The sequence below is a fragment of the Enterococcus bulliens genome, assembly GCF_053761865.1.
Window position 1 is genome coordinate 57,672 of record NZ_JBSMXK010000005.1, and the last position, 57,671, is coordinate 115,342.

The 57,671-nt window shown below is 38.4% G+C and carries 56 protein-coding genes and 1 riboswitch (2 of these 57 cut by a window edge); of the genes, 45 read left to right on the forward strand and 11 right to left on the reverse strand.

Annotated elements, in window-relative coordinates; all coding sequences use genetic code 11:
* The 6 genes from ACWOEC_RS04025 to ACWOEC_RS04050 form a co-directional block, all read left to right on the forward strand.
* Positions 1-543, forward strand: the 3' end of a protein-coding gene (locus tag ACWOEC_RS04025; RefSeq protein ID WP_455306114.1) for a helix-turn-helix domain-containing protein. The gene continues 930 nt to the left of window position 1, outside the view; the window shows 543 of its 1,473 coding nt (coding positions 931-1,473); its start codon lies beyond the left edge, outside the window; the stop codon is at positions 541-543.
* A gap of 163 nt (positions 544-706) precedes the next feature.
* Entirely contained in the window at positions 707-2,206 is a 1,500-nt protein-coding gene (glpK, locus tag ACWOEC_RS04030) for a glycerol kinase GlpK (protein ID WP_455306116.1), read from the forward strand.
* A 13-nt stretch (positions 2,207-2,219) separates the two neighbouring features.
* Positions 2,220-4,055, forward strand: a complete 1,836-nt coding sequence (gene glpO, locus ACWOEC_RS04035) for a type 1 glycerol-3-phosphate oxidase (RefSeq protein ID WP_455306118.1) — start codon at positions 2,220-2,222, stop codon at positions 4,053-4,055.
* On the forward strand, positions 4,056-4,772 hold the full coding sequence (locus tag ACWOEC_RS04040) for an MIP/aquaporin family protein (protein ID WP_455306120.1): 717 nt from the start codon (positions 4,056-4,058) through the stop codon (positions 4,770-4,772).
* A 124-nt stretch (positions 4,773-4,896) separates the two neighbouring features.
* Positions 4,897-6,756, forward strand: a complete 1,860-nt coding sequence (locus tag ACWOEC_RS04045) for a beta-glucoside-specific PTS transporter subunit IIABC (RefSeq protein WP_455306122.1) — start codon at positions 4,897-4,899, stop codon at positions 6,754-6,756.
* Between the two features lie 6 nt (positions 6,757-6,762).
* Positions 6,763-8,172 carry a glycoside hydrolase family 1 protein gene (locus ACWOEC_RS04050; RefSeq protein WP_455306124.1) on the forward strand — a complete coding sequence of 470 codons (1,410 nt, stop codon included), beginning with the start codon at positions 6,763-6,765 and terminating at the stop codon, positions 8,170-8,172.
* A gap of 40 nt (positions 8,173-8,212) precedes the next feature.
* Here the strand turns inward: ACWOEC_RS04050 and ACWOEC_RS04055 are convergent, their stop codons facing one another.
* Together ACWOEC_RS04055 and ACWOEC_RS04060 are read right to left on the reverse strand one after the other, a co-directional pair.
* Positions 8,213-9,586 (reverse strand): amino acid permease, encoded by a 1,374-nt coding sequence (locus ACWOEC_RS04055; protein WP_455306125.1) that lies wholly within the window; start codon positions 9,584-9,586, stop codon positions 8,213-8,215.
* A gap of 176 nt (positions 9,587-9,762) precedes the next feature.
* Complete coding sequence (locus ACWOEC_RS04060) at positions 9,763-10,032, reverse strand: metal-sensitive transcriptional regulator (protein ID WP_297076877.1); 270 nt, start codon at positions 10,030-10,032, stop codon at positions 9,763-9,765.
* Positions 10,033-10,208: 176 nt separating this feature from the next.
* Between ACWOEC_RS04060 and ACWOEC_RS04065 the strand changes: the two genes are divergently transcribed.
* From ACWOEC_RS04065 to ACWOEC_RS04100, 8 genes are all read left to right on the forward strand, one after another.
* Entirely contained in the window at positions 10,209-10,520 is a 312-nt protein-coding gene (locus ACWOEC_RS04065; protein WP_455306127.1) for a rhodanese-like domain-containing protein, read from the forward strand.
* 1 nt (position 10,521) lies between these two features.
* Positions 10,522-12,171 (forward strand): FAD-dependent oxidoreductase, encoded by a 1,650-nt coding sequence (locus ACWOEC_RS04070; protein WP_455306136.1) that lies wholly within the window; start codon positions 10,522-10,524, stop codon positions 12,169-12,171.
* Positions 12,164-12,460, forward strand: a complete 297-nt coding sequence (locus ACWOEC_RS04075; RefSeq protein ID WP_455306138.1) for a rhodanese-like domain-containing protein — start codon at positions 12,164-12,166, stop codon at positions 12,458-12,460. The genes ACWOEC_RS04070 and ACWOEC_RS04075 overlap by 8 nt, the downstream gene beginning before the upstream one ends.
* Before the next feature lie 100 nt (positions 12,461-12,560).
* Positions 12,561-13,196: an SGNH/GDSL hydrolase family protein gene (locus tag ACWOEC_RS04080; RefSeq protein WP_455306140.1), complete on the forward strand. Its 636-nt coding sequence runs from the start codon at positions 12,561-12,563 to the stop codon at positions 13,194-13,196.
* Positions 13,197-14,198, forward strand: a complete 1,002-nt coding sequence (locus ACWOEC_RS04085; RefSeq protein ID WP_455306142.1) for a YeiH family protein — start codon at positions 13,197-13,199, stop codon at positions 14,196-14,198.
* 74 nt (positions 14,199-14,272) lie between these two features.
* A complete protein-coding gene (locus ACWOEC_RS04090; protein WP_455306144.1) occupies positions 14,273-14,662 on the forward strand; it encodes a tautomerase family protein in 390 nt (129 codons plus the stop codon).
* Between the two features lie 207 nt (positions 14,663-14,869).
* A complete protein-coding gene (locus tag ACWOEC_RS04095; protein ID WP_455306146.1) occupies positions 14,870-15,697 on the forward strand; it encodes a VanW family protein in 828 nt (275 codons plus the stop codon).
* Positions 15,698-15,749: 52 nt separating this feature from the next.
* Entirely contained in the window at positions 15,750-16,409 is a 660-nt protein-coding gene (locus ACWOEC_RS04100) for a MurR/RpiR family transcriptional regulator (protein ID WP_455306148.1), read from the forward strand.
* A gap of 205 nt (positions 16,410-16,614) precedes the next feature.
* Here the strand turns inward: ACWOEC_RS04100 and ACWOEC_RS04105 are convergent, their stop codons facing one another.
* Positions 16,615-17,640 (reverse strand): lipid II:glycine glycyltransferase FemX, encoded by a 1,026-nt coding sequence (locus ACWOEC_RS04105; RefSeq protein ID WP_455306150.1) that lies wholly within the window; start codon positions 17,638-17,640, stop codon positions 16,615-16,617.
* Between the two features lie 187 nt (positions 17,641-17,827).
* Here ACWOEC_RS04105 and metE point away from each other — a divergent pair, with 187 nt between their 5' ends.
* The 7 genes from metE (at position 17,828) to ACWOEC_RS04140 (ending at position 26,023) form a co-directional block, all read left to right on the forward strand.
* Entirely contained in the window at positions 17,828-20,131 is a 2,304-nt protein-coding gene (gene metE / locus ACWOEC_RS04110; protein WP_455306152.1) for a 5-methyltetrahydropteroyltriglutamate--homocysteine S-methyltransferase, read from the forward strand.
* Entirely contained in the window at positions 20,085-20,972 is an 888-nt protein-coding gene (metF, locus tag ACWOEC_RS04115) for a methylenetetrahydrofolate reductase [NAD(P)H] (protein WP_455306154.1), read from the forward strand. Before metE ends, metF begins: the two co-directional genes overlap by 47 nt.
* A 70-nt stretch (positions 20,973-21,042) precedes the next feature.
* Positions 21,043-21,777, forward strand: a complete 735-nt coding sequence (locus ACWOEC_RS04120; protein ID WP_455306156.1) for an ABC transporter ATP-binding protein — start codon at positions 21,043-21,045, stop codon at positions 21,775-21,777.
* A gap of 4 nt (positions 21,778-21,781) precedes the next feature.
* On the forward strand, positions 21,782-22,657 hold the full coding sequence (locus ACWOEC_RS04125; protein ID WP_455306158.1) for a hypothetical protein: 876 nt from the start codon (positions 21,782-21,784) through the stop codon (positions 22,655-22,657).
* A 549-nt stretch (positions 22,658-23,206) separates the two neighbouring features.
* Positions 23,207-24,325 (forward strand): RNA-guided endonuclease TnpB family protein, encoded by a 1,119-nt coding sequence (locus ACWOEC_RS04130; protein ID WP_455306159.1) that lies wholly within the window; start codon positions 23,207-23,209, stop codon positions 24,323-24,325.
* A 58-nt stretch (positions 24,326-24,383) separates the two neighbouring features.
* The gene (locus ACWOEC_RS04135; protein WP_455306161.1) at positions 24,384-25,085 is read left to right on the forward strand and encodes a hypothetical protein; all 702 of its coding nucleotides are present in this window, start codon (positions 24,384-24,386) and stop codon (positions 25,083-25,085) included.
* The gene (locus ACWOEC_RS04140; RefSeq protein WP_455306163.1) at positions 25,082-26,023 is read left to right on the forward strand and encodes a CAP domain-containing protein; all 942 of its coding nucleotides are present in this window, start codon (positions 25,082-25,084) and stop codon (positions 26,021-26,023) included. Before ACWOEC_RS04135 ends, ACWOEC_RS04140 begins: the two co-directional genes overlap by 4 nt.
* Before the next feature lie 90 nt (positions 26,024-26,113).
* Here ACWOEC_RS04140 and ACWOEC_RS04145 read toward each other — a convergent pair whose 3' ends face one another.
* From ACWOEC_RS04145 to ACWOEC_RS04155, 3 genes are all read right to left on the reverse strand, one after another.
* The gene (locus tag ACWOEC_RS04145) at positions 26,114-26,758 is read right to left on the reverse strand and encodes a VTT domain-containing protein (protein WP_297076825.1); all 645 of its coding nucleotides are present in this window, start codon (positions 26,756-26,758) and stop codon (positions 26,114-26,116) included.
* A gap of 94 nt (positions 26,759-26,852) precedes the next feature.
* Positions 26,853-28,238 carry an aldehyde dehydrogenase gene (locus tag ACWOEC_RS04150; RefSeq protein ID WP_455306165.1) on the reverse strand — a complete coding sequence of 462 codons (1,386 nt, stop codon included), beginning with the start codon at positions 28,236-28,238 and terminating at the stop codon, positions 26,853-26,855.
* Positions 28,239-28,343: 105 nt separating this feature from the next.
* Positions 28,344-28,964 (reverse strand): FMN-dependent NADH-azoreductase, encoded by a 621-nt coding sequence (locus tag ACWOEC_RS04155; protein ID WP_455306167.1) that lies wholly within the window; start codon positions 28,962-28,964, stop codon positions 28,344-28,346.
* A gap of 222 nt (positions 28,965-29,186) precedes the next feature.
* Between ACWOEC_RS04155 and ACWOEC_RS04160 the strand changes: the two genes are divergently transcribed.
* Complete coding sequence (locus tag ACWOEC_RS04160; protein ID WP_455306169.1) at positions 29,187-29,915, forward strand: metal ABC transporter ATP-binding protein; 729 nt, start codon at positions 29,187-29,189, stop codon at positions 29,913-29,915.
* Entirely contained in the window at positions 29,912-31,666 is a 1,755-nt protein-coding gene (locus ACWOEC_RS04165; protein WP_455306171.1) for a metal ABC transporter solute-binding protein, Zn/Mn family, read from the forward strand. Before ACWOEC_RS04160 ends, ACWOEC_RS04165 begins: the two co-directional genes overlap by 4 nt.
* A gap of 6 nt (positions 31,667-31,672) precedes the next feature.
* Here the strand turns inward: ACWOEC_RS04165 and ACWOEC_RS04170 are convergent, their stop codons facing one another.
* Together ACWOEC_RS04170 and ACWOEC_RS04175 are read right to left on the reverse strand one after the other, a co-directional pair.
* Complete coding sequence (locus ACWOEC_RS04170) at positions 31,673-32,584, reverse strand: metallophosphoesterase (RefSeq protein ID WP_455306173.1); 912 nt, start codon at positions 32,582-32,584, stop codon at positions 31,673-31,675.
* 115 nt (positions 32,585-32,699) lie between these two features.
* Positions 32,700-33,296, reverse strand: a complete 597-nt coding sequence (locus ACWOEC_RS04175; protein ID WP_455306175.1) for a hypothetical protein — start codon at positions 33,294-33,296, stop codon at positions 32,700-32,702.
* Positions 33,297-33,444: 148 nt separating this feature from the next.
* Between ACWOEC_RS04175 and ACWOEC_RS04180 the strand changes: the two genes are divergently transcribed.
* The 8 genes from ACWOEC_RS04180 to ACWOEC_RS04215 all read left to right on the forward strand — a co-directional run bounded on the left by ACWOEC_RS04180 (position 33,445) and on the right by ACWOEC_RS04215 (position 39,229).
* Positions 33,445-34,215, forward strand: a complete 771-nt coding sequence (locus ACWOEC_RS04180) for a TatD family hydrolase (RefSeq protein WP_455306177.1) — start codon at positions 33,445-33,447, stop codon at positions 34,213-34,215.
* Position 34,216: 1 nt separating this feature from the next.
* Complete coding sequence (gene rnmV, locus ACWOEC_RS04185) at positions 34,217-34,783, forward strand: ribonuclease M5 (protein ID WP_455306179.1); 567 nt, start codon at positions 34,217-34,219, stop codon at positions 34,781-34,783.
* On the forward strand, positions 34,780-35,661 hold the full coding sequence (gene rsmA, locus ACWOEC_RS04190) for a 16S rRNA (adenine(1518)-N(6)/adenine(1519)-N(6))-dimethyltransferase RsmA (protein WP_297076801.1): 882 nt from the start codon (positions 34,780-34,782) through the stop codon (positions 35,659-35,661). Before rnmV ends, rsmA begins: the two co-directional genes overlap by 4 nt.
* 124 nt (positions 35,662-35,785) lie before the next feature.
* Positions 35,786-36,385: a hypothetical protein gene (locus tag ACWOEC_RS04195; RefSeq protein WP_455306181.1), complete on the forward strand. Its 600-nt coding sequence runs from the start codon at positions 35,786-35,788 to the stop codon at positions 36,383-36,385.
* A 75-nt stretch (positions 36,386-36,460) separates the two neighbouring features.
* Positions 36,461-36,558: riboswitch (THF riboswitch) on the forward strand.
* Between the two features lie 36 nt (positions 36,559-36,594).
* Positions 36,595-37,134, forward strand: a complete 540-nt coding sequence (locus ACWOEC_RS04200) for a folate family ECF transporter S component (protein WP_297076798.1) — start codon at positions 36,595-36,597, stop codon at positions 37,132-37,134.
* Between the two features lie 180 nt (positions 37,135-37,314).
* The gene (locus tag ACWOEC_RS04205) at positions 37,315-37,791 is read left to right on the forward strand and encodes a hypothetical protein (RefSeq protein WP_455306183.1); all 477 of its coding nucleotides are present in this window, start codon (positions 37,315-37,317) and stop codon (positions 37,789-37,791) included.
* A 37-nt stretch (positions 37,792-37,828) separates the two neighbouring features.
* Positions 37,829-38,434: a hypothetical protein gene (locus ACWOEC_RS04210; RefSeq protein ID WP_455306185.1), complete on the forward strand. Its 606-nt coding sequence runs from the start codon at positions 37,829-37,831 to the stop codon at positions 38,432-38,434.
* A gap of 117 nt (positions 38,435-38,551) precedes the next feature.
* Positions 38,552-39,229 (forward strand): cyclase family protein, encoded by a 678-nt coding sequence (locus tag ACWOEC_RS04215; RefSeq protein ID WP_455306186.1) that lies wholly within the window; start codon positions 38,552-38,554, stop codon positions 39,227-39,229.
* Positions 39,230-39,239: 10 nt separating this feature from the next.
* On the opposite strand, the gene ACWOEC_RS04220 is transcribed toward ACWOEC_RS04215, so the two are convergent.
* Positions 39,240-39,665 carry a GNAT family N-acetyltransferase gene (locus ACWOEC_RS04220; protein ID WP_455306188.1) on the reverse strand — a complete coding sequence of 142 codons (426 nt, stop codon included), beginning with the start codon at positions 39,663-39,665 and terminating at the stop codon, positions 39,240-39,242.
* 209 nt (positions 39,666-39,874) lie between these two features.
* On the opposite strand from ACWOEC_RS04220, the gene ACWOEC_RS04225 reads away from it, so the two are divergent.
* The 3 genes from ACWOEC_RS04225 (at position 39,875) to ACWOEC_RS04235 (ending at position 43,413) form a co-directional block, all read left to right on the forward strand.
* Positions 39,875-40,744: a YitT family protein gene (locus tag ACWOEC_RS04225; RefSeq protein ID WP_455306190.1), complete on the forward strand. Its 870-nt coding sequence runs from the start codon at positions 39,875-39,877 to the stop codon at positions 40,742-40,744.
* A 129-nt stretch (positions 40,745-40,873) separates the two neighbouring features.
* Entirely contained in the window at positions 40,874-42,085 is a 1,212-nt protein-coding gene (locus tag ACWOEC_RS04230; protein ID WP_455306192.1) for an ArgE/DapE family deacylase, read from the forward strand.
* A 143-nt stretch (positions 42,086-42,228) separates the two neighbouring features.
* Positions 42,229-43,413 (forward strand): glycoside hydrolase family 3 N-terminal domain-containing protein, encoded by a 1,185-nt coding sequence (locus ACWOEC_RS04235; RefSeq protein WP_455306194.1) that lies wholly within the window; start codon positions 42,229-42,231, stop codon positions 43,411-43,413.
* 41 nt (positions 43,414-43,454) lie between these two features.
* Here the strand turns inward: ACWOEC_RS04235 and ACWOEC_RS04240 are convergent, their stop codons facing one another.
* Positions 43,455-45,206 (reverse strand): ABC transporter ATP-binding protein, encoded by a 1,752-nt coding sequence (locus ACWOEC_RS04240; RefSeq protein WP_455306196.1) that lies wholly within the window; start codon positions 45,204-45,206, stop codon positions 43,455-43,457.
* The gene (locus ACWOEC_RS04245; RefSeq protein ID WP_455306198.1) at positions 45,203-46,918 is read right to left on the reverse strand and encodes an ABC transporter ATP-binding protein; all 1,716 of its coding nucleotides are present in this window, start codon (positions 46,916-46,918) and stop codon (positions 45,203-45,205) included. Before ACWOEC_RS04245 ends, ACWOEC_RS04240 begins: the two co-directional genes overlap by 4 nt.
* A 324-nt stretch (positions 46,919-47,242) precedes the next feature.
* Here ACWOEC_RS04245 and ACWOEC_RS04250 point away from each other — a divergent pair, with 324 nt between their 5' ends.
* The 11 genes from ACWOEC_RS04250 to ACWOEC_RS04300 form a co-directional block, all read left to right on the forward strand.
* Positions 47,243-48,433: a 3D domain-containing protein gene (locus tag ACWOEC_RS04250; protein ID WP_455306200.1), complete on the forward strand. Its 1,191-nt coding sequence runs from the start codon at positions 47,243-47,245 to the stop codon at positions 48,431-48,433.
* A 343-nt stretch (positions 48,434-48,776) separates the two neighbouring features.
* The gene (locus tag ACWOEC_RS04255; RefSeq protein ID WP_455306202.1) at positions 48,777-49,865 is read left to right on the forward strand and encodes a hypothetical protein; all 1,089 of its coding nucleotides are present in this window, start codon (positions 48,777-48,779) and stop codon (positions 49,863-49,865) included.
* A 35-nt stretch (positions 49,866-49,900) separates the two neighbouring features.
* On the forward strand, positions 49,901-50,848 hold the full coding sequence (locus ACWOEC_RS04260; RefSeq protein ID WP_455306204.1) for an LCP family glycopolymer transferase: 948 nt from the start codon (positions 49,901-49,903) through the stop codon (positions 50,846-50,848).
* 28 nt (positions 50,849-50,876) lie between these two features.
* On the forward strand, positions 50,877-51,674 hold the full coding sequence (locus tag ACWOEC_RS04265; protein ID WP_455306206.1) for a YveK family protein: 798 nt from the start codon (positions 50,877-50,879) through the stop codon (positions 51,672-51,674).
* Positions 51,675-51,688: 14 nt separating this feature from the next.
* The gene (locus ACWOEC_RS04270) at positions 51,689-52,393 is read left to right on the forward strand and encodes a CpsD/CapB family tyrosine-protein kinase (RefSeq protein ID WP_455306208.1); all 705 of its coding nucleotides are present in this window, start codon (positions 51,689-51,691) and stop codon (positions 52,391-52,393) included.
* Between the two features lie 21 nt (positions 52,394-52,414).
* On the forward strand, positions 52,415-53,179 hold the full coding sequence (locus tag ACWOEC_RS04275) for a tyrosine-protein phosphatase (protein ID WP_455306210.1): 765 nt from the start codon (positions 52,415-52,417) through the stop codon (positions 53,177-53,179).
* Positions 53,180-53,192: 13 nt separating this feature from the next.
* Entirely contained in the window at positions 53,193-53,897 is a 705-nt protein-coding gene (locus tag ACWOEC_RS04280) for a sugar transferase (protein WP_455306212.1), read from the forward strand.
* 49 nt (positions 53,898-53,946) lie between these two features.
* Positions 53,947-54,636: a WecB/TagA/CpsF family glycosyltransferase gene (locus ACWOEC_RS04285; protein WP_455306214.1), complete on the forward strand. Its 690-nt coding sequence runs from the start codon at positions 53,947-53,949 to the stop codon at positions 54,634-54,636.
* Between the two features lie 83 nt (positions 54,637-54,719).
* Entirely contained in the window at positions 54,720-55,769 is a 1,050-nt protein-coding gene (locus ACWOEC_RS04290; protein WP_455306216.1) for an EpsG family protein, read from the forward strand.
* A gap of 18 nt (positions 55,770-55,787) precedes the next feature.
* Entirely contained in the window at positions 55,788-56,774 is a 987-nt protein-coding gene (locus tag ACWOEC_RS04295) for a glycosyltransferase family 2 protein (RefSeq protein ID WP_455306218.1), read from the forward strand.
* 5 nt (positions 56,775-56,779) lie between these two features.
* A protein-coding gene (locus ACWOEC_RS04300; protein ID WP_455306220.1) for a polysaccharide pyruvyl transferase family protein crosses the window boundary here: on the forward strand, positions 56,780-57,671 show its 5' portion. 245 nt of this gene lie beyond the right edge of the window; the window shows 892 of its 1,137 coding nt (coding positions 1-892); the start codon lies at positions 56,780-56,782; the stop codon falls past the right edge of the window.

Sequence of the window (57,671 nt, forward strand, 5' to 3'; positions counted from 1 at the left end):
GCTCTAGAAAAACGGCTAGGCTATCAATTGGCACAAGTCAATCATGAAGTCTACTTTTTTATGGGGAAAATCGAATTGTATGCGCGCGAAAATTTATTGACGATCCAACGACGCTTATTGGGTCATCGTAAGAGTCAACTCTTACAAAAAATGATGACGATTGTATTTGAACAATTAGAAGCAACACAGCATCCGAACAATAGCTTACAAGACTTTTTGTTAGTCAATTATGCGAGTATTTTAGCGATGATCGAATTTTCTAGTGTACGACCGATCCGAGTAGGTCTTGATTTTGAACAACTACCTGCCTATCGCTTTTTATTTTTTCAACTTGTTCAAATTGAATTAAAACCGTTGTTGGGAGTAGAGGTCGAGCGTTATTCAATGAGACGAGAATTCGACATCGTGATTTCACCGCGACCACGACCGAGTTATTTAGTACAAGAACCCAAACATTGGTATGCTGTATCGGAATTTGATTCGACTTACGATGTAAAAAAAATTAGTCAACTCATCGAAACGATCCGCTTAGAGCGCAGTTAAACCCCTTGATTTCAACAAATCAGGGGCTTTTTTTATGACGTCAGTTATTAAAACTGTCAAAAAATAATGAAATTCGTTTTATTTTGATGGTGTATCACGTAGAATTTACAGTAAGATGATCATATAAAAAAGAAAACGATTACATTTTAAGGAGGAAGAAAACATGACAGAAGCAACTTACATCATGGCGATTGACCAAGGAACAACAAGTTCACGAGCGATTATTTACGATAAAAAAGGACAACAAATCGGTAGTTCACAAAAAGAGTTCACTCAATATTTCCCACATGAAGGTTGGGTCGAGCATAATGCAAATGAAATTTGGAATTCGGTACAGTCTGTGATTGCGGGGGCATTTATCGAGTCAGGCATCAAGCCTTCACAAATCGCTGGAATCGGGATCACGAATCAACGTGAAACAACTGTTGTTTGGGATAAAACAACAGGAAAACCGATCTATAATGCAATCGTTTGGCAATCTAGACAATCGGCTGGAATCGCCAATCAATTAAAAGAAGATGGACATAGTGAATTTTTCCATAAAAAAACAGGACTGATTATCGATGCGTATTTTTCAGCAACAAAAGTACGTTGGATCTTAGACCATGTTGAAGGAGCGCAAGAACGTGCCGAAAAAGGCGAATTGTTATTTGGAACGATCGATTCGTGGTTGACTTGGAAACTAACGGATGGTTCCGTCCACGTGACCGATTATTCGAATGCTAGTCGTACGATGCTCTTTAATTTACATGATTTAGAGTGGGATCAAGAAATTCTTGATCTATTAAATATTCCCAAAGTAATGTTGCCAACACCGGTTTCTAATTCTGAAATTTACGGCTACACCCAAGGATTCCATTTTTATGGTAGCGAGGTGCCGATTTCAGGTATGGCAGGTGACCAACAAGCAGCCTTATTTGGTCAAATGGCATTTGAGCCAGGAATGGTCAAGAATACTTATGGAACAGGATCATTTATTGTGATGAATACCGGTGAAACGCCGCAGTTATCAGAAAATAATTTACTGACAACGATTGGGTATGGAATCAATGGTAAAGTGTATTACGCTCTAGAAGGAAGTATCTTTGTAGCCGGTTCCTCGATCCAATGGTTACGCGATGGCTTAAAAATGGTTGAAAAATCAAGCGATTCAGAAGAGGCTGCTCGTCACACGACAAATGAAGATGAAGTTTATGTCGTACCGGCCTTTGTTGGTCTAGGTGCACCCTATTGGGATCAAGAAGCACGTGGAGCGATGTTTGGTTTGACTCGTGGTACGACCAAAAACGATATCATTAAAGCCACACTTCAGTCGATCGCTTATCAAGTAAAAGATATTATCGATACGATGCAAACAGATACTGATATCAAAATTCCAGTCTTAAAAGTCGATGGTGGTGCTGCTAATAATGGCTATTTGATGCAATTTCAATCAGACATTTTAGACACGCCGATTCAACGTGCACACAATTTAGAAACGACTGCCTTAGGGGCTGCCTTTTTAGCTGGTTTAGCTGTAGGTTATTGGAAAGATACGGATGAAATCCGTGAATTTTATGAAGCTGGAAAACTATTTGAACCAGAGATGGAAGCTGAAAAACGTCAAAAACTATATAGCGGTTGGAAACAAGCGGTTGCAGCAACACGGACATTTAAACCATAAGGAGATGGTAGGCATGAGTTTTTCAATTAAACAACGTCAAGAAATGCTTGAAGAAATGCAACAAACACCGTTAGATGTCTTGATCATTGGTGGTGGAATCACAGGAGCGGGTCTGGCTTTACAGACCGCAGCTTCTGGAATCAAAACAGGATTATTGGAAATGCAAGATTTTGCTGAAGGAACGTCTTCTCGCTCGACTAAGCTCGTTCATGGTGGAATTCGTTATTTAAAAACGTTTGATGTTGAAGTAGTTTCGGATACAGTGAGTGAACGTGCAGTACTGCAACAGATCGCACCACACATTCCCAAAGCTGATCCAATGCTATTGCCAATTTATGATGATGAAGGGACGACTACGTTTGATATGTTTTCTGTCAAAGTCGCCATGGACCTTTATGATCAATTAGCCAACGTCACAGGTAGTGAATATGCCAACTATACTCTGACAAAAGAAGAAGTGCTAGAACGGGAACCTTACTTGAAATCTGAAGGTCTACAAGGAGCAGGAGTCTATTTAGATTACCGCAACAATGATGCACGGTTAGTTATCGATAATATCAAGCAAGCTGTTGCTGATGGCGCTTTAGCTGTTAGCAAAGTTAAAGTAACAGGTTTTCTTTATAATGAGGATCAAATCATTGGCGTCAAAGCACGCGATGAGTTAACTGGGCAAACAATTGAAATCAAAGCGACCTATGTTGTCAACACAACGGGCCCTTGGGTCGATAAAATTCGTCAATTGAATTTCAAACGTGCAGTTGTACCGCAAATGCGTCCAACTAAAGGTGTTCACTTAGTCATTGATAGTAAGCGTTTACCCGTTCCGCAACCAACTTATTTTGATACAGGAAAACAAGATGGACGGATGGTTTTTGCGATTCCACGTGAGAATAAAACCTATTTTGGAACGACAGATACGGATTATACTGGCGATTATGCTCATCCAGAAATCACACAAAAAGATGTCGACTATTTATTAGAAGTAATCAATTACCGTTATCCAAAAGCCAATATTACACTAGCTGATGTAGAATCTAGCTGGGTCGGCTTACGCCCGTTGTTATCTGATAATTCAGGTTCTGATTACAATGGCGGAGACAATGGTTCGATTTCTGATCGTAGTTTCCAAAAAGTTTTGGATGCGGTTTCGGAATTTAAATCAGATCAAATGACTAGAAGTGATGTCGAACGTGTCTTGAAAAATCTCGAAATGAATCGGGCAGAAAAAGCTCCTTCGACCGTATCACGAGGCAGTAAATTAGAACGTGAAGCAGATGGTTTGATCACCTTAGCAGGTGGAAAGATCACGGACTATCGTAAAATGGCTTTGGGTGCATTAAATTTGTTGTGTGAATTATTTGAAACAAATCAACATCGTACAATCGAAATCGTTGATTCAGCAAATTATCCGGTATCCGGTGGGGATTTTGATGCAACACAAGTCAAATCGGAGATCGATCGTTTAGCGCAAATTGGGATCAAAAAAGGATTACCAGAAGAACAAGCACATTATATCGCTGACTTTTACGGTACGAACGCAAAAACAGTATTTTCTTATATTACACAACAACCACTCTTTAAAACAGCCGACCTTTCACTTGCTGAAGCAATCAGTCTATATTATGGTTTAGAACATGAAATGGTCTTAACGCCTGCTGATTATCTTGTGCGTCGTACCAATCACTTATGGTTCCAACGCGAAACATTAGACGAAGTCAAACATCCGATCATAGAAGCGATGGCGGAATATTTTGAATGGGAAACCGAAACGAAAAATTGCTATACCATGGAATTACAACAAACAATCGATGAATCTGATTTGATTCATTTGAAGAAAGAAGGAAATTAAATGAGCGGCGAAATGACACAGATCGTAGGCGAATTTATTGGAACGATGATCTTGATTTTACTAGGTGATGGGGTTTGTGCCGCTGTGAATCTAAATAAAAGTAAAGCACAAAATTCTGGTTGGATCGTGATTGCCATGGGGTGGGCGATGGCCGTAACGATTGCTGTCTTTATGGTTGGGTTTATGGGACCAGCTCAATTAAATCCGGCAGTAACAGTCGCAATGGCATTAACAGGATTACTGCCTTGGCATTTAGTCTTGCCATTTGTACTTGCTCAAGTAGCTGGAGCGATCGTCGGAGCTGTTTTAGTTTGGTTACTCTACTTGCCACATTGGAAAGAAACGAAAGATCAAGGCGCGATTTTAGGAACCTTTGCAACTGGACCTGCGATTCGTCATTATCCGTCGAACGTCATTGCTGAAACGATCGGAACATTTGTGTTGATCTTAGGCTTATTGACCTTTACGCAAACTGAATTCTTAGGTGGTGCAAATGTATTTGCAGTTGGTGCTTTGATTTTAGCAGCTGGTCTTTCATTAGGCGGACCAACAGGGTATGCGATCAATCCAGCTCGTGATCTAGGACCAAGAATTGCACATGCTATCTTGCCAATCGAAAATAAAGGTAGTTCTGATTGGGCATATTCATGGATACCGATCGTAGGACCGATCTTAGGGGCAGTCGTAGCGGTACTATTATTCCAAGTGATGATTTGATTTTATTTTGAGCTTTTTAAGAAGTGGCCTAGGCCACTTCTTTTTTTGTAGGCAAATTTCTATCTATCTGAAACGTTTATTTAGTATGATAAAACAGTTACGAAGATAGAAAAGAGGGGAAGATATGGAGTATTCTTATAAAGAACAAGCAAAAAGTATTTTGATTTATGTTGGGGGCAGTCAAAATGTTAAAGAAGTTACGCATTGCTTTACACGATTGCGTTTTTATCTACATGATGAAACCCATGCAGATAAGGAAAAATTAGAAGCTTTACCGTACGTTTTATCCGTAGTCAAAAGTAATGGTCAATACCAAGTCGTACTAAAAAAAGACGTCGATAAAGTATATCAAGAACTTTCACCATTGTTAGAGGCGTCTAAAAAAACAACCACAAGTCAAACGAAAGAAAAAGTTAGTGCGAAGATTTTGAATACCGTCGCAGCGATCTTTACTCCGGTGATTCCAGCGATTGCAGCTTCAGGGATGTTAAAAGGGATTTTAGCAGTTGTGGTCATGATTATGAAATCTTTTTACAATACTGATATTACGACCAATACAACTTATGTCATTTTACTTGCAGCCTCTGATGCGTTGTTTTATTTCTTACCGATCTTCTTAGGGTATGCTGCGGCAAAAGTTTTTAAAACCAATGAATTTATTGCGATGATCATTGGGGCAACTCTTTGTTATCCAGCAATTGTAACGTTGATGACTGGTGAAGATGCGGTTACGTTATTTGGATTGAATCTGACCAAAGCTAGCTATACTTCATCTGTTATTCCAATCTTGATTGCGGTATTTTGTTTAGCCTATGTGCAACGCTTTTTTGATCGAGTGATTCCACAGGTGCTAAAAATTATTTTAGTGCCAACCTTTTCACTTTTAGTGATGGTACCAGCTACCTTGATCGTTTTTGGACCAATTGGGATCTATATTGGGGAAGCGATCAACTGGGCCTATTACCAATTGATGGGAATCAGTCCGATCCTATTAGGAGGCTTTATTGGTGGAATCTGGTGTGTCTTGGTTATTTTTGGGGCGCATCGTGCGATTATTCCGATTGGGATCAATGATGTGGCACAAACCGGTCGTCAAAATCTTTTGGCCTTCGCAGGAGCCGCTAATTTCTCCCAAGCAGGTGCAGCATTTGGTGTCTTCTTACGTTCGAAAAATAAAGGATTAAAAACGGTCGCTGCTTCCGCTACCGTTACCGCGCTATTTGGTATTACGGAACCTGCGATTTATGGAACGAACCTACGCTTAAAAACGCCGATGATCTATGCCGTGATCAGTGGTGCTTTAGGAGGAGCGTTGATGGGATGGGGCGGTTCCTATGGGACAGCTTTTGCCAATCAAGGATTATTGACGATCCCAGTCTATGCAGGAGCCGGGACGAAAGCCTTTATCTGTTACTTATTAGGGATCGCGATCGCCTTTTTTGGCTCGTGTATTCTAACAGTTGTACTAGGATTTGAAGATATTCCAGAAGAAGATGCAGCTGATCGTATCTTAGCTAGTGACGAAGCTGTTGATTTATTAGCGCCAACTAGTGGAACCGTAGTGGCATTGTCTAGTTTGCCAGATGAAGTTTTTGCAAGTGGTGCGATGGGTAAAGGCTTTGGTATCAAAGCAAATCACGAACAAGCAACGATCTATGCGCCAGAAAATGCTGAAGTTATAACGTTGGCACCGACCCATCATGCCATCGGGTTGAAACTCGAAAGTGGTGTGGAATTATTGATCCATGTGGGAATCGATACGTTAGAATTGGATGGTCGTGGATTTGAGTCGCTTATCAAACAAGGAGAGCTTGTCAAGCGTGGTCAAGCCTTACTAAATGTCGACATGAACGTCATCAATGAATCAGAGTATGACGATACGATTATCGTTATTGTGACCAATACGAATGAGTTTTCACTAATTGAATTACCAGAACAAGCGCAAGTAAACCAAACCGATATTGCATTAACGGTTAGAAAGTAGGATTTTATGCATACAGTATTTCCAAAAGATTTTTTATGGGGCGCGTCTTCCTCAGCTTTTCAAATCGAAGGAGCCTTTGCCACAGACGGCAAGGGAAAAACGGTCGCCGATCACAATGCTCAACAACGTGCACATTTACAAGCTGACACGACGACTGCTAGTGATTTTTACCATCATGTTGAAGAAGATATCGCCTTGATGCAAGAACTTGGGATGAAGACGTATCGTTTTTCTTTTTCTTGGGCTCGAATTATTCCAGATGGCAATGGTGAGATCAATCAAGCTGGCCTTGATTTTTACCATCATGTCGTCGATACATTGCTCGCACACAATATTAAGCCGATGGTGACGTTATACCATTTTGATCTTCCTTATGCTTTAGTAGAAAAATACAACGGTTGGGAAGACCGTCGTTGTATCGATGCTTTTGAGCGTTATGCGAATATTTGTTTCAATGAATTTGGTACAAAAGTACATTACTGGCAGATCAATAATGAACAAAATTTGATGATTCGTGTTCCTGAGCGGATGAATATGTATGACGTACCACAAGATCAAATCGAAAGCGTGCGTGCGCAAATGGATTACAATATGTTTGTCGCACACGCTCGAGTAACCAATCTTTGTCATAAACTGCTACCAGATAGTAAAATCGGACCAGCTGTTTCTTCGACGATGACCTATCCAGCTTCAAATCGTCCGGAAGATGTTTGGGCAGCGCGAATGAACGATAATTTTAAGACCAATTACGCGTTAGAAATGTACACATATGGTCGTTATCCCGGGTACTATGAGCACTATCTAGAAAAAGCCGGGATCGCTCCAAAACGTGAAGCAGAAGATGAGGCAGTACTTAAAGCTGCGAAACCTGACTATTTAGCAGTCAATTATTACCGTACGCTAGTGGTGCGCCATTTACCTGAAGATGAGGCGCATCCGTTTGGAACCAAGGTCAATGAGATCGATTTTGATCTTTATGGCTATTTTGCACATGAGAAGAATCCTAATCTAGTCGCGTCGACCTATGGCGCACAGATTGATTCAATGGGATTACGTCTCGTGCTAAATGAGTACTATGAAAAATATCGTTTGCCAATGATCATTACTGAGAATGGGTTAGGAACAGCTGACGAGTTGACTGCAGACGATAAGGTCCATGATGACTACCGTATCGATTATTTGCGTCAACATATCGAAGCGTGTCGTTTAGCGATCGAAGATGGTGTGGAATTATTTGGATATTGCCCTTGGTCAGTGATGGATCTTTTAAGTTCTCATCAAGGCTTTAAAAAGCGTTACGGCTTTATCTATATTGATCGCACAGATGAAGATGAAAAAGCATTACGCCGAATCAAAAAAGATAGTTATTACTGGTATCAAAATGTGATCCAGTCAAATGGTGAAGCGTTAGTATAAAAAGAGGGTGTGACAGAATTTCTGTCGCACCCTTTTTTTATTATTTTAATTTTGGTTTGATTTTCCATTCAAAGATCACTAACAAAGCGATAAACCAAATCGGAACAAAGAATAAAGCTTGTCTAGTCTCACCTTGTAAAAAGAGTACAAAGACGATAAACGCTAAGAATGCCACGATCAAATAACTCGTATAAGGAAAAAGTGGCATAGGGAATTTCCGTTTTGCTTTTGATTTACTTTTAGCTGCTTGTTTTTCTGAGCGGCGGTATTTAAAATGCGCAAATACGATCATAAACCATATAAATAAAAAACAGATCGTCGAGATACTAGTAATCAATGTAAAGACTTGTGACGGCATAAAGAAATTCAAAATAACGGCAATCAAGATCACAGCACTAGAAAAGAAGATCGCAGCTGCTGGAACATAATGACGCGTTAATTTTGAATAGCGACTTGGTGCATTGCCTTCACGTGAAAGTGAATGAAGCATCCGTCCAGTCGAGTAGATCGCTGAGTTACAAGCAGAAGCTGCTGAACTTAATACCACTAAGTTAACGATCGTTGCAGCGGCTGCTACTCCGATATCGGCAAATACTTCTACGAAAGGACTTTGATCGGCGTTTAGTGAATTCCAAGGGTAGATCGACATGATCACCGCTAATGCACCGATATAAAATAAAAGGACACGGATTGGTAAACTGTTGATCGCTTTTGGAATCACAGTTTCAGGATCTTTTGTTTCGCCAGCAACTAGACCAACCAATTCAATTCCCACAAAGGCAAAAGTCGCCATTTGGAAAGATTTTAAGAAACCATCGGCACCAGTTGGAAAGAAACCACCATAACTCCAAATATTACTTAGACTGACTGTTCCTTTAGATGTTTTAAAGCCGATGACCATTAAGACAACACCTGTGACGATCAAGGCGATAATGGCAATGACTTTGATCAAAGAGAACCAAAACTCTAATTCACCAAATAACGCTACTGCAACTAAGTTTAATCCAATCAATAGAGCTAAAATAATAATTTCAGGAATCCATGCTGGCACTGAAGGAAACCAGTAACGCACGTACGTACCAGTTGCTGTTAGATCCGCCATCGCGATGGATACCCAACAAAACCAATACGTCCAACCAGTAACAAAAGCCGCTTTTACACCAAGATACTTGGCAATAAAATCAATAAACGAATGCTTTGAGGTATCGGATAATAATAATTCTCCGAGTGCTCGCATAATCAAAAAACACATTATGCCGACTGCGGCATAAGCAATTAAAATCGATGGTCCAGCTAATTGGATCGAGCGTCCTGATCCAAGAAAAAGTCCGGTACCAATCGCACCACCAAGTGCAATCAACTGCACGTGACGATTTTTTAATCCCCGATCGAGAGATTTTTTTTCTTCTGTCATCCTATCATCCTATCTTAAAAAAAGTACAATAATTATATTTTAATCTATTTCTCAGAAATTACAAGTGATATCTTTTTCAGGCTATGAAAAGACAACATTTAAGAGAATTAAAATAACGATTGTATCAACTGTCGTGATAGGGAATTCTTTCTATTTTTGTTTTCACGAAAATAATATTATTTTTTCATAATCATTTGGATTGCTTGCTGGATTTTGGCATTTTGCTCGGTAGGATCATCTGCCGGATTCTCTAAACAAGCTTTTAGATTTTCGGCTACGATCAATCCCATTGTGCGATCAATACTAGAACGGACTGCACTTAATTGCGTAATAACATCGATACATTCTTTTTCATCTTCGATCATTTTCTGGATTCCGCGCAGTTGACCTTCTGTTCGTTTTAAACGGTTTAAAATTTTTCGTTGTTCTTCGGGAGTGACTTGCATGAAGCATTCCACCTTTCTCTTCTTTCTTTTACGATTATACCCACCTATGTATAGAAGTCAAAAAAAACAATCACTCACTAAATCACTTGGTAAGATCACATTGATTGACAGAAATAAGAAAATCATTTATAAATACCCTATAAGGTATTAAAGGGCGCATAAAAAGGAGGATTCACATGTTTTCATTATTTAAACAAGGAAAAAGTATCTCAACAAAAGAATTGGCACAACAAAATCTCAATCAGTTGGTATTACTGGATGTTCGTAATCCAAGTGAATTTAAAACAGGTCATATTCGCCAAGCTAAAAATGTTCCACTAGCCAATATTTCGCAGTATCAAGGGAAAGAATCTGAACTCTATGTCATTTGTCAGTCGGGCATGCGTAGTAAACAAGCTGCAAAAATACTCAAAAAGAAAGGCTATGATGTCATAAATATCCGCGGGGGTATGCGACAATGGTCGAGAAGAGTTGTAGGAGGAAAATAAAATGAAAATCATTATTATTGGCGGAGTAGCTGGTGGAATGTCAGCTGCAACCCGTTTGCGCCGTTTAAACGAGTCTGCTGAGATCATTATTTTTGAGAAAGGGCCATATGTTTCATTTGCAAATTGTGGCTTACCTTACTATGTATCTGGAGAAATCGATCGTCGTGAGAAACTACTTGTGCAAAAACCAGAAAGTTTGAAAACGCGATTTGATCTTGATGTGCGATCAGAACATGAAGTCGTGGCGATCTCACCAAAAGAGCACACGGTAACTGTACGCAATGCACAAGGTGAATTTAAAGAAACGTACGATAAATTGATTCTCTCTCCTGGAGCGAAACCATTTATCCCACCGATTTCAGGAATTGAACAAACAAAAAATACGTATAGTTTGCGTAATGTACCTGATTTAGATCGTTTGATGGCAGGGCTCACGACTGAAACGAAAGAAGCTGTGGTGATTGGCGCTGGTTTTATCGGATTAGAAATGGCCGAAAATTTAAGCAAACGCGGGCTCAACGTAACGATCGTCGAGCAAGCACCACATGTCTTACCGCCACTTGATGAAGAAATGGCCGCTTATATCAAAAACGAATTGATTGTAAATGGTGTGACGGTATTGACCGCTGATTCAGCAACAGCATTTTCTAATGAAGGAAAACAGATCCATTTAAGTTCAGGCAAAGTCCTTAATTCTGATTTGACACTACTTTCTGTCGGGGTCACTCCTGCGAGTGAATTAGCCAAACAAGCTAATCTTGCGTTAGGGATGAGAGATGGAATCATAGTCGATGAACACTATCAAACAAGTGCTAAAGACATTTTTGCTGTAGGAGATGCGATTCTTGTGAACCATCAAATTACACATGAAGCATCTTTGATTTCTCTGGCCTCACCAGCCAATCGTCAAGGGCGACAAGTTGCAGATGTCATCTCAGGGTTAGATCGAATCAATCAAGGAAGTATCGGGACGGCGATCGTACGAGTATTCGATCAAACCGCCGCTTCAACGGGGATTAGTGAACGTGCTGCTAAACAAGCTGGTTTTGATGTTTCTGTTGTCCATGTCAGTGGCAAAGACCATGCTGATTACTATCCTGGAGCGACGGATATACGATTAAAGTTAGTGTTTGATCGACATACCGGAATGATCTACGGAGCGCAAGGAATTGGGCAAAAGGGAGTCGATAAACGAATCGATATCTTAGCGATAGCTATTAAAGGTGGTTTAACAATCTTTGACTTGCCGGAGTTAGAACTGACCTATGCACCACCATTTGGGTCAGCTAAGGATCCTGTGAATATGCTAGGTTACGCAGCGATCAATTTAGCGGAAGGAATCAGTCAATCGATTCAGTGGTATGAACTTGACGATTATTTAAAAGCGGGAGCTATTTTACTTGATGTTCGTAATCCTAGTGAAGTAGCAAAAGGACGTTTTAAACAAGCAGAATATATCCCATTGGATCAATTACGTGGAAAAATCCAAACACTAGACAAAACCAAAACATACATTGTAAGCTGTCATAGTGGACTTAGAAGTTATATTGCAGAGCGGATGCTGAAACAAGCAAACTTCGATGTGAAAAATTTAGATGGCGCCTACGCCTTATATCAAACAGTGAAACCGGAGGAAATCGATTATGTATAGATCTATCTCAATGCCAGAATTTGACCAAGAATTAAAGAAAGACATCCAAGTGATCGATGTGCGTGAACGAGACGAGTTTGCAAACGGTCACGTACCAAAAGCTATCAATAAACCGCTAAGTGAATTGTCGACACAGATTACAGATATGGATGATGAAGCAGAATATTATATTATCTGCCAATCTGGTGGACGTTCTGCACAAGCTTGTGCATACTTAGCCGAGCAGGGATTTGATGTGATCAACGTTATGGGTGGCACTTCAGCTTATACAGGTCATTTAGAACAATAATTTCGATTAGAAGATCTTTTAAAGATCTTCTTTTTTTATACGCAAAAAAGCATAAGAGTGCTAGAATGGTAGCAGATTGATTACTAAAGGAGGAATAGATATGAAATTAGCGAAACAAGATCGTATTTTATTTTTTGGGGATAGCATTACAGATGTAGGGCGTGACCGCACCGATTTTTTTGACCTTGGCAAGGGATTTCCTCTATTGGTCAATGCTGCTTTGCAAGCCGCAAAACCTGAGTATGAACTGGAAAGTCTAAATCGCGGAATCAGTGGCGATCAGATCCAAGATTTAATCGAACGATTCGACGTTGATTGTGTGCAATTAGATCCAGATGCGATCGTATTGTTGATTGGGATCAATGATGTTTGGCATCACGTCGAGGATGCAGATTTTCTGGATCCCAAGCAAACCAAACGATTTGAAGCGGAATACCGAACATTGTTGACAAAATTGCAACAAGTAACAAAAACGATTTTAATTTTAGAACCGTTTGTACTACATGAACCAAGCGATCGAGCAAATTGGCGAGCATCTTTAGATCCTAAGATCCAAATCGTCCGCCAACTAGCTAAAGAATTTTCATGTGAATTCATCGCTTTAGATGGCTACTTTACACAACTAGCATTAACAAGCAAAGCAAAATATTATACAGGAGAAGACGGTGTCCACCCAACACCAGCTGGTCATCACGTGATTGCTACCAAAATTTTAGAAACGGTGGAGTGGGTCTAGATGGATAAAATGCACCGATTTCGAGAGTTGGCACCCGGACTAGGATTATCAGTTGTCGTCGCAATGATCGCAAAAGCCTTAGCCTTGGTTTTTCCAACATTAGGTGGTGCTACGATTGCGATCTTATTAGGGATCGTATTAGGAAATACTATCTTTAAGCAACCTATCCTGGCTAAAGGAACAAAATTTTCTGAAAGTCGTTTGTTAGAGTATTCCGTTGTATTATTGGGATTTACGGTGACATTTCAAACGATTGCCCAATTAGGTGTCAGAGGGTTTATTTTCATTTTCGTGATGATGACGATCGTGATCATCGGTACGTTGTATTTAGGTGGAGCATTTAAATTCAATAAAAAAATGAGTATGATGATGGCTGGTGGGAACGCAGTGTGTGGTTCTTCAGCGATCGGAGCGATTGCCCCAGCAATTCAAGCAGATGACCAAGAAAAGGGTCAAATTATTACATTAGTAAACCTCTTAGGAACCGTGATGATGCTGACGTTACCATTTTTAGGTACGAGTCTATTTCAAGGAAATCAATTAGCACAGGGCGCTTTGATTGGAGGAACGCTTCAATCGGTCGGCCAAGTTGTTGCAGGGGCTAGCTTGATCGATCCGGAAGTCGTTCAATATGCGATGCTATTTAAAATCTTGAGAATTATTTTGTTAGTCGTTGTAGTAGCGGTATTTGAAAAAATGAATCAAGGACCGTCAACTGTTTCCACGAAACACAATCGTAAAAAATTTCCGATCCCTTGGTATGTTACTGGTTTTTTGATCGTATGTATTCTCAATAGTTTTGTGAGCTTACCAACTAGTTTTGAAACAATTGCCCATTTTTTAAGTACATGGTTTGAAACGACAGCACTAGCTGCTATTGGGTTACGTTTAGATCTGCGACGCTTCATTAAAGAAGGACCACGCTTTTTATTTTATGGGTTGTCAGTCGGTAGCGTACAGACTGTTGCAGCATTAGGATTTTTATGGTTATTTCCAGTATAATTAGCGAGGTTTTTTCTGTTCTTTTTTTTGAAATATGCTACACTAAAAGCACTAAAATACAAGGAGCGGATAGTATGCCATTAATTCGTGTCGATGTAACTGAAGCATTTACCAAAGAAACGACGAGACAGATCTTAGATGTGATCCATCGTCAAGTCATTGAAGTCTTTAAGGTCCCTAAAGGTGATCGCTATCAAATTTTGTCACGTCATAGTCAAGATGAGCTGATTTTAGAAGACACGGGTTTGGGATTTGAGCGTACAGCAAATCGAATCTCGATCCAAGTGTTTAGCCGTCCGCGAGCTAAGGAAGATAAAGTGAAATTTTATCAAGCGGTCGTGACTGCACTTGAAAAAGAGTTAGGAATCCAAGGAAAAGATGTATTGATCTCATTGTTTGAAAATAGCGATGCGGACTGGTCATTTGGTTTTGGTGAAGCACAGTTCTTGACTGGAAAATTATAAGTGAGAGAAGGGGGATGACAGAAGTCTTCCCCCTTTAAAAATCGTATGAACGGTGTTTTGGAAGTAGTTCGTTCAAAAATAAGCCAAACCATGATCGAAATAGGCGAACCTATTATCAGAAGGATTCGGCTTATTTTTAGAGCTTATAAAAAACGATGATTATGATAGACTGTTATTAGGGAAAATAAGAATGGAAAGAGTGGGAGTATGCCAAGAAAACTTTTTTGTGAGATATCGCCATTGACCTATAAAATTTCGGTCAGAAAAAATATTTTAGTCAAAAAATTACAGGATCGTAAATCGAATCACGTATTTGCACGTCGATTTAGTGCAGAGCGTTTACCAAACTTAGTCTATAAACACAATTCATTGATTCGTCGGAAATTAGGAACGATTCGAACTGATTTACAAGACAATAAAGCCATCAATCTTGCATTATCGACGCCAAAAGTTAATGGAATCTTGATCCAGCCAAACGAAACGTTCTCATTTTGGCAATTAGTGGGAGAATGTAGCGCAAAATTAGGATATAAAGAAGGATTGACGGTCGGTCGGGAAGAAGAAACAAGTTCTGGTATCGGCGGGGGCATGTGTCAGTTTACAAATTTGATTCATTGGATGGTCTTGCATACGCCTTTAGAGATCGTTGAACACCATCATCATGATGGTGTGGATATGTTTCCTGATTTTGGACGTAAAGTACCTTTTGGAACTGGGACATCGATCGTCTATAATTATTTTGATTATCGCTTTAAAAATGTGACGGATCAAACGTTCCAATTGATCACCTACGTCGATGGAACTTATCTATATGGCGAAATTCGCAGTGAAACACCACTCGATGCAAAATATCATATCCAAGTAGAAGATGAATTCTTTAGTCAAGAAGATGGTGTCGTATATCGCAACAGTGAGATCTATCAACGAGTTGTCGACAAAAAAACTGGGAATGTGATCAAAAAAAATCTGATCAAAAAAAATCATTCAAAAGTACTGTATGATACCAGCGATTTAGAAGTAAGGGTGTTGTCTTAACAAAAAATCGTGTTCTATTTTTTTTCTATTTTTTATTTATTTGATAAATGTAATGTATCCATTTAAATTAGCGCTCTTGACGCAAGGGCGCAGTGAAGCAGAAGTCGTGATCCATGAGAATATTTACGATAGTGATAGCTTGCTCGTCAAAGCGCAAAAAGTCTTTGACACGAATATCGCAACGCTTTTAGATACGCGAAAATTTTTAGATGAAGAATCATTAGCACAAGCGTTGAGTTATTTGAAAGCAGCCGAAGCCGTCTATTTTTTTGGCGTAGGAGGTTCTGAGATTGTAGCAACAGATGCATACCATAAATTTTTACGAGCACCAATTCGCGTCCATCATAGCACGGATTATCATATCCAGTTAATGGAAGCTTCATTGATGAAACCAAATGAGTGTGCAGTGCTGATCTCACATACTGATCGTTCAAAAGAGACCATCGAAATTGCACAAGCAGCTAAGGAAGTCGGAGCTAAGTTGATCGTATTGACTAGTTCGAAGCAGTCGCCACTGGCTTTATTAGGGGATACAGTATTTGTTTCAATCGCTGAAGAGACTGAATTTCGTTCAGAAGCGTTATCTTCACGCATCGCTCAGCTGAGTATTTTAGATTCACTTTATGTGATATTCATGTTCGAACGGCAAAATGCCTCGAAACAATCGATCCATAAAGTACGCGAACGAATCGCAAAATTGAAAACAACGTAAAATGAGTCGCAGACAGTTACACGTCGTTTATATGAAAAGGGGGTGTGACAAGAGTCTTTCACACCCCCTTAGAAATAGAATAAATGGTGTTCCAGAAGTAACTCTTTCGAGAAATAAGCCAAATAATTACCGAAATAGGTGAACCTATTTCGGTAATTATTTGGCTTATTTCTTGGAGCTATTCACTTCTGTCACAGCCTCTTTTTTATTGGCTATATTTTTCTTGATAGACTTTATCGTATAGTTTTTGATCTAATACGACATCAATTTCACCTAAATATTCGACTGCTCCTTCGCGCACAAAGTTACGCTTGAAGGTATACAAGCCATCTTCAGTTGATTCAGCTTCGATTCCCCCCATGTCATAACGCGCACAGTTCGCGTCTATCGCCCATTGTACCATTGCTTCTTGCACGGCATATGGTGCATTATATAACAACGTATCCATGGAACCTGCGTACATGTACCAAATTTTGTCACCAGCTTTAAACGCCACACCAGTGGAGAGCAATTCGCCCTCTTTTTTTGCTAAGTAAATCCGCATCTGTTCTGTTCCTGGAAAGGCTTTTTGCATCTGTTCAAAGTAGAATTTTGGACGATAACTGATTCCATGACGCTTACTCATTGTTTCATAAGAAGTATAAAATGCCTCTAATTCTTCTACACCATTACCATAAGTGACTTCGACACCATCTTTGACCGCTTTTTTCAACTTATTTTTGATCTTAGAAGGAACAAGATCATGTAATGAAGTCGGTCTTGTTTCACATTGATCAAAATGGATTACCATATTCAATCGCGGTTGGATCGTTCCGTGCATCCCAAGTGCTTCGATATTTCGACTCAAGATTACATAGCCAGCATCTGTGAGAAACTGGATCAATTCTTCATCATATTTAATTTCTGGATCAAATTTAAGAAGGTAGACATCTTCAGGTAAGGCTTTTTTGCACTCTGTAACAAGTTGATTAAATAACGAGATATTTTGCATATCCATTACCGGTCCTTTTGTACAATACGCAAAACGACTTCCTTCTGGACCTTGGCCGATCAAAATCGAAGCCGCTGCGATGATACGCCCCGCTTCTTCGACATAGACATAAAGTCCTTCCCAGTTTTCTTTGACTGCTTGCCAAGCGATATTTTGAGTGATTTGACCAAATGGCGAAGTATTTACGAAGGTTTGATACGCTTGTACTGCTTGTTTATTGTTCTGATCTAAGACAGGCATGATACACGCTCCTTTTTCTATTTTTTACATAAATTCCTATCTACTCTACTATACCAAAAATAACTTAAAAGAAGCATAAATAACCCGAAATATAAACTTAAACTATAACAAATCATAAAAATTAAGAGTTATCCTATATAGTTTTGCCGTGATACAGTAGGGTCACTATCTTTAAGGGGGAGCATTTATGAAAACATCGATCGTTGGATTTCCAAGAATTGGAGAGCACCGGGAGTTAAAATTTAGTACTGAACGTTACTTTCGTCAAGAACTAACTGAGCAAGAATTGGAAGAAACGGCTAGAGCGCTGCGGAAGACACATTGGCAACGATTAAAAGCAGAAGGTCTAGATTTTTTACCAAGTGGTGATTTTTCATTTTTTGATACGATATTAGATGCAGCAACGTTATTTAACATCATTCCGCAAAAATATCGACAATTAGGACTGACAGAACTGGAAACATATTTTGCGATGGCAAGAGGGTATCAAGGAGAAAAAGGGGATGTGACCGCACTTGCGATGAAAAAATGGTTTAACACAAATTACCATTATATGGTTCCAGAAATCGAAGATACTACAAATATCAAAGTCAGTGGAACCCGCTTATTTGATCAAATCAAAGAAGCAAACGAACTTGGGATCAACACACGGCCGACGATCGTAGGTCCTTATACTTTAGCAAATTTAGCAAATTACACTGGCAATAAGGATAAACAAGCGATCTATCCTGAACTGATCCAAGCATATCGTGAGCTTTTTCAAAAAATAGAGGCGCTTGGTTGTGAGTGGATCCAAATCGACGAACCAGCATTTGTCTTCGATTTATCATTGGCAGAGCAGCAGACGATCCAAGCGTTATACGAAGCGCTTTTGACTGGACACGTGGGACCGAAGATTTTGATCCAAACGTATTTTGGTGACGTTCGTGATCTTTATGAAACCTTGACGGCTTTACCAGTCGCAGGAATCGGTCTGGATTTTGTCGAGGGACGTAAAAATCTTGAATTGATCGAACGATTTGGTTTTCCTGAGGATAAATGGTTAGTTGCAGGAGTGGTCAATGGCAAAAATATTTGGCGCAATGAATATCAAAAAACAATTGCAACCATCGAGCACTTGCAAAATAAAGCGAAAGTAATTTTGTCGACATCTTGTTCATTGCTACATGTACCCTATACGTTAACGAACGAACCTCAATTACCCGAAACGATCAGCCGACATTTTGCATTTGCTCTTGAAAAACTAACAGAATTAGCAGAATTAAAAGCTTATTTTACAACAGGAAAAGAGACCTATGTGACTCGTAATCAAGCATTGTTTGCGACACAGCGCTTTGTAAAAAATCCAGAAGTATCTCAGCGGATCGCAAATCTCACGTCAGCTGATTTCAAACGTTTACCTGAATTAGCAGTGCGAGCAACACTTCAAAAATCTCGTTTAGCACTGTCTTTATTGCCTACGACTACGATCGGTTCATTCCCACAAACCAAAGAGGTCAAGCAATGGCGGGCAACGTATAAAAAAAGCGAGTTAACATTAGAAGACTATCAACAACGGATCGCTAAAAAAATTGCGGAGTGTATCGCATTTCAAGAAGAGATCGGTTTAGATGTATTAGTCCATGGTGAATTTGAACGTAATGATATGGTTGAATATTTTGGAGAACAACTTGCAGGATATGTCTTTACCAAAAAAGCTTGGGTTCAATCTTATGGCACGAGATGTGTCAAGCCACCTATTATTTGGGGGGATATTTATCGCAAACGGTCTTTGACAGTAGCAGAGACGGTGTACGCACAGTCGCTGACAGATAAACCGGTCAAAGGAATGTTGACGGGGCCGGTCACGATTTTAAATTGGTCTTTTCCACGTGAAGACATTTCATTAAAAGAAGCAACGCTACAACTCGCTTTAGCGATCCAAGAAGAAGTCTTAGAACTAGAAGAAAAAGGGATAAAGATCATTCAAATCGATGAAGCAGCGTTACGTGAAAAATTACCACTACGAAAAAGCGATTGGCATAGTCAATATCTTGAGTGGGCGATTCCGGCTTTTCGTCTAGTGCATAGTCAAGTACAGCCTGAAACACAGATCCATACGCATATGTGTTATAGCGAATTCACAGATATCGTTCGTGAGATCGATCAAATGGATGCAGATGTGATTTCATTTGAAGCATCACGCTCGAATTTAGCGATTTTAGATGCCTTACGTGATCAGGATTTTAAAACACAAGTGGGGCCAGGTATCTATGATATCCATTCACCACGCATTCCCACAGTAGCAGAAATGGAAACAACGATCGATCAGATTTTAGCAAAATTGCCGATCTCTCAAGTATGGATCAATCCTGATTGTGGTCTAAAAACACGGCACGAAGCCGAAACGTATGCTAGTCTGCGTCATTTAGTGACTGCTGCTGTGCAAAAAAGGGAGGAATACGATGCGAACCGATCAACTATTTCAACAAAAGACCGTATTTTCATATGAGGTCTTTCCACCAAAAGCCACAACGTCTCTTGATACAATCTATACGACATTGGAGCGAATGAAAGGCCAGCAGCCGGATTTTATTAGTGTGACATTAGGTGCTGGTGGATCGGTCAAAAACTTGCAGACAGTTGATATCGCACACAAGATCCAAACGGAGCAGTTTTTACCTAGTGTGGCGCATTTACCAGCGATCCATTCTACAAAAGCGGAGATTTTGACGATTTTAGCGCAACTTAAAGCAAAAAAAATCGACAATATCTTAGCGCTAAGAGGAGACATCATACCAGGCAAGTCTACGAGTGACGATTTTATTCATGCGGCAGATCTAGTCTCGTTCATCAAAGAACATGGCGCGTTTAATATTATCGGAGCCTGTTATCCAGAAACTCATCTAGAAGCAAAAAATGCAATTGAAGATATCCGTTTCTTAAAAGAAAAAGTTGAAGCCGGGACCAGTCAGTTGGTCTCGCAGCTTTTCTTTGACAATCAATATTTTTACCGCTTTTTAGAACGTTGTGCTTTGGCTCAGATCGAAGTGCCGATCCAAGCTGGGATCATGCCAGTCGTCAATAAAAAACAAATCGAGCGGATCACCAAAATGTCACATGTGACTTTGCCTGAAAAATTTTTAAAAATGATGGCGCGTTATGAACATAATCCAGAAGCGATTCGCGATGCTGGGATCGCCTATGCTGTTGATCAAATCGTTGATTTAGTGGCACAAGGCGTCGATGGGATCCATCTTTATACCATGAATAATCCTTACGTTGCCAAACGGATTCGTGAAGCAACACGTAGTTTATTTGAAACACCATCACTAGCTCTGATTGCAGAGTAGTGGTGGTGTTTTGACGTGTTTTGCAAAATCAAGATGAATATGAGAGGATAGAGAAAAAGGAGGGGTTCACATGATTGAAATCCAGGCTTTATCAAAAAAATATGGTCCCAAAAAAGCACTCAACAACCTTGATTTGACCATTAATAATGGTGAGATCTATGGTTTACTAGGTCACAATGGTGCCGGCAAGTCGACGTTGATCAAAATGTTGGTCAGTATCTTACAGCCAACGTCAGGTACGATCGTCATCGATGGTTTACCTTTAGCGACTAATCGCGAAACGATCAAAAAACAAATTGGGTATGTACCTGATTCACCAGATCTTTTTTTACAATTAACTGCACATGAATATTGGTCTTTAATGGCCGCAGCCTATATGATTCCAAAAGATCAAGTAGTGACTCGCCTACCAGAACTTGTGGCACGTTTTTCGATGCAAGACCATCAAACTGAAACGATTGCGAGTTTTTCACACGGGATGCGCCAAAAAACCATGATCATTGGAGCATTGCTCTCTGATCCTGATATTTGGATATTAGATGAACCACTACAAGGCTTAGATCCACAAGCAGCCTTTGATTTAAAAGAAATGATGAAGTTGCATGTACAAAAAGGTAAAACCGTTATTTTTTCCACTCACGTATTGGAAAGTGCCCAGCAGTTGTGTGATCGTTTAGCGATTTTGAAACAAGGAAACTTGTTATACGATGGCACAGTAGATGCTTTACTTGAGCGCTATCCTAATGAATCACTAGAAACGATCTATTTAGGACTCGTTCATCAAGACGAGCCAAGCGAGGTGTAGTGAGATGGAACAATTAAAAGAACTCATTCGGGTCAATTTATTGTTTGCCAATCCTCAGGTCACTGAGAAAGGACGTGCTAAAGGCAAACAAGGTCATGCGTTGGTTCGTTCGATCCTAAGTCAGTATTTATTGTCCACGATTATTTTTTCGGTAATTTATGGCGCGATCATGTTTTCTACAGATTTTTCAAAGCGGCCTGAGTTGTTTACTTATTTTGTAGGTCTTTTTGGACTTTTAGGTTTATCACAAACGATCAGTGCGATTTTAAATGTGTTTTTAGAAAGCCGAGATATTCCTGCCTATTTGCCGTTGCCATTTAAACAATGGACGATTTTTACCGCGAAGTTGATCGTAGTCAGTCTAGCGGTCGTTCCCTTTTTATTGCCGATTTTTATTTTGTTTTTACTTAGTAGCCTCAGTGCAGGCATGCCTGTGGTCCTTGCTGTATGTATCGGGATTTGTTTGTTTATTTGTTGTTTATTGATCTTGTATTTTCTTTCGAGTATTCTCGTCTTTGGATTAGCCAAGACCTCTTTTTATAAAAAACACAAAAAAATCGTGACATCAGCGTTATTACTGATCACGACAGGTCTAGTGATCGTAGGAATTTTATTTTTTAATCGCTCTAGTAGTCTAGATGAAGTCAGTCAAACCCCTAAGATTGTGTTATTCATGCCATTGTTTTATATTACGACGCAATTTACTTCTACAGCCAGTTTGATGTCTATTAGCATCATGGTGGTCTTAATACTTGTTCTTTCGTTGATTTTACGTTTTTTTATCCTACCTCATTTTTACGAAGAATTGATTGAAATCTCGACAATAGAAGGGAATCCGACACGTAAAATTAAACCAGCACAAAGTGTGACGAAATTATAGAATTTGCGGGCGAGAAAACTCACTAGTTTAATGGTGGGATGATAGCCCGTAAACGTACTGTAAGAATGTAGGGAAACTTGCATTTAGTGACCATGCAAAAGCTCGTATGGTCCAATGAAGAAACTGAATTGCTGGAAATCCGTAAAGCTAACGAAACGACAACGTAGGGATGTTAAACCCAAGCGTGAACGTGGCGAAAGCAGAAAAAATTCGTTAGATGGCATAGGGTTAAATCCTACGTGCTTGTACAATCGGAAATCAGCAGCCAAGCCTAGAAATAGGAAGGTTCAACGACTATTCCTCTTGAGGGAAGTAGAGTCAAGCGACTCGAAGTGGTTTCGCCTTAACAAGTAAAGTTGAAGGATAAGATATAGTCTGTGCTTGCATGAAAGTGTAAGAAGTTCATCAGAGAACTGCGTAAGAAGTCGCGAACTTGCGTGAACAAACTCCACATGAAAGTCTTAAGTTCTATTTAGTATTTATGCTGAAAACAGCCTTCTGAAGCGGTTTGTTGTATACTTAAGGTATACAGACAGGAGGTGTGCAGAAATGAAGAAAGCCCATAAAATCAGAATCTATCCCAATCCAAAACAGGAAGTTCAATTTCAAAAAACATTTGGTTGTGTCCGTTTTTACTGGAATTTTTTACTCGACCAGCGGATCACAAACTACAAGATGAAAAAAGAAAATCCTGAATACATTGAAAATAAACTGACCTACGCTGGACTGAAAAAGCAAGCAGAGTTTGCGTGGTTAAAAGAAGTCGAAGCTCAGCCATTAAGTCAAGTCAATATGGATTTGAATAAGGCGTATAAACATACGTTCAACTCTAAATTTGGATTTCCTAAATTTAAGAGTAAAAAAACCTCAAAGAAATCCTATCGAACGGCCGTAGGTATGAAAGTCAATGGTAGATACTTCTATGTCTCTAAAGTCGGTTGGGTCAAAATGGCAGAAGCATTGCGTTTCAACGGGAAACTAACGAACGTTACGATCAGCCAGACCAAATCAGGGAAATATTTCGCAACATTCTTAGTGGACACTGAGAATGTCAAAAAAGAACCTGTGAAAGAATCAATTGGATTAGATTTAGGCTTAACTCATTTCTGCATCACCTCCGCAGGAGAAAAAAACGACAACAAACGATTTTACCGTTCTCTTGAACAACGGTTGGTACGTGAACAACGAAAACTTTCTAGACGTTTAGAAGTGGCGAAAGCACACAACCGAAAACTCGAGGAGTGCCGAAACTACCAAAAACAGAAAGTAAAAGTTGCTCGTATCCATGAGAAAATAGCCAATCAACGTATTGACTTTTTACATCAACTCTCTTCACGACTTACTGATGAGAACCAAATCATTTGTATTGAAGATTTGAATGTAAAAGGATTGGTGAAAAATCATAAAGTAGCGAAGTCAATTTCAGATGTCTCTTGGAGTGAGTTCGTTCGACAATTGGACTATAAATGCCAGTGGAAAGGTCGCACTTTAGTTAAGGTAGACCGCTTCTTCCTAAGCTCACAGCTTTGTTCTGTTTGCGGTCACAGTGACGGTAAAAAAGAACTCGATATTCGTGAATGGGTCTGTTCAAATTGTGGAACACTGCATGATAGAGACATCAATGCAAGCATAAATATTAAAACCGAAGGACTTTCGGGGATCGCTTAGTCAATTTACGTCCGTTAGGATGTATTACCTAAGAACCCCACGACTTTAGTCGTGTGGAGTGTCAGTATGGTCGTACAATTTACAGTTGATCAAAGATCCAAATCTATTGTTACAAGTGTTCTCAGGATCGGTTGTCTTTCCAATCATTTTCTTTATTAGTTTTGGGGCTAGTGGTACGGTCGATCTAAGTGGTCTGTCTTTTCAATATAGTGCAGCTTTGGTTTATGCGGGGATGTTAGTGAGTTATTTAGTGACTACACCTGTTTCACTTGTTGCGATCATCTTGTCATTAGATAAAGAAAATTATCCTTATATTTATGCTACACCGATCTCGATTGGTTACTATCTACGACAAAAATTTTTATTTGGCCTTAGCGTGCAGTTTGGGATCACCTTTTTACTGATGATCGTAGCGTATTTTGTTTTTCATATGCCTTTGATCTTATTGATCGCCTTTATGATCGGTGGCTTGATCGGTAGTACGATTTTTTCACAAGTCTATTTTTGGCGCGACTTCCGCTTGTTTTCTAGTCATTGGACCGATCTAACACAGTTGTTTTCAAGAGGAGCTGGAACATTTGGTCTCGTTTTATTGCAGTTTAGTGGCTTGATCATCGGAGGGATCTTGGTAAGTGCAGTTGCCTTTGTCAGCTATTTAGTTCCCAATAGTTTAGTTCCAATAGGATTGGTTCTAGTAGTATTATTAGGTGTCGGTGTCGTCCATATGTATTACTATAAAAAATATTGGAGTACGCTATGAAGCGTTATGGACTAGTATTAGTGTTAGTGATGGCGACAAGTTTCATGTCAACCAAACCCGTTTTAGCAAAAGAAACACAGATGATGTCTCGTTTGTATAATCAAAATAGTGGAGAACATTTTTATACGGCTTCTGCTGTGGAACGTCAGACATTGATCGATCTAGGTTGGCAAGACGAAGGAGAAGCATTTGAAGCTCCAGTAGCAGGCATCCCGGTTTTTCGGGTATACAATCGAAAAGCAGGGGATCATCATTACACGAGTTCGGAAAGTGAAAAAAATCATTTGGTTCAATTAGGTTGGCAAGATGAAGGAGTTGGTTGGTACGCATTAGCTAGCGGTACACCAGTCTATCGAGCGTATAACAAGTACGCGACTTCAGGTAGCCATCACTATACGACCAGTCAAAACGAAATCGATCTGTTAGTTAAAGCGGGCTGGCAAGATGAAGGAATCGCTTGGTATGCCGTTTCAAGTGAATTGCTAAACGCGCAACCGACTACGCGTGAAATAGCAATCAGTCAAGCGGTATATACGCAATTAGCGACCTATCGTCTGGAAAAAGGCAAACCGCTGTTACAGCATGAAACGCGTCTGGATACAGGTGCGTATCTACGGGCAAAAGAAATCAGTACGTTTGATACTAGCTATGCTGATCAACAAAAGTTAGCGCAACATCTACGACCGAATGGACAAAGCTTTGCGTCACTTTATCAAAATTTGGCCATCACAGATTTTTCAGATTATTCAGAAAATATCGCCTTGATTCCACATCAAGAGTCGATTGAAACAAGTGCTAAACTTTCCATTACTAATTTAAGTAATAGTCAACAAGGTCATCGTGAAATGATGGAAACGGAATTTTTTGACCAAGTGGGGGTAGGTGTTTTTGAAACCTCTACACAAACTATCGTAGTCCAACATTTTGCCAAAAAATAAAGGAGATGTGACAGCACGCTGTCACACTGCCTAAACATCTTATAAACGGTCTTCTAAAAGCAACTCCTTCAAAAATAAGCCACCACTTTTTTATTTAGATGTGCGTACTTTACGATTTTTAATGATCGTTACAAGAATTGGAACAAGTGATACGAGGATGATTCCGATCATAATGATCGAGAAGTGTTCATTGATAAATGGAATCGATCCTAAGAAATAGCCTGCGAACAACCCGATCGCTGACCAACAGATCGCACTGACGATATTGTAAAAGCTAAACAAGCGCCAACTCATCTGACTAGCTCCAGCGATGAATGGGATAAAGGTACGAACGAAAGGTAAAAAACGTCCGATAAAAATCGTATGCTTTCCTTTTTCATTAAAGAAATGCTCCGCTTTTTCGACTTCTTCTTGTCGAATAAAACGAGAGAGTTTTCCATCATATAAGACCTTCAATCCAAATGTTCGACCAAGCCAATAATTCAATAAATCACCTAAAATCGCTGCTACGACACAAGTCAAAAACAAGGTGGGAAGATGGAGTACACTACTGCCGACAGCAGCTAATGCTCCTGCTGCAAAAAGTAGAGAATCACCTGGTAAAAAAGGAAAGATAACTACGCCGGTTTCTACAAAGATAATTAAAAATAATAGGGGATAAACGCCCCAACCATATTGATTGACCAATGCTAAAAGATGAGCATCGATATGGATAATAAAATCGATCAGTGCCAAAAGAAATTCGCTCCTTTAAATACATTCTTATCTCTATAGTAAAGAAGTTCACGAGTAAGGTCTAGAAAAATTTGAAAAAAAAGCAAAACTTAACTTATTTCATAAATTTTTTGATCAAGGCAAACTTTTTATTGGTATAAGGTGGATAAAGCATCGCTAATTTTGGTAACTCGCGTTTTTTTACAATCGCTTTTCGATGTGAGAATGTCAAAAAGCTATAGTGACCATGATAATGTCCCATGCCAGATTGGCCAACACCACCGAAAGGAAGATACTCATTCGTTAGATGAAGTAAGGTATCATTGATCACACCACCACCAAAACTTAGATTAGCCAAGACGAGATCTTCGGCTTTTTTTTCTTTAGTGAAGAGATATAGGGCGAGTGGTTTTTCGAGTTTTTGGATCGGTCGAATCACTTCTTCTTCAAACGCATGTTTTGAATAGGTCAAGATCGGCAGAACTGGACCAAAAAGTTCTTCTTGCATCAACGCATCCTCAAATGTTAATTCTGTGACGATCGTGGGTGCGACAAAGCGAGACGGGACATCGATCTCACCACCTAAAACGATTTTTCCATTCGTTTGTTGCAATAGTTCAACAAAGCGCGAGGTGTGTTTTTCCGTTGCTAAACGCCCAAAATCTGGACTTTTTTTAGGTTCAAGACCATAAAATTTTTGTAAATGGAGTGTCAACTCACGTATAAAATCGTGTGCGATGCTTTCTTCTACAAGTACATAGTCAGGTGCGACACAAGTTTGACCAGCATTGACAAATTTTCCCCAAGCGATCTTTTCAGCAGCTGTATTGAGTTCACTGCTCTCTGTGACGATCGCTGGACTTTTTCCGCCTAGTTCAAGCGTTACAGGAACCAAATGCTGACTTGCAGCTTTCATCACGATTTTCCCAACAGCAGGACTACCAGTAAAAAAGATATGGTCGAACGGTTGAGCCAATAGTTCTGTCGTCTCTTTTACTTCACCTTCGATTACTGTAACGAACTCAGGATCAAAAATGGTTGCGAGCATATTTTTAATGACTTTGGTGACATTTGGCGTATACTCTGATGGCTTGATGACTGCTGTATTCCCAGCTGCGATGGCACCGATCAAAGGTTCGATCACAAGTTGGAAAGGATAGTTAAATGGACCGATGATCAAAACAGTGCCTAGTGGTTCAAAAATCGAATAGCTTGATGCACCTAAAAGATAAGTTGGATTTTTTGCTTTTCTGGGACGCATCCAACGGGCTAATTTTTTACGTGTTTGACGAATGCTTTGTAAAACAAAGCCGATTTCTGTGGCATATGTTTCAAAAGCTGACTTATGTAGATCTTGTTCAAAGGCTTGATACAATTCGTCCGTTTTTTCATTGATCGCTCGTTCCAGTTTTTTTAATTGCATCAATCGAAAAGCTAGCGGTCGAGTCTGGTTACTTAAATAATATTCTTTTTGGATTTGCACACTCGTTTTGATGTCCATGATTCACGCTCCGTGTAGTAGTTTTTTATCTAGTGTACGTCAAAATGTTTAGAAAACAAAAAAATAAGCGCTAGAATGATCTAGCGCCTACCTTAAGCAATAAAATTATAAAGATTTAGCAACTTCGGCTACACGGTTTAAACCAGCTTCAACGATTTCAGCTGTTTTAGAAGGGTCAGCATTGTGTCCTTCGATAATCACTGTGTCTGTGATGTTCATACCGAACATACCACCAAAAGTTTTTTCCATGTAAGTTACAGCAGTTTCCATAGCAACTGCATCACCAGAAGAATAAATTCCACCACGAGCGTTAAGTAAGATGATTTCTTTACCTGCTTGTAATTGGTTCATTGTTCCATCTTGGTTGTATGAGAATGTGTAACCAGCTTGGAAGATGTAGTCGATGAACGTGTGTAATGCTGCAGGGATCGTTAAGTTCCACATTGGGAAGGCAAAAACTACAACGTCTGCTTTAGAGAATTTTTGTTGAACGACTTCACGAATATCCATTAATTTTTGTTCAGCATCTGTAAATGGTTTGTCTGTCGCCATTTTACCAAAAGCATCAAATAATGTTTGACCGATATAAGGCATATCTTGAGCAAATACATCAAATGTATCGATGTTTACTTTTGTGGCATCTAAATTTTCTACAAATGTGTTATACATTGCAGTTGAAGTTCCATCTGGACGGTTGTTTCCTTTTACGACTAATACGTTTTTCATAGAATTTTTTCCACCTATTCTTAATCTTTAATTTTTTAACTGAACTTAGCATACACTATTTTTTTATAACTTACAATAAATAAGCTCTTACTTTTTTATAGTAAATTTCAAAAGAATAAAAAAATACTACGAATCTTGAAAAAATAGCAAAATAAAGGTATACTGAATCAAAAGTTTAGGTTAACCTAAAAAATAAAGTTTAAACTAAAAGGGAGGAAAATAATGATTGAATTAAACGATATCAGTGTCCGTTATCGTAAAGATGAATTTGCTGTAGATCATGTGTCTTTATCGATAGCAACACCAGCTTTGATCGGGATATTAGGGCCAAATGGTGCGGGGAAATCGACCTTGATCAAAGGGATATTACAACTGGTTCCGGCTACAGGTCAAGCAAAGATCGATCAACAAGCAATCACTGCATTGCGCCAATATATCGCTTATGTCGAACAAAAAGCTGAAATCGATCGAACGTTTCCGATTACAGTAAGAGAATGTGTTTCATTAGGGTTGTATCCAAATCGCCCATTTTATAAAAAGATCTCGAAATCGGAATGGCAAAAAGTCGATCAAGCATTAGCAAAAGTCGAGATGGAGTCATTTTCATTGCGGCAAATCGGTGAATTATCAGGAGGGCAATTCCAACGCGTTTTAGTGGCACGAGCGTTAGTCCAACAAGCGAAAGTGATTTTTTTAGATGAACCATTCGTTGGGATCGATCGCAATAGCGAAGAACTGATTATGAATGTTTTAAGACAGTTGCGTGATCAAGGAACGTACATTTTTATCGTCCATCATGATCTAGGAAAAGTAAACGACTATTTTGATGAAGTCATATTGATGAATAAACGATTGATCACATATGGCAAAACTAAAGACGTATTCATTCCAAAGTGGATCACAAAAACTTATGGCACACAAACGATGATCTTACAGGAGGGGAGCTCATGATTTTTTTTGAGGCTTTAGGACAATATACGTTTTTACAACATGCTCTCGTGACGGCATTAGCCATTGGGATCGTATCAGGTATGCTAGGATGTTTTATTATCTTGAGAGGATTGTCTTTGATGGGTGATGCGATCTCACATGCCGTTTTACCTGGTGTTGCCTTATCGTATATCTTTGGCATCTCTTATTTTTGGGGAGCACTTTGTTTTGGGATCGTGGCTTCTTTTTTGATTTCTTCTATCTCAAGTCAAAGCGTGATCAAACAAGATACAGCAATTGGGATTACCTTTAGCAGTTTCTTAGCATTGGGTGTCATCTTGATCGGTGTATCCAACAGTTCAACTGATTTATTCCATGTATTGTTTGGAAACATTCTAGCGGTAACAAAACAAGAAATGTGGCAAACGATCGGGATCGCGATCTTGGTAGTGAGTGTATTGGTCGTTTGCTATCGACCCTTATTTTTGACCTCGTTTGATCCGATGATGGCTAAAGCGAGTGGGATCAAAGTTCAATGGTTTCATTATCTTTTGATGTTATTACTGACGATCGTATCGATCACCGCGATGCAAAGTGTCGGCACGATGCTAGTCGTTTCGCTATTGATCACACCAGCAGCAACAGCTTTTTTATTTAGTAAACGTCTGCATTACATGTTAACTCTCGCAGCCTTTTTTGGAGCGAGCGCGTCTTTTTTTGGATTGTGGATTGGGTATGTTTACAATTTGTCCGCCGGTTCAAGTATCGTGCTATTTGCAGCTGCGCAGTTTGTGTTCGCCTTTGTCTTTTCACCCAAACATCAATTGAAACAAGTCAAGATATGGCGTAGTGTGGGTGTGATAAGTGCGGTCATTGGTTTAGGTAGTTTATTATTTTTTCAAACCGCGACGCTAAAAAATGACAAGCTATCGGTCGTTGTCACAAATTCGATTTTGTATGATTTGGTTCAACAAGTTGGACAAGATCATGTACAGGTCCATTCATTAGTTCCAGTCGGAAAAAATCCTCATGAACATGAACCGTTACCAGAAGATATCGTAAAAGTAAGTGAAGCAGATGTGGTTGTTTACAATGGATTAAACCTAGAAGCTGGAAGTGATGGTTGGTTTCAAAAATTAATGGAGACAACGCATAAACAAGCTGATCAAGATTATTTTGCCGCAAGTCGTACAGTAGAGCCTTTGTACATTGAAGGGAGTCTTGAACAGACTGAAGCGCAACTAGATCCACATGCTTGGTTAGCGCTTGAAAATGGACAAAAGTATATTACCGAGATCGCCCGCATATTAAGCCAAAAAGATCCAGATCATCAAAATGAATATGAGCAAAATGCACAACAGTATAACCAAATATTACAAACATTAGATGATGAGATACGTCAACAAATCGCGCAGATCCCTGCGGAAAATCGGTTGATCGTCACGAGTGAAGGGGCGTTCCAATACTTTTCTAAAGCGTATGAGATCCCGTTTGCGTATATCTGGCCAATCAATACGGAACAAGAAGGGACTCCACAACAAGTAAAAGATCTAGTCGATCGCTTGATAGATAGTCCAGTGCCGGTGGTATTTGTTGAAACGAGTGTTTCGAGAAAACCGATGGAAAGCATTGCACGACAAACCGATAAACCAATCTATAGTGAATTGTTTACCGATTCGATCGCAAAACCGGGTGAAACTGGTGATAGCTATTATGCGATGATGGAATGGAACCTTACGAAGATCGCACAAGGGTTAATGCAAAAAAAGTGAACGAGTTTAGACTCGCTCACTTTTTTTACGTGGTTTAGATCCTTGTTTTTTAGAGACTAAAACGGCAGCTTTTTCTTCTTTTTCTAGATGATAATACGTAACGGTTGGTGGGACACCTAACCGTGCTGGGATAGCAGTCATCCCAATACCCGTGTTTACAGACAGCAATGTCTTTTCAGCTAACAAATACAATCCGTGGGTGAATTTTGTGGATCCTTTATGCGTCGGTCGATAACGTGGCAAACGAATCTGGCCACCATGGCTGTGTCCGGCTAAGACGAGATCAAACCGATCGATATGTGGGATATCTTCGACACTGTCTGGTTCGTGAGTCAGTAAGATATGCCAATCGGCAAATGTTTGTTGATACTTATAGCTAGGACGACCTTTCAAAGCATCATCTAACCCAACGATTGTTAAAGACACATCATCATTTGTAAAATAAGCTTGTTCGTTTACAAGTAACTGGAAATCGGCTTTTTTTAAGACTTCACGAACAAAGTATTGGCCATCATGGGCATAATCGTGGTTGCCTAAAATCGCAAACTTTCCTAGTGGTGCATGGAGTTTTTTTAACTTTTCGATCAATTTCTTGGTATTGCGTTGTGGCCAACGAGCGTAGTTTGAAATCAAGTCCCCAGTAAAGATGATCATATCGGGTTTTGTCACAAGTAGCTGTTTGATCACACGGTTGAGTTTTCGCGGTGGATACCATCGTGAAAAATGGAGGTCACTGATCTGCGCTAGTACGATACTAGTTTTTCCTTGATAAAGATCAGCTGCGCTTGTAATATCCAAGACTTTTTTCTTATCTTTACGGATAAAATAATGCGTTTCAAGCAAGCGGCTAGGTTCGATAACAAAGATATATACTAGAAAACCAACGAGCAGAAGGAGACAAATATAAAAGAAGATCATGCAAAAAGCGCTCCTTAACTAGAATTAATAGATAACCTTAGAATAGGCGAAAATCACAAAAAAAGCAATCGAACAAAACAAAAAAGATTTGATCGATTACTAAAAAATACATATATTATTTAAAATGCTTTCGCGCCGGGGAAAGATGCGTTTGTCGAGAGAAACGTTTAGAAAATCGTTTAGGGATCAAGAATAGTAGCACATCATATGGAATACTGATCACATTCCAAAACAAACCATGACTATTAAACGATCGAGTATAAACGAGCGCACTCAAAGCATATAAGATCAAAAGACTAAGACACAATAAAATGAGTTTGGTCACAATGATCGGATAAGGTGAGTGGGTCAAAAGCAAGGTGAACAAAACCGGCATACCATAAAAATAACTGGCTAGTAAGCCAAAGCGCCAATTGCGCACAAAGAAAAAAGTTTCGCGGATCAATAAGATCAAACTAAACAGTAAGGCAAGTGGAGGGAACAAGCTAAATAATGCCGTATAGATCATTCCAAATACAAATAGCATCGGACCATTGATCAATGCAACGAGCCCAAGTAATGCCAATAGGATCAAACCTTTGCCCCAAAATGGCACGATACAAAGCAAACCGAATAAAATAAACAAGGACCAGTGACTCCAACTACCTACTGCTTCTTGTTTTGTTTTGGGTGCTTGAATAAGTGTTTTGATACGCGTTAGCAATCGATTCAAGAAACCATCTCCTTTTCATTTAGTATAAAGAATGCCTAGACTTTTGCCATCGTTCCTAGGACTGAGATTTTCTTGAAAATCAGAGCTTTCCATTTAGAAATTTGTCAAAATATGCTATTGTATGGAAGAGAATTAAGGAGGAACATAGATGATTTTTGATACGCATACCCATTTAAATGCTGAACGGTTCCAAGATGAGATCGATGAAACGATCGACCGTGCGCATACATTAGGTGTCACTGAAATGGCCGTTGTTGGATTTGATACGCCGACTATTGAAAAGTCGTTAGAATTAAGTCAACGTTATGACGGGATCTATAGTATTATCGGCTGGCACCCGACAGAAGCTGGAAGCTATACAAAAGAAATCGAAACGACATTATACCGTCAATTGACATTGCCCAAAGTCGTGGCTTTAGGCGAAATCGGATTGGATTATTATTGGATGGAAGATCCTAAAGAAGTCCAAGCCAAAGTGTTTAAACGCCAAATTGAGATCGCCAAAGAATTTAACTTGCCAATCAGCATCCACACGCGCGATGCGATGGAAGATACTTATGCGATTTTAAAAGAAGCTAAGATCCAAGATATCGGTGGAATCATGCACAGCTTTAGCGGCGATGGAGAATGGGCGAAGAAATTTTTAGATCTTGGCATGCATATTTCGTTTAGTGGTGTCGTGACGTTTAAAAAAGCACTTGAAGTCAAAGAAGCTGCACAAGTCGTACCGTTAGATCGTTTATTGGTCGAAACGGATGCGCCTTATCTTGCACCAGTCCCATTTCGTGGCAAACGCAATGAACCTGGTTATACCAAATATGTAGTCGACGAGATTGCGGCTTTGCGTGAGATGAGCGTGGAAGAAGTAGCGAATCAAACGACTCAAAATGCACGTCGCTTGTTTAGGATCGGTGAGTAGCATGTCTAAATTAAAAATTGAAGAAGTGATCGTCGTTGAAGGAAAAGATGATACGAGACGTCTACGCCAAGTACTAGAAGTGGATACGATCGAAACGATTGGCTCAGCGATCAATGATCAGATTTTAGAACGGATCGCCCATGCACAAGAAACACGAGGCGTGATCGTATTTACCGATCCCGACTTTTCGGGTGAAAAAATTCGGAAAACGATCATGGCTGAAATCCCTGATGCAAAACATGCGTTTTTGCCACGTGATCAAGCTGTCCCAAAGAAAAAAGGTGGTAGCTTAGGTGTCGAACATGCGAGTGATGCGGCGATCTTAGAGGCTTTACAAAAAGTCGTTACTCCAGTCGATAAGGCAGAAGAAACAGTGATCGATCGTGCTACTTTGATGGCATATGGCTTGATTGCAGGTGACAAAGCCAAAGAACGTCGTGAAGCGCTAGGGGATCTACTACGCATCGGGTATACTAATGGTAAACAATTGGAAAAGCGCTTGGCAATGTTTCGAATCGATGAAGCAACGTTTAAAGACGCAATGAAACAAGTGGAGGAAAATTTGTGAACGAATATCGCGAAATCGCAACACCGTCTCGAACAAAAGAGATTTTAGCTAAACATGGCTTTACATTTAAAAAGAGTTTAGGGCAAAACTTTTTGACCGATCCAAATATTTTACGAAAGATCGTCGAAGCAGCTCAGATCGATGAACATACAAATGCAGTCGAAGTAGGCCCAGGAATCGGGGCTTTGACCGAGCATCTAGCACAACATGCACATCAAGTATTGGCTTTTGAAATCGATGATCGCTTGATCCCAGTTTTAGCAGATACGTTATCTCCTTATGATAATGTGACTGTGATCCACCAAGATATTTTAAAAGCAGATGTCGCTACGGTCTTTAATGAGCAATTCAAAGAAAATTTACCGATAAAAGTCGTAGCCAACTTGCCTTATTACATTACGACACCGATCATGATGCACTTTTTAGAATCGAAAGCTCAAATCGCGGAAATGGTCGTGATGATGCAAAAAGAAGTTGCAGATCGAATCTCTGCTAAACCTGGGACAAAAGCATACGGTTCGCTCTCGATTGCTGTTCAATACCATATGCATGCAGAAGTTGCCTTTATTGTTCCAAAAACGGTTTTCGTACCGCAACCAAACGTTGATTCTGCGATTTTAAAGTTAACTAGACGCGAAACGCCTGCGGTTTCGGTCACGGATGAAAAAGCCTTTTTCAAATTAACCAAAGCAGGTTTCTTACAACGTCGTAAAACCTTATGGAATAACTTACAAAGCTATTATGGTAAAGATGAAGCAACCAAAGCTTGGCTACAAAAAAGCTTAGATGAAGCGCAAATCGATCCGTCAAGACGAGGGGAAACATTGAGTTTAGAAGAATTTGCACGTTTAAGTAATGCGATGGAAGCCTTGCGTTAACAAAAGCTATGACAGAAATCTGTCATAGCTTCTTTTTTTGATTCTTTAACTGTCTTGACACCTAAGAAGATTGTGCGTACAATATGAAGTATCAAAAGTGTCTTGACACATTAAGGAGCAATGTATGAAAACTCGTTCTGTTCGTTCACTGACAATCGCTGCTTTATTGATCGCAATGGGTATCTTGATTCCGATGGTGATGCCTAAAGTCGTGATCGGTCCAGCTTCATTTACACTCGCTAGTCATGTTCCAGTCATGTTGGCGATGTTTTTTTCACCGATGATGGCACTTGCCGTTGCCTTAGGGACGACGTTTGGTTTTTTGATGACGACCCCGTTGATCATTGCAGCTAGAGCATTGACTCATGTTGTATTTGCTGTGATCGGTGCAATCTATTTGAATCGTTATCCACAAACTGTCAGTCATCCTATTCGCTTTCAATTGTTTAATTTTGTGATGGCCTTGATCCATGTACTAGCAGAAGTTACGATGGTATGGGCCTTTTATGCGACCGGTTCGATCAGTGGTGCTGCAATCGATCAAAACTTTTTTGGCTTTCTTTTTGGATTACTGGGTGTAGGTGGTATCTTACATAGTATGATCGATTTTACTTTGGCTTTTATCATCGCTAAAAACCTTAGTCGCTTGTTTAGCGTTCCTGTATTTGCAAAAGCAAAAGCGCAAAGCCGAACATTTTCTGAAATAAATCTCGAAAAAAATTAGAAAACTCATGAAAAAAACGATTGTTGTTCAAAGTACAGCATGGTATAGTGAACGTGTGAAGTCACTTCACAAAAAATCAGAGTAGGAGATAAAGCGTTAAGTGCCAAAAGGATGGGATGTTGCCTATTGGACGAAGGATGAAGATCCGCGGTTTTGTCTTCGCATTCGCTGCATATCGTGTGTAGCAACTCGCTAAGGAGATGCTCAAAATGAATATCAAGAAATTAAATGCCCGCATGATTGCCTTAATGGGAATCTTAATCGCGCTTATTGCGATCGTCGGGAAAATGTTGGGGATTGAAACACAATTTCTAACAATCAGCTTTTCATTTGTTCCAACTATGATCATGGGGATGCTGTTTGGTCCTTTATGGACTGGGATCGGATGTGTGTTAGCTGACTTTTTAGGGATGGCACTATTTGCGAAATCATCCTTTTTTATTGGCTTCACATTTAATGCATTTTTAGCTGGAGTCATTTATGGTTGGTTCTTTTATCAAAAACCAGTCACATTCAAACGTGCATTAGGGTGTGTGTTGACCATCACGTTATTGATCAATCTATGTTTGACCCCGATTTGGTTATCGATCATGTATGGACAGCCATTGTTTAGTTGGGTGATCTGGGGACCCCGTTTACTTAAAACGGTCATCTTTTTCCCGATCCAAACTGGTTTAGTCTACTTCTTTGGTAGCGTGACAACACTTGATCGCATCGTTCGACGTGCGGCTGTAAAATTAAATTCATAAATCGAAAAACCACTCGACACATCCACGAGTGGTTTTTTTTTCGAAAATAAAACAAATGTGATTATTCACAAACTATTGACGGATAGATAAAACTACAGTATGTTCGAATTTTGGAGAGGAGAATTTTATAGGATTATTTGTTAGTTTTACTTTGATCATGAGTATGCTCTTTATTGGAGAATGGGCATCGACGAAAACGAAAGCAGTCGTGCCGTCACTATTTATTACAGCCGTTTTATTTGTTTTGGGATTTTGGACATTTTCCCAAAAGATATGGTCGAACAAGTTGGATTTGGTATGACATTTGCTAAAATTTGTGTGCCGTTGACACTTGTGCATTTAGATACAAAAATGGATCTACGTCAGTTAGTCTATCAATGGAAAGCGATCGTGATTGCACTCTTAGGCGTCTGTGGTACGATCGCGTTATGTTTGACGATCGGTACGATGATTTTTGATTTTCGTACGGTGATTGCTTCCGTGCCACCGTTAGTCGGAGGACTAGTTGCCGCATTATTGATATCGGATAATTTAAAAGCAATGAATTTAGATACGCTAGCGGCATTGCCAATCTATATACTAATGTTTCATGGGTTATTGGGGTATCCAATCACGGCGATGCTACTCAAAAAAGAAGGCAAGCGATTAAAAGCCTAATTGAAAACCAAACAAGCACAGCAACAAACAATCGAGATTGAAACACTACCAATCGAAAAAACGAAACGGATCGATACCTTACCGAAACAGTACCGGACACCTGCTTGCCTTAGCCCGAGTTGATCTTGTGATCGTGTTGGTGAATGCACTTTCGATCATCTTGCAACATGCAGTCAATGCCAATATTTTGTGTTTATTGTTAGGGATCGTCTTTAGCCAATTTGGGTTGCTTGAAACCAATGTATTACAAAAAGCTGGTGTCTTCAATTGGTTGATCTATGGCCTAACGGCTTATATCTTCTCGCAATTAAGCACGACGACACCAAGTACGTTACTTCATTTTATTCCACAGATCTTCACCTTGATGATCTTAGTGATCATTGGTATGTGGATCATGACCCGCTTGATACATAAATTCTTTGGTTACAGCAAAGAAATGGCACTGGCTACAGCATTGACGGCTTTGTTTGGGTTTTCTGCTGATTTCATTTTGACAAACGATGTTATCAAAGAGCTAGCCGAAACAGAAGAGGGAACCGAATATTTAACGGCACACCTCATGCCAAAAATGTTAGTAGCAGGATTTGCGACTGTTTCGATCACGTCGATCGTAATTGCCAGTATCTTCATTAAACTACTATAAAAGGCTTATCAAACAAGCAGGTTGCTGCTTGTTTTTTTATTGTTTAAATAACAAAGGTATGGTTTGACGGATGATAAATCCTCATGTTATTTTGAAAAAAAAGAAAGGAGAATGCTTATGAAACGTATCGCATTATCTTATCCGCTTGGTGTCGACACGCCACGATTTACCGACAATCCGCCGGTCATGATTTGGCCGCATTCTTCAACGGATAAAGGAGATAAATTTAATCAATCGTTCCATATGTCGGTCAATCACAGTGGCACGCATATGGATGGAGCGAATCATTTCAATCCGGAAGGAAAACAACTATGGGAATACCCAATTGACACATTCGTTTACGAACAAGTCCGAGTGATCGATTTAGAAAAACAAGACGATGAATTGATCACTAAACAAGATCTAGAACCATTTGAAGAAATCATCAAAGAAGCGGATCTTTTGATTGTACGGACAGGGTTTTATCGTTATCGTAGCGATGCCTATCGTTATGGCCAACATAATCCAGGATTTACTAAAGATGCAGGTGAGTATTTCATGACATTCGAGAACTTACGTGCGATCGGAATGGATCTTCCTTCAGCAGGTGGTGGGCAAACGATGGAACCACATGGAGTAGCCTTTCATCAAACTGTTTTAGGATTAGGACGAGAAGATGGACGTGCGATCTTGTTGATCGAAGATATGAAATTAGACGAAGACTTGACGAATATAAAACGTGTCTACGCGTTACCTTTACTCATTAAAGGAATCGATAGTGGACCATGTACGATCTTAGCTGAGCTTTCAGAATAAATGGAGTGGACTAGTCATAAGTCCACTCCATTTGGTATTCGTATTCACCGGTCGCTGAATCTTGACTTTTCCCGATGACGGCAAAGCCTTCTTTACTATAAAAACGAAAAGCTTGCTGATTTTTAGCGTAAACCGCTAGTGTTAGTGAGGGAGCGATCGTTTTAGCTTTGTTGATCAAAGCGTGTCCGATACCGTGTCGTTGAGCTGATTTTGAAACAAACAAACCGGCAAGGTAGGTGTCAACAAGACCGATAAAACCTACGATTTCACTATGGTGTTGATAGACATAGATCTCAGCTGTCTTCATCGCTTCACGCACTGCAGGTAGTTGTTGTTGCCAATAGTTGTTTGGGATAAAATCATGGGCATCTTGATTGGTATCTAGCCAGATCGTTAAAACATCTTCTAGTTGGTCAGAGTTCATTTTTAAAATCATCGTACACCTCCAAATACTAGTATAGCTTATTTCGTGAGAATTCTAAAAGAGTCACTCGATAGATATTTACAAAGTAGTGAAAAGCAGTTAAGATATGAAAGAAATCATTAGGCAACACAACTTAAGCACTATAAATAAAAGAAATCCTTCTGTTTAAGAAGTCGATTTCTTTTTTTCTTTGCCTAAAACGGAATCATAGGAGGAGTTTCATGAAAAAATTAATGGAAAATATGCGTTTTCGCGAGATCTTTTTGGTGACGATCGGTGCCTTTATTTTAGCACTATCGATCAATAGTATCTTGCTACCTAATCTGTTAGTAGCAGGTGGGGCGAATGGATTAGCTGTCGTACTACATGCGTTATTCAATTGGAATATCGCGATCGTCTTGTATATGATTAATATTCCGCTACTTGTGCTCTGCTTTATTTTCTTGGGGAAACAAACAGGATTAAAGACCATATACGGAAGTATGAGTTATCCGTTTTTTGTCTGGTTGACCTCGGGTGTCGCCCCATTGACGGATAATCTATTTTTAGCGACGATCTATGGAGGCGTCGTAACGGGTGTTGGATTGGGATTTGTCTTTCGTGCTGAAGCATCAACAGGTGGTACAGCAATCATCTCACAGATCGTTCATAAATATGCGAAGATCCCGATTGGTGCAGCGATGTCAATCGTCGATGGACTCGTGATCTTAACAGCACTGATCGTATTTGATACAGAGATCGTTTTGTATTCATTGATTTGTCTCTTTTCGATCGGTCGAGTAGTCGATGCAGTCCAAACGGGATTAGGACGCTACAAAAATATGCTGATCATCAGCGAAAAAGCACCATTATTGCAACAAGCCTTGTTGGAACAACTAGATAAAGGGGTGACACGTATCCCGATCGAAGGTGGATTTGATAAAACACCGAAAACCTTGCTGATGACGACGATCAAAGAACGAGATTATTCAATGATCCGTGAGCATCTTTTGGCAATCGATAGTGAGGCCTTTATCGTGTCGATGAATGCAAGTGAAGTCCATGGTAAAGGATTTAGTATTAAACGGATTATGGAACAAATCGATTATTAAAAAAAGAGCAGCCATTGTGCTGTTCTTTTTTTCGAACAATTTTGCAAGACGATTGTTATCTTTAAGCGCAACTGCACAAATTGCGTTATAATAAGCGTGAGAGCTACGCATAGAAAGGATGTTGAAAAGATGAGAGAAGAACAAGCGATTCAAAAACTACAAGAGATCGTCCGCTTAGAAACGGTCAATGGACAAGAAAAACGAGTTGCCGATTATCTAGAAATGTTATTTGCAGAGCATGGGATCGAAACGACTCGTGTCGAATACACACCAGAACGCGTAAATTTAATTGCTGAGATTGGTGACGGAGATGGTCCAGTTTTGGCTTTTGATGGGCATATGGATGTAGTCGCTACAGGTGATGAATCTGCTTGGACGTATCCTCCTTTTTCAGCAACGATCGAACATGGTCGCATGTTTGGCCGCGGCGTGACGGATATGAAAGCCGGTCTGATGGCCGCAGTACTTGCGATGATCAATTTAAAAACGAGCGGGATCAAGATCCCAGGTAAAATTCGGTTAATGGCTACGATTGGAGAAGAGTTAGGGTTGCTTGGTGCACAGCAACTAGCAGAGTTAGGTTATGCGGATGATATCGATTCTTTGGTCGTCTGTGAACCGAGTGGAGAAAGCCGTGAAGTCGTCTTAAAAATGCCATTACCAAAAGGGTTGGTCAAAGAAGAAGGCAATGTCGAACAACGCTTTATTTTCATTGCGCATAAGGGGTCTTTGACCTATGAAGTGCATGCCAATGGTCGAGCAGCCCATAGTTCGATGCCAGAACTTGGCCAAAATGCTATCGATTCGTTGATGTACTATTACCAAAAGCAACAAGAATACTTTGCGACGATCACGACAAAAGATACCATCTTAGGTGAGATGACACCAGTCGTAACGCTGATCAATGGTGGCGAACAAGCCAATTCTGTACCGGCTTTTGCCAGTATGACGACCAAAATCAGAACGATTCCAGAAGTCCACAATACGACGTTGATCAAAGAGCTCACGGAGTTAGTCGAAAATTGCAACCAAGAAACATCAGCGAAACTTTCTTTACACATCTTACAAAGTTCGTTTCCAGTAAAAAGCGATCCAAAAGCGAAGATCGTAGGACTAGTAAAAACGATCGTCGAAGATGCTGTAGGAGAAAGCGTTCCGATCATTGGCGTGGCTGGTGGAACAGATGCGTCACGCTTTGTCGAATACAATCCGGATATCCATGTGGTGGTATGTGGACCAGGAAATGCAAGTGCGCACCAAGTTGATGAATTTGTCTATGTCGATACGTATTTACAATTTATCGATGCGTACGAACAGATTATGCGACGTTTTTTTGAATAAAAATTGATTTTTCGACGAAATCATACACAAATAACGAGATAGCCTAGCTATTTCGTTATTTGTGTTGTGGCATCAGGCGGTATTGTCATGTATAATAGGTGCGAACGTAATGTAGGGAAACTAGTGAATAAAAGGAGAGAAACATGAAAGGAACTGGCGCTAAAGCACTAATATTTATGGGTTTCGTCCTCGTGTTCGTCCTTTTGATCGGAGGGATGTGGTACTTTATGCATGAAGAGGAAAAACCAACTACTTCAAAAGAGAGCTCGACAGTGACGACTTCTAGTGAAACGACCACCACAACGAGCGAGTCGGCCAAACCCAAAACACTGGATGAACGGATCGCGACTATGACAGTCGAAGAAAAAGTCGGACAACTCTTTTTTGCCCGAGTACCAGATGTCCAACAAATCGAGGATATCAAAGAATATGATCTAGGTGGCTATGTTTTGTTTGGCCGCGATGTCCAAGGCTTGACTGAACGTCAGTTAAAAGACAAGATCTTAAGTTATCAGCAAGCAAGTAAGATCCCGATGTTGATCGGTTCAGATGAAGAAGGTGGCTGGGTCAGTCGTTTAAGTACGAATGAACAGTTGGTTTCAGAACCCTTTGCGTCACCGCAAACGCTCTATGCACAAGGCGGGATCGACGCTATCGTAGCAGATACAAAAACCAAAGCCGACTTATTGCGCAGCTATGGAATCACGACTGGTCTGTTTCCGGTCGCAGACGTTGCAACGGATCCAGAAGCCTTTATCTACGATCGTACGCTCGGTCAAGATGCTAAACTAACAGCAGATTATGTTACGGCAGTGACTAAAGCTTTGAAAGAAGAAAAAGTCGGTTCGACATTAAAACACTTCCCAGGTTATGGAAACAATCGTGATTCGCATGTCGAGATCGTGACTGATACGCGTTCATTAGATGAATTGCGTCAAGTCGATTTTGTTCCATTCATTGCGGGAATCCAGGCCGGAGCAGACAGTATTTTAGTCAGTCATAATATCGTGTCTAGTATCGATCCTACTGAGCCAGCTTCGATCTCACCTGCAGTTCATAAGCTTTTACGCGATGAGTTGCATTTTAACGGAGTGATCATGACAGACGATATGGATATGGCTGGACTAGCAGATTTTATCTCACAAGATGAAGCAGGCTTAAAAGCATTACAAGCAGGCAATGACCTGGTGATGTCGTCAAGCTATGCGGTTCAGATCCCAGTCGTGATCGCAGCAGTTGAAAATGGCGATTACCCAGAAAGCCAATTGGACGCTTCAGTCAAATGCGTCTTACAGTGGAAACAAGATTTAGGATTATTAGCGAATTAACAAAGAACCCCTCACCATGAACGGTGAGGGGTTCTTTGTTTTTAAGACTGAAACTGTGCGTGGTATAGATCGTGATAAAAGCCTTTTTGTGTGAGCAGTTCATCGTGACTGCCTTGTTCGACGATTTGTCCTGCTTCCATAACGAGGATTTTATCAGCGTTACGGATCGTTGACAAACGATGGGCGATCACAAAACTCGTGCGGCCATTCATCATTTCTAAAAAGGCTGACTGGATTTTCTTCTCCGTCAATGTATCGACTGAACTAGTTGCTTCATCTAAAATCAGCATCGTCGGCTGACTGATCATCGTACGGGCGATCGTCAGTAACTGACGTTGTCCATCTGAGATTTTTAGCCCTTGATGTCCGATTGGCGTATCTAATTTTAACGGTAACCGTTCCACAAATTCATACATATAGGTTTTCTTTAATGCATGTTCGATCAATTCATCGGAAGCATCAGGATTACCATAAGTCAAATTGTCATAAAGTGTACCGTCAAATAACCACGTTTCTTGTAGAACCATGCCAAAGTCTTGTCGTAATTGATCACGATTCATTTGATCGATCGGTGTGCCATCGATCAAGATCGTGCCAGCAGTGACTTCGTAAAAGCGCATCAATAAGTTCACAAGCGTGGATTTACCAGCACCAGTTTTTCCAACGATTGCAATCGTTTCACCCGGTTTTGCGACAAAGTTAAAGTCTTGGATCAATGTTTGTTCAGGGACATAACTAAAGTCGACATGTTCAAACGTGATCTCACCTTTTAGTGGCATCTCCATATCGATTACGGGTTCGACGCTTTCTTCTGATTCCGCTAATAAGTCAAATGTCCGACGCAATCCAGCTAAAGCCGTTTGGATCGGCGTGATCATACCAGAGATTTCGATAAAAGGCTTAGTAAATTGACTTTCATAGATCGTAAAACTGGAAATGATCCCGATCGTAACCAAAGTATCTCCTGAAAGCATCAAGTAAGCCCCAACACCACCGACAGCAACATAAGCCAAATGATCGACAAAACGTGATAATGGGTTTGTTAATGAGGAAGAGAACTGTGCTTTTTGTCCTTTTAGATTCAACTCGCCATTGATCGTTTCAAAGTTCGTTTGATTGACGGCTTCACGATTGAAGGCTTTGACGATTTTTTGATTGCCGACCATCTCTGTTACAAAGCTTGAAACATCACCCACGATTTTTTGCTGTGAAGCAAAGTTTGCTTGAGAGGCTTTTGCGACAGACCAGTTCACAAAGAAAATGATCGGTGTCGAAAGTACAACGACGATCGCTAAGGTCGTACTCATACGAAACATTAAAAACAAGGCTAAAATGACGACTGAGATCCCATAAAATAACTGATTGAACACACTTGAAACAGCTAGTGAAACGGCATCGATATCGTTAGTAAAACGAGAAACGATACTACCATGTGCTTCTTGATCGTAATACCGTAGTGGCAAACGATTTAGGTGTTCAAACGATTCTTCGCGTAGATCTTTTGCAGCTCCATAAGCTACGCGATTTCCTAGTCGTTGGATCAACCATTGACTGATGACGTTGATCAAGATCAAGATAGCAAAGAAGATCAATTCACGCGTCAAGCCACGAAAGTTTACTTGGCCTTTGCCAATCATTTGGTCGATCGCTCGACCAATCTCTAAACTCATCAAAACTGCACTTAGACCATTAAAGATCCCTAAAATGATCGCTAATCCATTTTCTAATTTGTATTTTCCTAAATAGGGAAGGAACTGGCGAAACGCCGTCCAATCGGTTTTTTTCGCATTCATTCCGTTTCCTCCTCTTGTGAAGCGACGATCTCGCGATATTCTTCAGAAGTTTTCATTAGTTCACTATGGGTTCCTTGAGCAAGTAACTCGCCACTATCCATCACTAAAATCTGCTGTGCTTGTTGGATCGAGCGCACGCGTTGCGAGATGATGATGACTGTGCCGTTTAATTCTTGCAAGGCTTTACGCAGCAAGAGATCGGTTTGATAATCCAATGCGCTTAGTGAATCATCTAAGATCAAGATCGCAGGTTTGGCGATGATTGCTCGTGCGATAGTCAAACGTTGACGTTGCCCACCAGAGAAGTTTTTCCCACCTTCAAAAATGCGTGTATCTAGACCATCAGGTAATCCTTCGACGAATTCACGTGCTTGAGCGATCGTGATCGCTTCCCAACACTCTTCATCCGTCGCATCTTTTTTCCCCCATTGCAAGTTTTCACGGATCGTTCCACTAAATAAGACAGCCGTTTGCGGCACCATCGTGATTTCACTACGCAAGGTTTCTAAAGTAAAGTCATGGACATCGATTCCATCAAGTAAGACTTGACCACTACTCGTATCGTAAAAACGAGGGATCAGTTGCGTAACCGTCGATTTTCCACTACCCGTCGGTCCGATGATGCCGACAGTCGTTCCAGGTGTGACTTTGAAATTGATGTGTTTTAGTGCAAGACCATATTTTGGACCATAACGAAAATCAACATCTTTAAATTCAATCTCACCAGCTAATTTAGTTTTAGCACTCGTATCTGTAGTCGATACGATCGTTGGATCCACATTCAAGATTTCTTTGACACGATTCGCAGAAGCCGCGGCACGAGTAAAGATCAAGACCAAGTTTGAAACGACGATCAAGGCAAGTAACATCTGATTCATATAGTTGACTAAAGCAAGCAGTTCACCTTGTTCAAGATTCCCACTATTGACTTTTAAGCCACCTAGATAAAACAAAATAATGATCCCAAAGTTCATCAACATCGTCGTTGCCGGTGTAAGGAGTGCTGACAGATTGCCGACACGCAAGTAAACACGATTAAGTGAATCCGTTGCTTCGTTAAATTGAGTCGTTTGTTCTTTCGTACGAGAAAAAGCACGGATCACGCGGACCCCACTTAAGTTTTGACTGACCAATTCATTTAAGCGATCCAAACGTTCTTGTACTTTTTTATAGAGTGGCACTGAACGTGAGATGATCAAATACAAAATCACACAAAAAATCGGTAAGACGATCAAAAATAAAAGACCAGTTTGCCAATCGATATAAAAGGCCATGATGATCGCACCGATACTTAAAAAGGGTGCACGAACGACCAAACGGATCAGCATAGCGAGTGCAAGCTGCAGTTGATTGATATCATTGGTCATCCGAGTGATCAAAGTATCTGTCCCAAATTGATTCAATTCATCATGAGATAACGTATTGATCTTTTTCATCAACTGATTACGTAGCTCTGTCCCAAATCCTTGTGAAGCGATCGAAGCGTAATATTGACAAATAACAGCACAAACGAGACCGATAACAGACATCGCGACCATCCAGATCACCATTCGTACCACTTCGTTCCAATCATTTTGTCTGATACCCGCGTCGATCAAGCGCGCCATCTGCAAAGGTAAGATCAATTCAAAGACGGCTTCTAAAAATTTAAAAAAGGGTCCAAGAATCAATTGCTTTCGGTAATTGCGCGCATGAGCAAACAATTCAAACATAAAAAACCTCCCCAAAAATAAGTTTACTTCTATTATATAGCACGATAGAAAAAAGAATACTTCTAGTGTACTTCAAAATGTAAAGAAAAGAAAGATTTCAATCTAGTTTGCATAAATACAGTTATGTTACGCTTAGATGTCAAGGAAATGAAATAAGCCTAAGAAAACCTGTTCATTGGTAATGACTGAAATCAAATACATAAAAATGTAATAATCTGTAAAATAGTTGTCATATATGACGAGAAAACATTGGGTATAATAGGAAACGTTAGAAATGTATCGGGATAAAATAACAAAGAGATGAAATGAAAGGGGTCGGGCTGTTTGAAACGAAAACATGTACTTGCTAGTGTGATTACAGTAATGGGAATCCAATTACTTGCACCAACAATGATTCAAGCGGAGTCATTAGACACATTGAATCAACAAGAGGCACAAGTCACCAAACAAAGCCAAGAAATAAGTGCGGAGGTTCAAGCAGCGCTGACAGAAGTCAATGACGCCTATCAGAAAGTCACTGATCTACAAACACAGATTGCGAACAATCAAGAAAAGCTAGCGACGATCACAAGTGATATCGAAAAAACGCAAGCAACAATCGAAAAGCGCAAAGCAGTCGTAGCAGAGCGTTTGAAAAGTATCCAAATCAATCAAGCGAGCGATAGTAAATTGGAAATGTTGCTCAATGCCAAAAGTATCCAAGACTTTATCAATGGTGTCTATGCGATCACTGTGATGCAACAATCTGAAAAAGCAACGATCGAAAGCTTAAATGAAGCGACACAAAAACTAGAAGACTTGAAAGCTGATGCACAAACAACGCAAAAAACGTTAGAAGCCAATCAAGCAGACTTAACGACACAAGCACAAACGCTAGACACGAAAGTCGCAGCCTTACAAACTGAATTAGCAGATAAACAAGATCAACTTGCACAAATCGCAAGTAGTAAATTAGTTGAAGAATCAAGACTTAAAGCGGAAGCTGAACGTGCGGCTAAAGAAAAAGCAGAACAAGAAGCTCAGGCTAAAGCTCAAGCAGAAGCGGCTCAAAAGGAACAAGAAGCAGAAGCTGCTGCTAAAAAAGCTGCAGATGAAAAAACTATACAAGCAACAAGCGAGTCGACTAAAGAAACACAAACAACAACTGAAACAACACAAGCAGAAGCGCCAAAAACTGAAACAACGACACCAGTTGAAACACCAAAAGCTGAAACAGCTGCAACCAATGGCAAAGTTGTCTATGTCCAAGCTACAGCGTATTCACGTGCTGAAGCAGGAAGTTCAAACTTTACCTTCAACGGTATCGACTTGAGACAAAACCCTCAGGTGATCGCAGTAGACCCATCCGTAATCCCAATCGGATCGATCGTCAACGTCGAAGGATACGGCACAGCGATTGCCGCAGATACAGGTGGCGCGATCAAAGGCAATATCATCGATGTCCATTTCCCAACTGTGGAACAATGTACAGCTTGGGGACGCAAATTTAATGTAAAAGTGACAATCTTAAATTAACAATCAAAAGTACCAGTCCTTTGTGGCTAGGTACTTTTTTCAAGCAATAGATGTGAAGAAAATATGAAAAAATAACGAAATATATTTAAAAATGCAAAAAAATACAGTCAAGACACCTACAACCCCTAAAAATCTATTAAAAAAACCTTTATAAATCTAAAATTTTCCCAATAATCGAACAAAATACTTGAAAATAAGATTTTCTTCTTGAAAAAGTTTTGACTTATCCTAAATAATTCTGTAGTCTTATTGTGATTGTGTAAATCAAATTTACATAGCAGATTTAAATAATTTCGATACATAAAAAACAAACACAAATAGGTATAGGAGTGAAGCCCATCTTATGGCAAAAAATGTAAAATCTACTATTGGAGTAATCGCAGTTGGAATCGTGGCAGTTGGAGTCGTAGCACTTGGTTACAAAGTAAATGCAGATCGTCAAAATGAACAAAACGTCGAGTACGTGATCTCACTGATCGATCAAGAAAAAAAACAATTACCGGAAGTCCAAAAATTAGTGGATGGCTTATACGCTTCAGATAAAAAAGTCTTCCTAAAGAAAGATCTGACGAAAGATCAGATCGATGTGGTTTCTAAAAAATTATCAGATATCAAAGCAGACAACAGTCGCTTAGATGTAAAAGACAAAAAATTAACCCAGCAAATCGAAGCTTTTAATCAAAGCAAATCGGAACTAGGTGAACAGATCAGTATCGCCCAAAAGAAATTGGCGACACAAAATGCGACAACCGACCTATTTAGTGAACCGATTACCGATTGGGAAAAATTTGACGAGAATGCGTATATCAAAGCAGAAGTAAAAGATATGACTGTCAATAACGCTAAAGAACAAATGAAGAACTTATCAGACGATGACTGGACAAAAGTCATGAATCAATACCTAAAGAGTGCGACTGATCAAGTCAATCAAATCAAAGCGATTCGTAAAACGATCGAAGAATTATTACCAAATGGTGTGATCAGCGAACAAGCGACTGCTGAAGACCAAGCCAATCTAGTAAGTGAAATCGAAAAAGTCAAAAACCCAGAAGTTCAAGCTGAACTTTCAGCTCAAGCAACAGAAATCGCAAATCAATTAGCATTAGCTGCAGCACCTGTTGTCGAAAGTACAGTCGAACGAACAGTGGAAAGCACGGTGGAGAGTACTGTCGAATCGACTGAACCAGTCGTTGAAGTTCAACCAGAAGAAACGTATTCACAAGAGTATGTACCAGAAACACCGACATACCAACAACCAACGACACCAAGTTACGTACAACCGACGACACCGAGTATCACGCCGTCATCAGAAACACCAGTACAACCGACGACACCAAGTACGACACCGTCATCAGAAACACCAGCAAGTTCTCAAGGTGCAGCTGTCGATACACAAGGCGTAACAGAATCAACAACTAATCAAGCTTCTTAAACAAGTAATCAAATCATAAAGATCGGAGAAGAATCATGGCACGAAGAAGTAGAAAAAGTTTTATTGGAAAAAAAATCATGTGGACAGTATTTGGAATCGTGATTGCATTAGTCGTTATCGTCGGTGGAGTCAGCGCGAAAGTGTACTTTGACGTCAAAGGTGCAGCTGATAAAGCCTACCATGCAGTGGAACGTAAAAATAAAATCGATCCGACTCGTGATGTCGAAGTCACAGAAGGCGATCCATTTAGTATTCTACTAATGGGGATCGATACGGGAGATTTGGGACGAATCGATCAAGGACGTTCAGATTCGATGATGTTTGTCGCGGTCAATCCACGTAAAGAATCGACTCGTATTGTGAGTTTGGAACGTGATACGTACACAGAAATCGTAGGACATGGAACTGAAGATAAATTAAACCACGCCTACGCATTTGGTGGTCCGGCAATGTCGATGGACACAGTTGAAAAATTGTTAAATGTGCCAATCGATCACTATATTTCAATTGATATGGCAGGGATTCAAACGATTGTTGATGAAATCGGAGGAATCGAAGTCAACAATACGTTGGAGTTTACTTACGAAGGTTCAACTTTTAATTATGGAAAAATCGAATTAAATGGTGAAGAAGCGCTGAAATATTCTCGTATGCGTTATGATGATCCACGTGGAGATTACGGTCGTCAAGAACGTCAACGAAAAGTTATTGCCGCAATTGCGGATAAAGCAATTGATATTAACAATGTGACTAGATATAAGAGTATACTAGATTCATTAGGAGATACGATTCAAACAGACTTGAGTTTCGACGAGATGGTTAGTCTTGCTCAAAAGTATCGTGAATCTTTCAGAAAGATTGAGATGGATCAATTACAAGGTGAGGGCTTTATGAAAGATGGAGTTTCTTATCAAGAAGTATCGCAAGCAGAACGCGATCGTGTTAAAAAAGAATTAGATAAACAATTGGATATCATGGATTAACTTAAACTGATAGGAGAAAAAGAAAAATATGGAGCAAGTATATAGTACAAAGCAATTACTAACTGTTTTCGGGAAACACATCAAATTAATTATTATATTCGGATTATTAGGTATTGCAGTTTCGGCAATATTAACTTTTTTTGTAATAACACCAAAATATAGCTCACAAGCACAGTTAGTCGTGACATTACCTCAAACCGAAAATACTAATGTAAATGATGTAAATAGTAATTTACAAATGATCAATACTTACAAAGATTTTATAGTAAGCGACTTAGTATTAAACCAAGTTGAAGACCGTTTGAAAAGTGATTATAAAATGAAAATGAATCCTGAAGAAATAAAAGCTTCTGTATCTGTATCACAGAACCAAAATTCACAGATGTTTTCTATTATCGCAAAAAGTAAGAGTGCAAATGAAGCAGCAAAAATTGCCAATACTGTAGCTAATATTTTTAAAGAAAATGCGAAAGATGTTTTAAATGTTGATAGAATAACTATTATTTCTAGTGCTACAACAGATACTACACCTGTTTCTCCAAATAATAAATTATTCATCACATTAGGACTTTTGATAGGTCTATTGTTAGGGTTAGGACTATCTATTGTTGTTGAATTAATGGATCGAACTGTCAAAGATAGTCAATTTGTTGTTGAAGAACTAGGCTTTACAGTCTTGGGAACAGTTCCGGAAATTTCTGATAAAGAAATAACTAATTATATAAAAAAAGCTAAAAAAATTAGTTTAGATAGTACAAAGAATAGTAAACAAAATACAGAAATAGAACAAAATACAGAAATTAAACGTCGTCGTTCAAGAATTTAAAAAGGAGCAATAAAATGTCGAAAAAAAATTCAAAAAGAAACAAAGAGACTACTAGTCCGGTAACGTTAATCACTTTGATGGATCAGTCCTCACCTATTTCAGAGCAGTATCGCACCATAAGAACTAATATTAGATTTGCTTCTTCAGCAGATAAAGAAATAAAAACTATCGTAATCACATCTTCTGGGCCAGGTGAAGGTAAATCGACTACTTCTGCTAATTTGTCTGTGGTATTTGCGAATTCTGGGCAAAAAGTACTATTAGTTGATGCTGATTTAAGAAAACCTACTGTACACAAAACTTTTAATTTAACCAATAATATAGGTTTTAGTAATTTGTTGAGTACGGGGGATCATATAGATTCTGTTGTTCAAGAAACTGTTGTGCCTAACCTTCATGTATTAACTAGTGGTCCGAAAGCCCCTAATCCTTCTGAGCTTTTAGGATCTTCGAGAATGGAAAAACTTTTACTAGATTTAAAAGAGGTATATGATTTTGTGATTTTTGATATGCCACCTATAGTTGCAGTAACTGATGCACAAATCATGTCATCTAAAGTTGACGGAACATTAATGGTAATTCGTGAGGATGTTTCACGAAAGGAATCTCTTTATAAAGCACGCGATCTATTAGGTATGGTAAATGCGAATGTTCTAGGTGCTGTGTATCATGGAGCAAAAAATGCAAGCGATCAAGGATATTATTATTACGGATCATAATATAGAAAGAGAAGTGTTAACATGATTGATTTACATTGTCATATTTTACCAGGAATCGATGATGGAGCGGAAAACTTAGAGGCCAGTATTGCGATGGCTGAGAAAGCCATTGAGCAAGGCATCACACATATTCTTTGTACTCCACATCATAATAATGGTAAGTATACTAATTCTAAGTCATCAATTATTGAACGAGTGGCAAATTTACAAGCAGAACTTGATCAGCGTGAATTGCCACTTACGCTTTTTGAAGGGCAAGAGGTTCGTATTACGGGTGGATTAATTGATGAAATTAAAGAAAACCGTATCTTGTTTACAGATATTGAAGATACATATATATTAATTGAGTTTCCTACACTAGATATTCCAGCATATACAGAGCAGCTATTTTTTGAATTAAGAGCTATGAAAAAAATTCCAATTATCGTACATCCAGAACGTAACGCAAAATTTAGAGAAAATCCTAATTTGTTAATTCCATTCCTAGATATGGGATGTTTATCTCAACTAACTGCGCCTAGTTATGTAGGAGTATTTGGTAAATCAATTCAAAAAACCGCAAAAATCATGGTAGAAAATAATTTAGTTCAAATGATAGCATCCGACGCACATGGTATACATAAAAGAAACTTTTATTTGAAAGAAGCATATACAAAAATTCAAAAAGACTTTGGTAAAGAAATTGTTGAAGAAATGAAATATGTTGCTAAAGCAGTTATAAATGGAGATGCAGTTGATTATCCTTCTTATAGCGAGGTAAAGAGTAAAAAGTTTAGTTGGTTTTAGGGAGATGAAAAAGGTGGAGGAAACAAAAATCAATATAGTCGATGTTGGGATTGTAAAAGAATTTGAAAAACATAAACTTTATAAAGTAGATATTCAAAAATTAAATAGTAAAAAGAAAACTTTATTTTTTAAACGTGTTGTGGATATAGTAGGTAGTACTTTAGGACTTTTCGTTGCTGCAATTATTATCTTTTTTGTTGCAATTGCTATGAAAATAAATGAACCAAAAGGGCCTATCTTTTTTTCTCAAATAAGAGTAGGAAAAAATGAAAAGAAATTTAAAATGTACAAAATTAGGTCAATGTGTGTGGATGCTGAAGAAAAACTGGCAGAATTGATGAGACACAATGAAATCGAAGGTGCAATGTTTAAAATGAAAGATGATCCTCGAATTACAAAGGTTGGAAAGTTTATTCGTAAGACTAGTATCGACGAATTGCCACAGTTATGGAATGTTTTGAAAGGAGAGATGAGTTTAGTTGGCCCAAGACCTTCTCTAGTCAGAGAAGTAGAGGAGTACACAGCAAAGGATAAAGAACGTTTATTGGTAAAGCCTGGCTGTACTGGATTATGGCAAGTTAGTGGTCGTAATGAGCTTGATTTTCAACAAATGATTCATTTAGACATAACTTATATAAATAATTTAAAAATAAAAAATGATATCATAATTATATTTAAAACGATTTATGTTATATTAAAGCCAAAAGGTGCTTATTAAAAAGGGGTAAATAATATTGCTAGAAAATTTCAATTTATTCTTGTCTACAATGGATGAATTTACTAATTTGATTCTCTCAAATAAAGAAAAAAAAGCATACTTTGCTATAAATACTGATTGTTATAATATAGCTGAAAAGGATGAAATGTATAGAAAAATTTTAAGTAATCAGAAAAATATAATTTATGTAGATGGAATGGGAATAATTTACGGACAAAAAATTACAAATTCAGAAGTTGCAGTTGAAAGGATAGCTACTACGGATTTATTTATCGAGCTTTTGAAAAAATCTAATCGCCATAAATTTTATTTACTAGGTGGAAAGCCCGGTACTGTAGAGAATCTTATAGAGAATATGAGCAAAATATATCCAAATGCAGAATTCATAGGACACCATCATGGATATTATCAAAAGGAAGAAGAAAAAAAAATCATTTCTGAAATTAATAATTTAAATCCTGATTTTTTATTTGTGGGATTCGGATGTCCAAAACAAGAAAAATGGATAAATGAAAATATAGATTATCTAAATGCATCTAATATAATAAGTTGTGGTGGATTGTTTGATTACTACTCTAACAATGTTAGGCGAGCGCCTAACATTATGCAAAAATATGGACTTGAATGGGTTTTTCGATTGGTTCAAGAACCTAAAAGACTATATAAAAGATATATTTTAGGAAATCCTAAATTTCTAATTAATATGTTAAGTAAAAAGCACAAAAATTTGCATATCTAGGATATAGTACATGAAAAGAGGATAATATTTTGATTTATATATTAATGTTTTCGATATGTGTTTTTTTAATAGGTTTTTCGGAGATGAATACACCTGAAAATGTAAGATTAAATCATAAAAATAAAGGTTTACTAATAAATATTACATTTTTTATATCTTTTCTTTTACTATGGATATTAGCTGGAGCCAGAGTTAATACTGGCGTAGATTATACTACCTACTCTCTTCAACAAATACCAGCTACTTTAGGAGGAGATTACTCAGTCGTCGAACCATTGAGTACAGTAGTTTTTATAGTTGGAAACTATATATGGGGATATCAAGGGATTTTTATATTAATACATTTTTTAATTTTATTTTTTATTTTTAAATCGATATATCAAAATTCTCCACTTTTAGCTTTTTCGGTATATCTGTTATTTATCAGTGGTTTTTATAATCATTCTTTAAATTTAATGAGACAAAGTATTGCGATTGCAATTTTTTTATATGCTTTAAAGTTTATTTTTACCAGTAACTTTTGGAAATATTTTCTGTGTATACTAATAGCTTTTTTATTTCATAAAACAGCAGTATTATTTATACCAATTTATTTTTTAAGGCAATTTAGATTGGATTTTAAAAATACTATTATCTATGTATGTATTTCTATACCAAGTTTATTTGTTGCTAATACAGTATTACAATTTATAACTACTTATTTTGGCGTATATAGAAATTATTGGGGTGAAGCAGAAAGAGCCGCAACAAATAACTTTAGTGGATCTTATACTATTTTGAATATTATAATATTAATCTTATTATTGACACTTTCAAAAATTAGTAAAAAAAATGATTCTAATCCAATTGATTTTATAAAAGAAAATATTTTTCTCATTTGTCAATTTATATCCTTGATTATCATTATTTTTGCTTACTTTTTTTATCTCCCTAATTTTGATAGGATTTTAATGATGTTTACTTCTGTACAAATTCTATCGATACCTTATTTTATGAATAAAAAGATAAATTTTATTTTTAAATTAATAATATTTGTTATTATTTCTATAGTTTATTCATATGTCTTTTATAATATCATTTATTTACAAGATATTTCAGGAACATTTAATTATCATAGTATAATAAATTTTTAATTTAAAGGAGAAAAAAAATTGCAAAATGAGCTAATATCAATAATAGTTCCGGTTTACAATGCTGAAAAATATATAGAAAAATGTTTAAATTCATTACTTGAGCAAACTTATGAAAATATAGAAATTTTGGTGATAGATGATGGTTCTAAAGATGATAGTAAAAGGAAAATATTAAAATTAATGTCTGAAGATTCTAGAATTAGGTATATTTACACTGAAAATAGTGGAGTATCCAATGCTAGAAATTTAGGTATTAAAGAATCTAATGGATATTTTTTTATGTTTGTAGACTCTGATGATTTTGTACATCAAAATTTTTGTGAATTTATGTACACTAGAATAAAAAAAGACAAAACAGATATTTGTTTTTGTAATTTCTTTTTAATAGATAAAAAGAAAAGAATAGTTAGTAATAAATTGCCTATTTATCCTGAGAAAATTTTATCTCAAAAAGAAGCTATATATTCAGTAATTGGCTCCAGAGGCTATAAAGGATTTGTTTGGAATAAAATTTATAGTAAAAATTTAATTTCAAAGAATACATTTTATGAGGATATTCATTATTTGGAAGATATGTTATTCAATGTAAATTTATTATCAAATGTGAAAAGAATATCTGTAATTCAAGAAGCGCTTTATTATTACACTATCAATCCTGAATCAGCCGTTAATAATTTTAGTGCAAAACAATTAACTTATCTGGACGGATTGAATGAAGTAAAAAAAGTAATCAAAAATAAAGAATTTGATTTTATAATTTTTAGGCATCAAGAAATAGCTATTATAGAATTTGCTAGAAAATCACTTCAGATTAAAAATAAAACTCTTTATTTAGAAATGAAACAATTATTTAAATTTACATCAAAAAAGACACCACTCTTAAAAGTTATGTCGACAGATTCTGTTAGTTTAGGTAATAACCTGAAAAATATTATTAGATTAATTTCAAGATTGAATTTTTTTATTGGAGTACGAATATCTATGTTTTTTTTTGATAGAAAATAATTTAATTGAAATTAAATCCTAAAGGAGAATATATTATGAAATGTGCAATAAGAACTATTGTAGATTATAATAATTACGGCAATAGATTACAAAATTATGCATTGCAAGAAATTTTAAAAAAAAAGGGCTTTGAAGTTGTTACTATAAAAAACCATTATACAAAAAAAAACGCGAAAAAAAATTATGTCAATTTATTGATGAGCAATCAAATTCTTAATAAAATTAATAATAAGTATAAAAATTTTAAATATAAGAAAGTAAATAATGAAAGAATTAATAATTTTTTAGAATTTACTAAAACATATATTGCAGAAACTGCTAATAACTATGAAAAAATGCCTAGTAATGATAAAGATTTTGATGACATAGACATATTTTTTATAGGAAGTGATCAGGTTTGGAATTATTCTTTTGACAGATTTTCTGAATTTGATTTCCTTACATTTACAAATAAACCTAAAATATCTTATGCTGCTTCTTTTGGAGTTACGTCTATACCCAAAGAATATGAAGAAATTTATAAAGATGGTTTGAACCAACTAGATTTTATTTCTGTTCGAGAAAAAGCTGGTGAAAGAATAGTACGAGAATTTACAAATAAAAAGGTTACTACTGTACTTGATCCAACACTTATGTTAACTCAAAGTGAGTGGTTAAAATTAGCATCTAAAGGTAAAAAATATAAAGATAAATTTATTTTAACTTATTTTTTAGATGAACCAATGCTTGAAGATAGAAAATATTACGAAAATTTTGCCTCAAAATACAATTATAAAATAAAACAATTGGGTACTATAAAAGATTTAGAACTTTGGAAAGCTAATCCTGCTGAGTTTATCAATTTGTTTTCTCAAGCTGAAGCGATTTTTACAGACTCTTTTCATGCTTGTGTATTCT

Coding starts and splice junctions, on each gene's coding strand:
- glpK (WP_455306116.1), top strand. CDS start 707: ATGACAGAAGCAACTTACATCATGGCGATTGACCAAGGAACAACAAGT.
- glpO (WP_455306118.1), top strand. CDS start 2,220: ATGAGTTTTTCAATTAAACAACGTCAAGAAATGCTTGAAGAAATGCAA.
- ACWOEC_RS04040 (WP_455306120.1), top strand. CDS start 4,056: ATGAGCGGCGAAATGACACAGATCGTAGGCGAATTTATTGGAACGATG.
- ACWOEC_RS04045 (WP_455306122.1), top strand. CDS start 4,897: ATGGAGTATTCTTATAAAGAACAAGCAAAAAGTATTTTGATTTATGTT.
- ACWOEC_RS04050 (WP_455306124.1), top strand. CDS start 6,763: ATGCATACAGTATTTCCAAAAGATTTTTTATGGGGCGCGTCTTCCTCA.
- ACWOEC_RS04055 (WP_455306125.1), bottom strand. CDS start 9,586: ATGACAGAAGAAAAAAAATCTCTCGATCGGGGATTAAAAAATCGTCAC.
- ACWOEC_RS04060 (WP_297076877.1), bottom strand. CDS start 10,032: ATGCAAGTCACTCCCGAAGAACAACGAAAAATTTTAAACCGTTTAAAA.
- ACWOEC_RS04065 (WP_455306127.1), top strand. CDS start 10,209: ATGTTTTCATTATTTAAACAAGGAAAAAGTATCTCAACAAAAGAATTG.
- ACWOEC_RS04070 (WP_455306136.1), top strand. CDS start 10,522: ATGAAAATCATTATTATTGGCGGAGTAGCTGGTGGAATGTCAGCTGCA.
- ACWOEC_RS04075 (WP_455306138.1), top strand. CDS start 12,164: ATGTATAGATCTATCTCAATGCCAGAATTTGACCAAGAATTAAAGAAA.
- ACWOEC_RS04080 (WP_455306140.1), top strand. CDS start 12,561: ATGAAATTAGCGAAACAAGATCGTATTTTATTTTTTGGGGATAGCATT.
- ACWOEC_RS04085 (WP_455306142.1), top strand. CDS start 13,197: ATGGATAAAATGCACCGATTTCGAGAGTTGGCACCCGGACTAGGATTA.
- ACWOEC_RS04090 (WP_455306144.1), top strand. CDS start 14,273: ATGCCATTAATTCGTGTCGATGTAACTGAAGCATTTACCAAAGAAACG.
- ACWOEC_RS04095 (WP_455306146.1), top strand. CDS start 14,870: ATGCCAAGAAAACTTTTTTGTGAGATATCGCCATTGACCTATAAAATT.
- ACWOEC_RS04100 (WP_455306148.1), top strand. CDS start 15,750: ATGTATCCATTTAAATTAGCGCTCTTGACGCAAGGGCGCAGTGAAGCA.
- ACWOEC_RS04105 (WP_455306150.1), bottom strand. CDS start 17,640: ATGCCTGTCTTAGATCAGAACAATAAACAAGCAGTACAAGCGTATCAA.
- metE (WP_455306152.1), top strand. CDS start 17,828: ATGAAAACATCGATCGTTGGATTTCCAAGAATTGGAGAGCACCGGGAG.
- metF (WP_455306154.1), top strand. CDS start 20,085: ATGCGAACCGATCAACTATTTCAACAAAAGACCGTATTTTCATATGAG.
- ACWOEC_RS04120 (WP_455306156.1), top strand. CDS start 21,043: ATGATTGAAATCCAGGCTTTATCAAAAAAATATGGTCCCAAAAAAGCA.
- ACWOEC_RS04125 (WP_455306158.1), top strand. CDS start 21,782: ATGGAACAATTAAAAGAACTCATTCGGGTCAATTTATTGTTTGCCAAT.
- ACWOEC_RS04130 (WP_455306159.1), top strand. CDS start 23,207: ATGAAGAAAGCCCATAAAATCAGAATCTATCCCAATCCAAAACAGGAA.
- ACWOEC_RS04140 (WP_455306163.1), top strand. CDS start 25,082: ATGAAGCGTTATGGACTAGTATTAGTGTTAGTGATGGCGACAAGTTTC.
- ACWOEC_RS04150 (WP_455306165.1), bottom strand. CDS start 28,238: ATGGACATCAAAACGAGTGTGCAAATCCAAAAAGAATATTATTTAAGT.
- ACWOEC_RS04155 (WP_455306167.1), bottom strand. CDS start 28,964: ATGAAAAACGTATTAGTCGTAAAAGGAAACAACCGTCCAGATGGAACT.
- ACWOEC_RS04160 (WP_455306169.1), top strand. CDS start 29,187: ATGATTGAATTAAACGATATCAGTGTCCGTTATCGTAAAGATGAATTT.
- ACWOEC_RS04165 (WP_455306171.1), top strand. CDS start 29,912: ATGATTTTTTTTGAGGCTTTAGGACAATATACGTTTTTACAACATGCT.
- ACWOEC_RS04170 (WP_455306173.1), bottom strand. CDS start 32,584: ATGATCTTCTTTTATATTTGTCTCCTTCTGCTCGTTGGTTTTCTAGTA.
- ACWOEC_RS04180 (WP_455306177.1), top strand. CDS start 33,445: ATGATTTTTGATACGCATACCCATTTAAATGCTGAACGGTTCCAAGAT.
- rnmV (WP_455306179.1), top strand. CDS start 34,217: ATGTCTAAATTAAAAATTGAAGAAGTGATCGTCGTTGAAGGAAAAGAT.
- ACWOEC_RS04195 (WP_455306181.1), top strand. CDS start 35,786: ATGAAAACTCGTTCTGTTCGTTCACTGACAATCGCTGCTTTATTGATC.
- ACWOEC_RS04200 (WP_297076798.1), top strand. CDS start 36,595: ATGAATATCAAGAAATTAAATGCCCGCATGATTGCCTTAATGGGAATC.
- ACWOEC_RS04205 (WP_455306183.1), top strand. CDS start 37,315: ATGGGCATCGACGAAAACGAAAGCAGTCGTGCCGTCACTATTTATTAC.
- ACWOEC_RS04215 (WP_455306186.1), top strand. CDS start 38,552: ATGAAACGTATCGCATTATCTTATCCGCTTGGTGTCGACACGCCACGA.
- ACWOEC_RS04220 (WP_455306188.1), bottom strand. CDS start 39,665: ATGATTTTAAAAATGAACTCTGACCAACTAGAAGATGTTTTAACGATC.
- ACWOEC_RS04225 (WP_455306190.1), top strand. CDS start 39,875: ATGAAAAAATTAATGGAAAATATGCGTTTTCGCGAGATCTTTTTGGTG.
- ACWOEC_RS04230 (WP_455306192.1), top strand. CDS start 40,874: ATGAGAGAAGAACAAGCGATTCAAAAACTACAAGAGATCGTCCGCTTA.
- ACWOEC_RS04235 (WP_455306194.1), top strand. CDS start 42,229: ATGAAAGGAACTGGCGCTAAAGCACTAATATTTATGGGTTTCGTCCTC.
- ACWOEC_RS04240 (WP_455306196.1), bottom strand. CDS start 45,206: ATGAATGCGAAAAAAACCGATTGGACGGCGTTTCGCCAGTTCCTTCCC.
- ACWOEC_RS04245 (WP_455306198.1), bottom strand. CDS start 46,918: ATGTTTGAATTGTTTGCTCATGCGCGCAATTACCGAAAGCAATTGATT.
- ACWOEC_RS04255 (WP_455306202.1), top strand. CDS start 48,777: ATGGCAAAAAATGTAAAATCTACTATTGGAGTAATCGCAGTTGGAATC.
- ACWOEC_RS04260 (WP_455306204.1), top strand. CDS start 49,901: ATGGCACGAAGAAGTAGAAAAAGTTTTATTGGAAAAAAAATCATGTGG.
- ACWOEC_RS04265 (WP_455306206.1), top strand. CDS start 50,877: ATGGAGCAAGTATATAGTACAAAGCAATTACTAACTGTTTTCGGGAAA.
- ACWOEC_RS04270 (WP_455306208.1), top strand. CDS start 51,689: ATGTCGAAAAAAAATTCAAAAAGAAACAAAGAGACTACTAGTCCGGTA.
- ACWOEC_RS04275 (WP_455306210.1), top strand. CDS start 52,415: ATGATTGATTTACATTGTCATATTTTACCAGGAATCGATGATGGAGCG.
- ACWOEC_RS04285 (WP_455306214.1), top strand. CDS start 53,947: ATGGATGAATTTACTAATTTGATTCTCTCAAATAAAGAAAAAAAAGCA.
- ACWOEC_RS04290 (WP_455306216.1), top strand. CDS start 54,720: ATGAATACACCTGAAAATGTAAGATTAAATCATAAAAATAAAGGTTTA.